This is a genomic window from Murinocardiopsis flavida, assembly GCF_003014485.1.
Classification (GTDB): domain Bacteria; phylum Actinomycetota; class Actinomycetes; order Streptosporangiales; family Streptosporangiaceae; genus Murinocardiopsis; species Murinocardiopsis flavida.
In genome coordinates, this window is the sequence record NZ_PYGA01000014.1 from 1 (window position 1) to 56,641 (window position 56,641).

Annotated in this window: 52 protein-coding genes, 3 tRNA genes and 1 riboswitch (1 of these 56 cut by a window edge); of the genes, 38 read left to right on the top strand and 17 right to left on the bottom strand. The window is 72.5% G+C overall.

Going from position 1 to position 56,641, the window contains the following annotated elements; all coding sequences use genetic code 11:
- Positions 1 to 131: 131 nt before the first annotated feature.
- Positions 132 to 530: a type II toxin-antitoxin system VapC family toxin gene (locus tag CLV63_RS19055; RefSeq protein WP_106584518.1), complete on the bottom strand. Its 399-nt coding sequence runs from the start codon at positions 528 to 530 to the stop codon at positions 132 to 134.
- Entirely contained in the window at positions 531 to 803 is a 273-nt protein-coding gene (locus CLV63_RS19060; RefSeq protein WP_106584666.1) for a type II toxin-antitoxin system Phd/YefM family antitoxin, read from the bottom strand.
- A 242-nt stretch (positions 804 to 1,045) separates the two neighbouring features.
- On the opposite strand from CLV63_RS19060, the gene cimA reads away from it, so the two are divergent.
- On the top strand, positions 1,046 to 2,701 hold the full coding sequence (gene cimA, locus CLV63_RS19065; protein WP_106584519.1) for a citramalate synthase: 1,656 nt from the start codon (positions 1,046 to 1,048) through the stop codon (positions 2,699 to 2,701).
- 222 nt (positions 2,702 to 2,923) lie between these two features.
- Here cimA and CLV63_RS19070 read toward each other — a convergent pair whose 3' ends face one another.
- Entirely contained in the window at positions 2,924 to 3,409 is a 486-nt protein-coding gene (locus CLV63_RS19070) for a Rieske (2Fe-2S) protein (RefSeq protein ID WP_106584520.1), read from the bottom strand.
- A gap of 233 nt (positions 3,410 to 3,642) precedes the next feature.
- Between CLV63_RS19070 and CLV63_RS19075 the strand changes: the two genes are divergently transcribed.
- From CLV63_RS19075 to CLV63_RS19085, 3 genes are read left to right on the top strand one after another with little or no spacing between them, the layout of a single operon-like run.
- Positions 3,643 to 4,590: a carbohydrate ABC transporter permease gene (locus tag CLV63_RS19075; RefSeq protein WP_245928907.1), complete on the top strand. Its 948-nt coding sequence runs from the start codon at positions 3,643 to 3,645 to the stop codon at positions 4,588 to 4,590.
- Positions 4,587 to 5,480, top strand: coding sequence for a carbohydrate ABC transporter permease (locus tag CLV63_RS19080; RefSeq protein WP_245928908.1), 894 nt, complete (start codon positions 4,587 to 4,589; stop codon positions 5,478 to 5,480). Before CLV63_RS19075 ends, CLV63_RS19080 begins: the two co-directional genes overlap by 4 nt.
- Positions 5,481 to 5,521: 41 nt before the next feature.
- Positions 5,522 to 6,943 carry an ABC transporter substrate-binding protein gene (locus tag CLV63_RS19085; RefSeq protein WP_106584521.1) on the top strand — a complete coding sequence of 474 codons (1,422 nt, stop codon included), beginning with the start codon at positions 5,522 to 5,524 and terminating at the stop codon, positions 6,941 to 6,943.
- A gap of 123 nt (positions 6,944 to 7,066) precedes the next feature.
- Here CLV63_RS19085 and CLV63_RS19090 read toward each other — a convergent pair whose 3' ends face one another.
- Positions 7,067 to 7,900 carry a DUF3152 domain-containing protein gene (locus CLV63_RS19090; RefSeq protein ID WP_106584522.1) on the bottom strand — a complete coding sequence of 278 codons (834 nt, stop codon included), beginning with the start codon at positions 7,898 to 7,900 and terminating at the stop codon, positions 7,067 to 7,069.
- Positions 7,901 to 8,052: 152 nt separating this feature from the next.
- On the opposite strand from CLV63_RS19090, the gene CLV63_RS19095 reads away from it, so the two are divergent.
- The 5 genes from CLV63_RS19095 to CLV63_RS19115 all read left to right on the top strand — a co-directional run bounded on the left by CLV63_RS19095 (position 8,053) and on the right by CLV63_RS19115 (position 10,964).
- Complete coding sequence (locus CLV63_RS19095; protein ID WP_106584523.1) at positions 8,053 to 8,853, top strand: fumarylacetoacetate hydrolase family protein; 801 nt, start codon at positions 8,053 to 8,055, stop codon at positions 8,851 to 8,853.
- A gap of 72 nt (positions 8,854 to 8,925) precedes the next feature.
- Positions 8,926 to 10,365: a glutamate--tRNA ligase gene (gene gltX, locus CLV63_RS19100; RefSeq protein ID WP_106584524.1), complete on the top strand. Its 1,440-nt coding sequence runs from the start codon at positions 8,926 to 8,928 to the stop codon at positions 10,363 to 10,365.
- A 199-nt stretch (positions 10,366 to 10,564) separates the two neighbouring features.
- Positions 10,565 to 10,636, top strand: a tRNA-Gln gene (locus tag CLV63_RS19105).
- 64 nt (positions 10,637 to 10,700) lie between these two features.
- A tRNA-Glu gene (locus CLV63_RS19110) sits at positions 10,701 to 10,773 on the top strand.
- Positions 10,774 to 10,888: 115 nt separating this feature from the next.
- Positions 10,889 to 10,964 (top strand) — tRNA-Glu (locus CLV63_RS19115).
- 48 nt (positions 10,965 to 11,012) lie between these two features.
- On the opposite strand, the gene CLV63_RS19120 is transcribed toward CLV63_RS19115, so the two are convergent.
- Positions 11,013 to 11,669, bottom strand: a complete 657-nt coding sequence (locus CLV63_RS19120; RefSeq protein ID WP_106584525.1) for a MerR family transcriptional regulator — start codon at positions 11,667 to 11,669, stop codon at positions 11,013 to 11,015.
- 76 nt (positions 11,670 to 11,745) lie between these two features.
- Here CLV63_RS19120 and CLV63_RS19125 point away from each other — a divergent pair, with 76 nt between their 5' ends.
- The 3 genes from CLV63_RS19125 (at position 11,746) to CLV63_RS19135 (ending at position 15,111) form a co-directional block, all read left to right on the top strand.
- Positions 11,746 to 12,579, top strand: coding sequence for an SGNH/GDSL hydrolase family protein (locus CLV63_RS19125; protein WP_211301378.1), 834 nt, complete (start codon positions 11,746 to 11,748; stop codon positions 12,577 to 12,579).
- Positions 12,580 to 12,698: 119 nt separating this feature from the next.
- Positions 12,699 to 13,826 carry a PQQ-dependent sugar dehydrogenase gene (locus tag CLV63_RS19130; RefSeq protein WP_106584526.1) on the top strand — a complete coding sequence of 376 codons (1,128 nt, stop codon included), beginning with the start codon at positions 12,699 to 12,701 and terminating at the stop codon, positions 13,824 to 13,826.
- A gap of 202 nt (positions 13,827 to 14,028) precedes the next feature.
- Positions 14,029 to 15,111 carry a PQQ-dependent sugar dehydrogenase gene (locus CLV63_RS19135; protein ID WP_170134273.1) on the top strand — a complete coding sequence of 361 codons (1,083 nt, stop codon included), beginning with the start codon at positions 14,029 to 14,031 and terminating at the stop codon, positions 15,109 to 15,111.
- Positions 15,112 to 15,267: 156 nt separating this feature from the next.
- Here CLV63_RS19135 and CLV63_RS19140 read toward each other — a convergent pair whose 3' ends face one another.
- Positions 15,268 to 15,951: an IclR family transcriptional regulator gene (locus CLV63_RS19140; protein WP_106584528.1), complete on the bottom strand. Its 684-nt coding sequence runs from the start codon at positions 15,949 to 15,951 to the stop codon at positions 15,268 to 15,270.
- Positions 15,952 to 16,161: 210 nt separating this feature from the next.
- On the opposite strand from CLV63_RS19140, the gene leuC reads away from it, so the two are divergent.
- The 3 genes from leuC to CLV63_RS19155 all read left to right on the top strand — a co-directional run bounded on the left by leuC (position 16,162) and on the right by CLV63_RS19155 (position 18,812).
- Positions 16,162 to 17,559 carry a 3-isopropylmalate dehydratase large subunit gene (leuC, locus tag CLV63_RS19145; RefSeq protein ID WP_106584529.1) on the top strand — a complete coding sequence of 466 codons (1,398 nt, stop codon included), beginning with the start codon at positions 16,162 to 16,164 and terminating at the stop codon, positions 17,557 to 17,559.
- Between the two features lie 29 nt (positions 17,560 to 17,588).
- Complete coding sequence (leuD, locus tag CLV63_RS19150) at positions 17,589 to 18,179, top strand: 3-isopropylmalate dehydratase small subunit (protein WP_106584530.1); 591 nt, start codon at positions 17,589 to 17,591, stop codon at positions 18,177 to 18,179.
- 336 nt (positions 18,180 to 18,515) lie between these two features.
- A complete protein-coding gene (locus CLV63_RS19155) occupies positions 18,516 to 18,812 on the top strand; it encodes an HU family DNA-binding protein (protein ID WP_106584531.1) in 297 nt (98 codons plus the stop codon).
- Between the two features lie 28 nt (positions 18,813 to 18,840).
- On the opposite strand, the gene cofC is transcribed toward CLV63_RS19155, so the two are convergent.
- Positions 18,841 to 19,539, bottom strand: coding sequence for a 2-phospho-L-lactate guanylyltransferase (gene cofC, locus CLV63_RS19160; RefSeq protein ID WP_245928909.1), 699 nt, complete (start codon positions 19,537 to 19,539; stop codon positions 18,841 to 18,843).
- 354 nt (positions 19,540 to 19,893) lie between these two features.
- Here cofC and CLV63_RS19165 point away from each other — a divergent pair, with 354 nt between their 5' ends.
- The 5 genes from CLV63_RS19165 to CLV63_RS19185 all read left to right on the top strand — a co-directional run bounded on the left by CLV63_RS19165 (position 19,894) and on the right by CLV63_RS19185 (position 25,807).
- A complete protein-coding gene (locus CLV63_RS19165) occupies positions 19,894 to 20,622 on the top strand; it encodes a 1-acyl-sn-glycerol-3-phosphate acyltransferase (RefSeq protein WP_106584670.1) in 729 nt (242 codons plus the stop codon).
- Complete coding sequence (locus tag CLV63_RS19170; protein WP_106584533.1) at positions 20,619 to 21,629, top strand: NAD(P)H-dependent glycerol-3-phosphate dehydrogenase; 1,011 nt, start codon at positions 20,619 to 20,621, stop codon at positions 21,627 to 21,629. The genes CLV63_RS19165 and CLV63_RS19170 overlap by 4 nt, the downstream gene beginning before the upstream one ends.
- 71 nt (positions 21,630 to 21,700) lie before the next feature.
- Positions 21,701 to 22,921, top strand: coding sequence for a trans-sulfuration enzyme family protein (locus tag CLV63_RS19175; RefSeq protein ID WP_106584534.1), 1,221 nt, complete (start codon positions 21,701 to 21,703; stop codon positions 22,919 to 22,921).
- A 73-nt stretch (positions 22,922 to 22,994) separates the two neighbouring features.
- Complete coding sequence (locus CLV63_RS19180; protein WP_106584535.1) at positions 22,995 to 24,110, top strand: D-alanine--D-alanine ligase family protein; 1,116 nt, start codon at positions 22,995 to 22,997, stop codon at positions 24,108 to 24,110.
- A gap of 101 nt (positions 24,111 to 24,211) precedes the next feature.
- The gene (locus tag CLV63_RS19185; protein ID WP_170134274.1) at positions 24,212 to 25,807 is read left to right on the top strand and encodes a serine/threonine-protein kinase; all 1,596 of its coding nucleotides are present in this window, start codon (positions 24,212 to 24,214) and stop codon (positions 25,805 to 25,807) included.
- Between the two features lie 22 nt (positions 25,808 to 25,829).
- On the opposite strand, the gene CLV63_RS19190 is transcribed toward CLV63_RS19185, so the two are convergent.
- From CLV63_RS19190 to CLV63_RS19220, 7 genes are all read right to left on the bottom strand, one after another.
- The gene (locus tag CLV63_RS19190; protein WP_106584537.1) at positions 25,830 to 26,651 is read right to left on the bottom strand and encodes an EI24 domain-containing protein; all 822 of its coding nucleotides are present in this window, start codon (positions 26,649 to 26,651) and stop codon (positions 25,830 to 25,832) included.
- Positions 26,652 to 26,715: 64 nt separating this feature from the next.
- Positions 26,716 to 28,473 carry a thiol reductant ABC exporter subunit CydC gene (cydC, locus tag CLV63_RS19195; protein ID WP_106584538.1) on the bottom strand — a complete coding sequence of 586 codons (1,758 nt, stop codon included), beginning with the start codon at positions 28,471 to 28,473 and terminating at the stop codon, positions 26,716 to 26,718.
- 3 nt (positions 28,474 to 28,476) lie between these two features.
- Entirely contained in the window at positions 28,477 to 30,237 is a 1,761-nt protein-coding gene (cydD, locus tag CLV63_RS19200; RefSeq protein WP_106584539.1) for a thiol reductant ABC exporter subunit CydD, read from the bottom strand.
- Positions 30,238 to 30,307: 70 nt separating this feature from the next.
- A complete protein-coding gene (cydB, locus tag CLV63_RS19205; RefSeq protein ID WP_106584540.1) occupies positions 30,308 to 31,336 on the bottom strand; it encodes a cytochrome d ubiquinol oxidase subunit II in 1,029 nt (342 codons plus the stop codon).
- A 12-nt stretch (positions 31,337 to 31,348) separates the two neighbouring features.
- Complete coding sequence (locus CLV63_RS19210) at positions 31,349 to 32,824, bottom strand: cytochrome ubiquinol oxidase subunit I (RefSeq protein WP_106584541.1); 1,476 nt, start codon at positions 32,822 to 32,824, stop codon at positions 31,349 to 31,351.
- Positions 32,825 to 33,025: 201 nt separating this feature from the next.
- On the bottom strand, positions 33,026 to 33,490 hold the full coding sequence (locus tag CLV63_RS19215; protein ID WP_106584542.1) for a DUF3515 domain-containing protein: 465 nt from the start codon (positions 33,488 to 33,490) through the stop codon (positions 33,026 to 33,028).
- 21 nt (positions 33,491 to 33,511) lie between these two features.
- Positions 33,512 to 33,745: an Lrp/AsnC family transcriptional regulator gene (locus CLV63_RS19220; protein ID WP_106584543.1), complete on the bottom strand. Its 234-nt coding sequence runs from the start codon at positions 33,743 to 33,745 to the stop codon at positions 33,512 to 33,514.
- A gap of 87 nt (positions 33,746 to 33,832) precedes the next feature.
- On the opposite strand from CLV63_RS19220, the gene CLV63_RS19225 reads away from it, so the two are divergent.
- Both CLV63_RS19225 and CLV63_RS19230 read left to right on the top strand, forming a co-directional pair.
- Positions 33,833 to 34,810 carry a thiamine-phosphate kinase gene (locus tag CLV63_RS19225; protein ID WP_106584671.1) on the top strand — a complete coding sequence of 326 codons (978 nt, stop codon included), beginning with the start codon at positions 33,833 to 33,835 and terminating at the stop codon, positions 34,808 to 34,810.
- Positions 34,811 to 34,935: 125 nt separating this feature from the next.
- Positions 34,936 to 35,589, top strand: a complete 654-nt coding sequence (locus tag CLV63_RS19230) for a cellulose binding domain-containing protein (protein ID WP_106584544.1) — start codon at positions 34,936 to 34,938, stop codon at positions 35,587 to 35,589.
- A 129-nt stretch (positions 35,590 to 35,718) separates the two neighbouring features.
- Here the strand turns inward: CLV63_RS19230 and rpmB are convergent, their stop codons facing one another.
- Positions 35,719 to 35,904, bottom strand: a complete 186-nt coding sequence (gene rpmB / locus CLV63_RS19235; protein WP_106584545.1) for a 50S ribosomal protein L28 — start codon at positions 35,902 to 35,904, stop codon at positions 35,719 to 35,721.
- A gap of 388 nt (positions 35,905 to 36,292) precedes the next feature.
- On the opposite strand from rpmB, the gene recG reads away from it, so the two are divergent.
- The 14 genes from recG (at position 36,293) to ftsY (ending at position 52,016) form a co-directional block, all read left to right on the top strand.
- Positions 36,293 to 38,494, top strand: a complete 2,202-nt coding sequence (gene recG / locus CLV63_RS19240; protein WP_106584672.1) for an ATP-dependent DNA helicase RecG — start codon at positions 36,293 to 36,295, stop codon at positions 38,492 to 38,494.
- Positions 38,495 to 38,623: 129 nt separating this feature from the next.
- Positions 38,624 to 39,508, top strand: a complete 885-nt coding sequence (locus CLV63_RS19245; RefSeq protein WP_106584546.1) for a DUF4429 domain-containing protein — start codon at positions 38,624 to 38,626, stop codon at positions 39,506 to 39,508.
- A 171-nt stretch (positions 39,509 to 39,679) separates the two neighbouring features.
- Positions 39,680 to 40,258, top strand: coding sequence for a 16S rRNA (guanine(966)-N(2))-methyltransferase RsmD (gene rsmD, locus CLV63_RS19250; protein ID WP_106584547.1), 579 nt, complete (start codon positions 39,680 to 39,682; stop codon positions 40,256 to 40,258).
- A gap of 52 nt (positions 40,259 to 40,310) precedes the next feature.
- Positions 40,311 to 40,793 (top strand): pantetheine-phosphate adenylyltransferase, encoded by a 483-nt coding sequence (gene coaD, locus CLV63_RS19255; RefSeq protein ID WP_106584548.1) that lies wholly within the window; start codon positions 40,311 to 40,313, stop codon positions 40,791 to 40,793.
- Between the two features lie 190 nt (positions 40,794 to 40,983).
- Entirely contained in the window at positions 40,984 to 41,532 is a 549-nt protein-coding gene (locus CLV63_RS19260) for a YceD family protein (protein ID WP_211301387.1), read from the top strand.
- A 139-nt stretch (positions 41,533 to 41,671) separates the two neighbouring features.
- Entirely contained in the window at positions 41,672 to 41,851 is a 180-nt protein-coding gene (gene rpmF, locus CLV63_RS19265) for a 50S ribosomal protein L32 (RefSeq protein WP_106584549.1), read from the top strand.
- Between the two features lie 287 nt (positions 41,852 to 42,138).
- Positions 42,139 to 42,870 (top strand): ribonuclease III, encoded by a 732-nt coding sequence (gene rnc, locus CLV63_RS19270; RefSeq protein ID WP_106584550.1) that lies wholly within the window; start codon positions 42,139 to 42,141, stop codon positions 42,868 to 42,870.
- A 9-nt stretch (positions 42,871 to 42,879) separates the two neighbouring features.
- Positions 42,880 to 43,749, top strand: a complete 870-nt coding sequence (gene mutM, locus CLV63_RS19275) for a bifunctional DNA-formamidopyrimidine glycosylase/DNA-(apurinic or apyrimidinic site) lyase (RefSeq protein WP_106584551.1) — start codon at positions 42,880 to 42,882, stop codon at positions 43,747 to 43,749.
- A 96-nt stretch (positions 43,750 to 43,845) separates the two neighbouring features.
- Entirely contained in the window at positions 43,846 to 44,130 is a 285-nt protein-coding gene (locus CLV63_RS19280; protein ID WP_106584552.1) for an acylphosphatase, read from the top strand.
- Positions 44,131 to 44,485: 355 nt separating this feature from the next.
- Positions 44,486 to 44,677, top strand: a complete 192-nt coding sequence (locus tag CLV63_RS19285) for a hypothetical protein (RefSeq protein WP_106584553.1) — start codon at positions 44,486 to 44,488, stop codon at positions 44,675 to 44,677.
- A 303-nt stretch (positions 44,678 to 44,980) separates the two neighbouring features.
- Complete coding sequence (gene smc, locus CLV63_RS19290) at positions 44,981 to 48,529, top strand: chromosome segregation protein SMC (protein WP_106584554.1); 3,549 nt, start codon at positions 44,981 to 44,983, stop codon at positions 48,527 to 48,529.
- Between the two features lie 101 nt (positions 48,530 to 48,630).
- Positions 48,631 to 48,693, top strand: a riboswitch (cobalamin riboswitch).
- A 106-nt stretch (positions 48,694 to 48,799) separates the two neighbouring features.
- A complete protein-coding gene (locus CLV63_RS19295) occupies positions 48,800 to 49,750 on the top strand; it encodes an ABC transporter substrate-binding protein (protein WP_106584555.1) in 951 nt (316 codons plus the stop codon).
- Between the two features lie 3 nt (positions 49,751 to 49,753).
- The gene (locus tag CLV63_RS19300) at positions 49,754 to 50,782 is read left to right on the top strand and encodes a FecCD family ABC transporter permease (RefSeq protein WP_106584556.1); all 1,029 of its coding nucleotides are present in this window, start codon (positions 49,754 to 49,756) and stop codon (positions 50,780 to 50,782) included.
- Between the two features lie 64 nt (positions 50,783 to 50,846).
- Entirely contained in the window at positions 50,847 to 52,016 is a 1,170-nt protein-coding gene (gene ftsY / locus CLV63_RS19305; protein WP_106584557.1) for a signal recognition particle-docking protein FtsY, read from the top strand.
- Between the two features lie 36 nt (positions 52,017 to 52,052).
- On the opposite strand, the gene CLV63_RS19310 is transcribed toward ftsY, so the two are convergent.
- Together CLV63_RS19310 and CLV63_RS19315 are read right to left on the bottom strand one after the other, a co-directional pair.
- Complete coding sequence (locus tag CLV63_RS19310) at positions 52,053 to 52,853, bottom strand: ABC transporter permease subunit (protein WP_245928910.1); 801 nt, start codon at positions 52,851 to 52,853, stop codon at positions 52,053 to 52,055.
- On the bottom strand, positions 52,840 to 53,790 hold the full coding sequence (locus CLV63_RS19315) for an ABC transporter ATP-binding protein (protein WP_106584558.1): 951 nt from the start codon (positions 53,788 to 53,790) through the stop codon (positions 52,840 to 52,842). The genes CLV63_RS19310 and CLV63_RS19315 overlap by 14 nt, the downstream gene beginning before the upstream one ends.
- A 548-nt stretch (positions 53,791 to 54,338) precedes the next feature.
- On the opposite strand from CLV63_RS19315, the gene CLV63_RS19320 reads away from it, so the two are divergent.
- Positions 54,339 to 55,670 carry an ammonium transporter gene (locus CLV63_RS19320; protein ID WP_106584559.1) on the top strand — a complete coding sequence of 444 codons (1,332 nt, stop codon included), beginning with the start codon at positions 54,339 to 54,341 and terminating at the stop codon, positions 55,668 to 55,670.
- Positions 55,671 to 56,063: 393 nt separating this feature from the next.
- On the top strand, positions 56,064 to 56,641 hold the 5' end (the start) of the coding sequence (locus CLV63_RS19325) for a hypothetical protein (protein ID WP_245928911.1). Its footprint extends 619 nt past the window's final position; 578 of the gene's 1,197 nt are visible here — the first part of the coding sequence; the start codon lies at positions 56,064 to 56,066; its stop codon lies off the right edge, out of view.

The window sequence follows — 56,641 nt, forward strand, 5'->3', positions numbered from 1 at the left end:
GGTTCGTCGCCCGCGAGATCTACCGCCATCTACCCCATGTGATCCACACCGCCAAACCGCTTCTACAGACCGCTTGACGATCTATAGGAGCTTCCCCGGAAAGGCCGGCCGCCCCACAAGGGCGGCCGGCCTCACCCGGCCGGTGCCGCCGTAGGCAGCCCAAGCCCATCGGCCGCCAAGAGAAGGCGCTTGTCATAAGTGACGAAAGCGGACAACTGAGGGCCGAAGATCGCGTGGGCCGTCGCGAGATGGATCGCGTCCAATGGGCGGAGAAGCGGGTCGTTGTAGCTCGCAGCGGTCGATCTCACGACGTCGTCGATGTCGTACACGCCGATGCGCTGGAGTACAGCCGGAACGGACGCGAGCAGTGAGGGCTCACTCCGCCGTAGCGCACGCGGGACTTCGACTTCGGAGAGCACGGAGGAGACGAGTGGGACTCCCGACCGCTCGTCCAGCCAATCCGCCAGGGCGTCGCTTTCCGCTTCGGGGCGGATCAGTTTGATCAGTGCGGCTGTGTCGAGGTAGATCACTCAGTACCGTTCCTCGTCGCGCATTTCGCGGACGAGTGCCCCGGCCTCATCGTTGTCGCGTACGGCTCCGTGCGGACGAGGCATGGGGCCGCTGGCAGTGGGCGCGCGGAACTTGCCCGATGCGTACAGCGCCGCCGTGGGCGCGGGCGAACTCGGCACGATGCGGGCGATGACGACTCCGCGTTCGGTCAACTCGATCTCCTCGCCGCTCTTCACCTGGGCGAGGACACGAGCCGTCTCCTGGTTGAGGACTCTGACTGACACACTGGACATGAGCCCATTGTAATACATTTATGTAGTACAAGATCTGCTCGTGACTGCTCGGATACCAATTGCGGCCATGGCGCCGAACGTCCGGGGTCTGTGGCACACTGGCAGTGTGCCGTCCCAGATGATCATTATCGTGTGGCGCGCCGGCTGACCATCGGACCTTGCCAGCGCGCTGACCTCTCGTGTCCACGAGGGGTTTTTTTTATGGGCACTGGCAGACCATCCATTCCTCGGGAGTTCCGCTCATGCTGGACGACAGTTTCCACGTCTTCGACACCACCCTCCGCGACGGGGCGCAGCGCGAGGGCGTCAACCTCACCGTCGCCGACAAGCTCGCCATCGCGAAGCTGCTCGACGAGTTCGGCGTGGGCTTCATCGAGGGCGGCTGGCCCGGCGCCAACCCGAAGGACACCGAATTCTTCCAGCGTGCTCGGACCGAGCTTTCGCTGGAGCACGCGCAGCTCACCGCGTTCGGCGCGACCCGCCGACCCGGTGCGAAGGCCGCCGACGACCCTCAGGTGGCCGCCCTGCGCGAATCGGGTGCGCCGGTCGTCACTCTTGTCGCCAAGAGCGACGACCGGCACGTCCGGAAGGCGTTGCGCACGACACTGGACGAGAACCTCGCGATGATCACCGACACGGTGCGCCACCTGCGGGAGAACGGCCAGCGCGTGTTCGTCGACCTGGAACACTTCTTCGACGGGTACCACTACAACCCCGAGTACGCGCTGAGCGCGGTGCGCGCCGCGGCTGAGGGCGGCGCCTCCGTCGTCGTCCTGTGCGACACCAACGGCGGCATGCTGCCCGCCGACATCACCCGGGTGGTCACGGCGGTCCGCGCCGAGACCGGCGCCCGCCTCGGGATCCACGCCCAGGACGACAGCGGGTGCGCGGTCGCGAACACCATCGCCGCCGTGGACGCCGGGGCCAGCCACGTGCAGTGCACCGCGAACGGCTACGGCGAGCGGGTCGGCAACGCGAACCTCTTCTCCGTGGTCCCCGCCCTGATCCTCAAGCACGGCCGCGACGCGCTCCCCGAGGGGTGCCTGCGCGAGATGACCCGGGTCTCCCAGGCGATCGCCGAGGTCGTGAACATCGCCCCGTCCACCCACCAGCCCTACGTCGGGGTCTCGGCGTTCGCGCACAAGGCGGGGCTGCACGCGTCGGCGATCAAGGTCGACCCCGACCTGTACCAGCACACCGACCCGGCGCTGTTCGGCAACGACATGCGGATGCTGGTGTCCGACATGGCCGGGCGCGCCTCCATCGAGCTGAAGGCGCGGGAACTGGGGCTGGACCTCGCCGACGACCGCGAGCTGCTGGGCCGGGTCGTCGACCGGGTCAAGGCCATGGAGCAGTCGGGGTACAGCTTCGAGGCGGCCGACGCATCCTTGGAACTGCTGCTGCGCGAGGAGCAGGGCGAGTCGGTGCGGTACTTCGAGGTGGAGAGCTGGCGCGTGATCTCCGAGCGGCGAGGCACCACGCGAGCGGAGTCGTCGGTGCTATCGCGCGAAGCGCCTGGTGCTGCTGCTGCGGAGTCGTCGGTGCCGGCGGTCGAGGCCGTCAGCGAGGCCACGGTGAAGCTGTACGTGAAGGGCGAGCGGATGATCGCCACCGCCGAGGGCAACGGCCCGGTGAACGCGCTGGACCGCGCCCTGCGCAGCGCGCTGGAGGGCGTGTACTCGGCGCTGGGCAACGTGGAGCTGACCGATTACAAGGTGCGGATCCTGGAGGGCTCCTCCGGTACCGACGCCATCACCCGGGTGCTCATCGGCAGCGGCGACGGCCGCCGCGACTGGACCACGGTGGGTGTCGGGGAGAACGTCATCGACGCCTCGTGGATCGCGCTGGAGCAGGCCGTGAACTACGGCCTGCTGAACCAGGGCTACCCGCGGATCTGAGCGGGGCGGGCGCTCCGGCGGACCGGTTCCGAACCCTGCGGGTGCCGACCGCCGGGGTATGGGGTCAGAGCGCCCTTGGCCACAGGAGACCGGGGCAAGGCTGCCGGGGAGCCTGCGCAGCAGCGACGGCCGAAGCACATCCTGTTCTGGGCTGCAAGGTCGATACCTCAGCAGCCGTTCGAGCCCGGGTACTCCGATGTCCGGGCCCGGCAGCTCCGGCGCTCAGGCCAGGGTGATCTGCCCGCCGTCGACGGCGACCTCCACCTTGGGCAGCGGCTTCTCGGCCGGGCCGCCCGTCACGGCGCCGTCGGCGATGGCGAAGCTGCTCTGGTGGCAGGGGCACTTGATCTGCCCGTCGGCGACCTCGTCGACGAGGCAGCCCTTGTGGGTGCATTCGGCGGAGAACCCGAGGATCGTGCCCTCCTCCGGCTGGGTGACGACGACCTTCTGCGCGGCGAAGACGGCGCCGCCGCCGACGGGGATGTCGGCGACCTGACCGAGCGCTCCGCCGTCGCCTTCGGGTGCCGAGGAGGAGTCCGACTCCTTCTCCTTCGGCGACGCGTCCTCTCCGCCGTACCCGCCGCCGGCTCCGCCGTTCCCGCCGCCGCAGGCCGCGAGTGCGCCCGCGAGGGCCCCTCCTCCCGCGATGCCGAGTGCCGCCCTGCGGCTGGCGCACATGAGGGCTCCGGGGATCGGTTCAACGCTCATCGCATCTCCTCGTAGTCGGGTGTGCGGCATCGTATCCGGGGGCACCCGAAAACACGGCGAAAGCGGGGCCGCGCGGCCCCGCCGACCCCCCGTGCGCAGGAATACTGCGTCCCTGATTCCGTATCCGTAACTTTCCACCCTCAAGTGTTCACCTGCCATTCCCCCGAATGTCGCCATATGGTCAACTGTGCTCTGCCTCATGTTCCGGGGCCTTGCACAAAAGGCGGTGGTGAGTGACGTCCTCGGTCGACGCCGGCAGGAGCGCCCCTGGTGAGGGGCCGCAACGGGCCGCGGGCAACCGGCGCAAATGGACCGGTGAGCACACACTGGCGTGGGCCTTCCTCGCCCCGTCGGTGCTGGTGTTCGCCGTTTTCCTGATCTACCCGCTGCTGTACACCGTGTACTTGAGCATGCACGGCAACGACATCGTCGGGAACCCGTCCACCTTCGTCGGGCTGGACCAGTTCGCCGAGATGATGACCCCCGAGTTCGCCAAGATCTTCGCGAACACGCTCCTCTTCACAGTGGGCACGGTCGCGCCGGGGGTCGCGGGGGCGCTGCTCATCGTCCTGCTCCTGGAGGCCCGCATCCGCGGCCGCAGGGTGTTCCGGACCGGGTTCGCGCTGCCGTTCGCGTTCTCGGTCGCCAGCGCCTCCGTGGTGTTCTCGGTGTTCTACAACCCCGCGAGCGGCGTGCTGAACGGGATCCTCTACCGGTTCGACCTGCCGCCGGTCGAGTGGCTCACCTCGCAGGACCTCGCCATGTGGTCCATCATCCTGACCACGGTGTGGATGAACCTCGGCTACGGGGTGCTCGTGCTCTCGGCGGGGCTCGGCGCGATCCAGCCCGACATCATCGAGGCGGCCCGGATCGACGGCGCCACCGGGCACCGGCTGTCCTGGCACATCCTGGTGCCGCTGCTTGGGCCGCAGCTCTTCTTCCTGATCGTGCTGTCGACGATCAACGCCTTGCAGGGGTTCGGCCAGATCCACATCCTCACCAAGGGCGGACCGGCCGACGAGACCACGACGCTCGTCTACTCGATCTACCAGGAGGCGTTCGCCACCGGGTCGGCGAACTTCGGCGGCGCGAGTGCCCAGGCGCTGGTGCTGTTCCTGATCGTGCTGGTGTGCACCGCCGTGCAGTTCGGTGTCATCGAGCGGAAGGTGCACTACTCGTGAGCACTGTCGAGACCGGCGAGCCGAAGGCGACCGGCGGTGCGGCACGGCCGCGCAGGCGCCGGCGCCGCACACCGGCGGAGACCGCAGGGCTGGTGTGCGTGTACGCGCTGCTGGCGGTGCTCATCGTGCCGGTGCTGTTCCCGCTGTACTACGCCGCCGTGGGCACCTTCATGTCGGTGCGGGAGCTGGCGACGTTCCCGCCGAAGCTCATCCCGGGCGGCTTCACCTTCGACAACCTCGTGAACGTCAACGGCGCCATCAACCTGGACCGGCTGTACCTCAACTCGGTCATCATGGCCGGGGTCATCACCGTCTCGCAGCTCGCGACGTCGGTCCTCGCCGCGTACGCGTTCGTCTTCCTGCCCCTGCGCCGACGCGGCGTGGTCTTCGCGCTGTTCCTGTCGACCCTGATGATCCCGCACGAGGCGACGTTCATCCCGAACTACCTGATGATCTCCGGGTGGGGGCTCGACAACACCTACCCCGGGCTGGTGATGCCGTTCCTCGCCGCCGCCTTCGGGACCTTCCTGCTGCGGCAGTCGTTCAAGCAGTTCCCCCGCGAGCTGCGCGACGCCGCGATGATGGACGGGATGGGCCACCTGCGCTTCATCACCCGGATCCTGGTCCCGCTGAGCAAGCCCACCCTCATGGCCGTCTCCCTGTACGTGTTCCTGACCACGTGGAACATGTACTTCTGGCCCCTGATCATCACCGACCACCCCGATATGCGCACGCTCCAGATCGGGTTGAACAGCCTGAAGAGCGCCGAGTTCGCCAACCCCGGCCTGATCCTGGCCGGCGCCTTCGTCTCGGTGATCCCGACACTTCTGCTGGTGATCTTCGGACAGCGCTTCATCGTCCGCGGACTCACCGCAGGCGCCGTGAAATAGGACTCCCCCCGCTGGCACCCCCATGAAAGGCCGGAGCGCTCATGACCACGAATCCGATCGATCGCGCGAGCAGGAACCGCCGGAGGCGCACCGCGCTCCTGGCGGGCGCGGTCGGGCTCACCCTGACCGCGAGCGCCTGCGGCGGCGGTGGCGCCGGTGACGGCGGCGACCTCACCGCACCGGGGGCCGACGTGCTGAAGGACCACGACGGCGTGGTCGAGGTCGAGTTCTGGCACAGCATGGAGACGACCAACGGCAAGGTGCTCGAAGCGCTCATCGACGAGTTCAACAAGGAGAACGAGGGCAAGATCAAGGTCAACCCCTCGTTCCAGGGCATCTACGACGACACCCTCGCCAAGTACCGGGGCGCCGTCCAGAAGGGCGACACCCCCGAACTGGTGCAGATCTACGACATCGGCACCCGGTTCATGATCGACGCGAAGCAGGCGATCCCCGCGCAGTCGTTCGTCGACAAGGACAAGTACGACGACTCGAAGCTCGAAGAAGGGCTGCGCAACTACTACACGGTCGACGGCGAGCTCCAGGCGTTCCCGTTCAACTCCTCGACCCCGCTGCTCTACATCAACAAGGACGCCTTCAAGAAGGCGGGCCTCGACCCGGAGAAGCCGCCGAAGACCCTCGAAGAGGTGCGGGAGTACTCCGAGAAGCTGACGGAGAAGGACGGGTCGAAGGTCGAGCAGTACGGCCTGGGCGCGGCCATGTACGGCTGGTTCATCGAGCAGTTCAAGGCAAGGGCCGGCGAGTCGTACTGCAACAAGGGCAACGGCCGCGAGGGCCTCGCCACCGAGGTGACCTACGACGAGGGCACCGCAGTCGAGGTCGTCGACTGGTGGAAGGGCATGCTCGATGACGGGTACGCGGTGAACGTCGGCCGCAAGACCGAGGATTCCCAGGCCGCGTTCAACAGCGGGCGGGCCGCCATGACGCTCGACTCCACCAGCGCACTCGGCGCCATCCTCGACCAGGCCGATTTCGAGGTGGGCACCGGCTACTTCCCGCTCGCCAACGACGGCGACCCGGGCGGCTCGATCATCGGCGGCGCCTCGCTGTGGATCAACGGTCCCGGCCACGAGCAGGTCGAGCAGCGCGCCTCGTGGGAGTTCGTGAAGTTCCTGCTCTCCCCGGAGGCCCAGTCGAAGTGGCACGCCGGCACCGGCTACCTCTCGGTGAACACCGACGGCTACGAGCAGCCGGAGGCGAAGGAGCAGACCGAGAAGTTCCCGCAGTCCACCACGGCGCTGGACCAGCTGCGCGAGACCAAGCCCAATGAGGCGACCGCCGGGTGCCTGCTCGGGGTCATGAGCGAGGGCCGCATGGCCAACGAAGAGGGCTGGGAGCGGGCCGTGACCGCCGATGGCGCCGACCCGCAGGAGGAGCTGACCAAGTCGGCGAAGAAGATGCAGGGGTCGATCGCCAAGTACAACGAGTCGATCGACAACTGATCCCCGGACGTCCGCGCACTCACGCCGGGTGCGCGGACGTCCCCATGCCGGCGCCCGCCGGCGGACCCCCGCCCGGCATCCCCCAGCCAGCGCCCTGAGCCGCGGGTTCCGCGCAACAGTCGCTTAGGGGTGCACCCAGCCGTTCTTCTTGCAGCCCTTGAGGCTGAAGGTCTGCTGCTGCATGACGGGCGCGAGCCCGCTGCCGTCGCAGTCGACGTGGCCGTGGCCCAGCGCGTGGCCCACCTCGTGGTTGATCACGTAGACGCGGTAGGTGTCGAGGTCGCCCTTGAAGTGGGGGACGCCCGACACCCAGCGGTTCTGGTTGATGATCACGTGCTTGCCCTGCGTGCACGACACGACGCCGTTGGTGCTCAGCGGGGCGCACATCCGGTCGACGGTCTCGGGCGACGCCAGCGCCACGCGGATCTCGGCGTCGTCTGTGGAGCCGACCCGCTGGAACGCCATGTCGCCGTCGTTGCCCCAGCTTCGGGGGTCGCCGAGGATCTGTTCCACAGCGGCGGCGAAGTCGGCCGGCTTGCCGGGCAGCCCTTCCTCGACCTCGACGGCGTAGCGCTTCAGCGGCCCTTTGCCGGCGACACCGCTCGTTCCCCCGACGGTCTTCAGGTCGCCCTTGCCGGAGCGGACCTCCTTCACCACCGAGCGCTTCAGGACCGGGACCGGCGACGGCGACGGCGCCGGGCGCGCGGCGTCGTCGGGCTCCTTCTCCTCGTGCGAGCGCTGGTAGTCGGCCGCCTGGGGCTCGCCCTCGCGCATGCGCGACTGTGTGTCCTGGACAGGGCCCGACGCCAGCACGGTCACGCTGGCGGCGACGACGGCCAGTGCGAGCAGGACGGCGAACGGGTACCGGCGCCGCCGGTGGTGGCGGCCCCGCGGCGTGCTGCCGGAACGGTACGCCGACCGGGCGCGGTACCTGCTGCTGCTGCCGGTACGGGACATGAGTTGGCGGTGGACCTTCCCGGGATGTGCGTGGATGTTCCCAGCATCGCAGATGGGCGGCTGATCTTCGGCGACCTCGCCGGTCGCGGCATGCCCTCGCCGGGTGGATAGCCTTGGAGTCCACGTTACGACCATGCGGAGGAAGATCGGCTGTGCGCATCGCGAGGTTCTCGTCAGGAGACGACGTCGGGTACGGGTTGGTCGATTTCGATCCCGACACCGGCGAGGAGTTCGTCTCCCGGATCAGCGGGCACCCCTTGATGGGTGACATCAGGCTCGTCGGGGAGCGCGCCCGGCTGGCCGACGTCCGCCTGCTCTCCCCGGTGCTGCCGAGCAAGGTGCTGTGCATCGGCAAGAACTACGCCGACCACGTCGCCGAGATGGCCGACATCACCGGTGCGGCCACCGAGGAGCCCGTGGTGTTCCTCAAGCCGTCCACCGCCGTGACCGGCCCCGACGACCCGGTGTTCTACCCGGGGGCATCCGAGCGGGTCGACTTCGAGGGCGAGCTCGCCATCGTCATCGGCAGGGTCGGCCGCGAGGTCCCGCCCGAGCGCGCGAAGGACGTCATCTTCGGGTACACCTGCGCCAACGACGTCACAGCGCGCGACCTGCAAAAGCGCGACAAGCAGTGGACCCGGGGGAAGGGCTTCGACTCGTTCTGCCCCATCGGGCCGTGGATCGAGACCGGGCTGAGCCTGGAGGAGGCGTCCGACCTCAAGGTCACCACCACCCTCGACGGGGAGGTCGTGCAGGAGGGGCGCACCTCGCAGTTCATCCACGACATCCCGGCGATGATCTCCTACATCTCCTCGTTCACCACGCTGCTGCCCGGCGACGTCATCCTCACCGGCACCCCGGCGGGGGTCGGCCCCATGCGGGTCGGCCAGCAGGTCGCGGTGTCCATCGAGCGGATCGGCGAGCTGCGCAACCGGGTCGCCCGGCGCGACTGACCCGCGCGGAGGGGCGGTCGGCGGCGCCGGCCGCCCCCGGCGTCCACTCCCGTGCGGCCCTATCCTGGACGGGTGACTGAGACTTCGATTCGCACCCGCTTCGCACCCTCCCCGACCGGCATGTTCCACGTCGGCGGTGCCCGGTCGGCCCTGTTCAACTGGGCGATCGCCCGGCAACGGCCCGAGGGTCGCATGGTGCTCCGGATCGAGGACACCGATGCCGCCCGCAACAAGCCCGAATGGACCGACGGCATCATCCGGGCGCTCGCGCTGCTCGGCATCAACGAGGACGACCCGCACTTCGAGGGCCCGTACTTCCAGTCCGACTTCGCCGAGAAGCACCGCGAGACCGCCCTCGCGCTGTACAAGGACGGCAGGGCCTACTACTGCGACTGCACCCGCGAGCAGGTGCAGGAGCGGCGCGACAACCCCAATCTCGGCTACGACGGCTTCTGCCGCGACCGCGGCCTCACGGCGGGGCCGGGCCGGGCCCTGCGGTTCCGCATCCCCGACGGCGGGCCGACCATTGTCGACGACCGCATTCGCGGCCGGGTGGAGTTCGAGCACGGCGCGATGGAGGACTTCGTCGTCGCGCGCGCCGACGGCTCCCCCCTGTTCGTGCTCGCCAACGTCGTCGACGACGTCGAGATGCGCATCACGCACGTCGTCCGCGGCGAGGAGCACCTGTCCAACACCCCCAAGCAGCAGCTGCTGTGGGAGGCGCTCGGGCACACCCCGCCCGTGTGGGCGCACCTGCCGGTCATCGTGAACGAGAAGCGGCAGAAGCTGTCCAAGCGGCGCGACAAGGTCGCCCTGGAGAGCTACCTCGACGAGGGCTACCTCCCCGAGGCCATGGTGAACTACCTGATGCTGCTGGGCTGGGCGCCGGGCGGCGACCGCGAGATCATGCCGTGGTCGGAGATGGCGCCGCTGTTCGCGCTCTCCGATGTGAACAGCTCCAGCGCGTTCTTCGACGAGAAGAAGCTGCGGGCGTTCAACGGCGAGTACATCCGCGCCCTGCCGCTCGCCGAGTTCATGTCCCGCTGCGGGCCGTGGCTCGCCGACGACGTCGCCCCCTGGCCGGCCGCCAACTACGACGACGCCGTGTTCCGCGCGATCGCCCCGCTGGCGCAGAGCCGCATCGCCGTGCTCAGCGAGATCGTGCCCAACGTCGACTTCCTGTTCCTCGACGCGCCGGTCGAGGACGACCAGAGCTGGAACAAGGCCATGAAGCCGGGGGTCGGCGCCGAGATGCTCGCCGCGGCGATCGGGCGCTTCGCCGATCCCGGTCTGGTGTGGGAGGCCGAGGCGCTGAAGGCCGCGCTGGAGGAGGCGGGCGCCGGACTGGGGCTAAAGCTCGGCAAGGCGCAGGCGCCCGTCCGGGTGGCCGTCACCGGGCGCACGGTGGGGCTGCCGCTGTTCGAGTCGCTGGAGCTGCTGGGCCGCGAGCGCGTCCTCGCGCGGCTGCGCGCGGCGGCCGACCGACTCGCCGCACAGCAGTCGGCGGAGTGAGCCGGGGGAGTGCTCCGGTGGCGTGAGCCGACGGGGTGAGCCGGGGGAGCGCTCCGGGGGTGCTCCGGTGCGCCCGTCGGGGCGCGGGGGAGTGCGCTGTGCCATCCGCAATCCGTTCGCGGGCACTCCGCGAGTCCGCTAAGGTTGTTCCTGCGCCGAGGGGAGCGAAACCCGATTTGGGTCGGTCCCCTAAGAGCACTGGGGTATGGTGTAATCGGCAGCACGACTGATTCTGGTTCAGTTAGTCTAGGTTCGAGTCCTGGTACCCCAGCACGTGGCAACCGTTTTCGGTTGTCATCGCAGAGCCGGGAGTCGAGACCCCGGCTCGTCCACCGGCCCCCGTCGTCTAGTGGCCTAGGACGCCGCCCTCTCAAGGCGGTAACGGCGGTTCGAATCCGCTCGGGGGTACGCACGAAGATCCGCTTCCACTCCGGTGGTCGCGGTTGCCGGGGCGCAGGTCGGCTCCGGTGCAGGGCCGCGGTACCCGTCGGCGCGAGCCGAGGAACCGCGTGGAGTCCGGCAGGCCCCCGTCGTCTAGTGGCCTAGGACGCCGCCCTCTCAAGGCGGTAACGGCGGTTCGAATCCGCTCGGGGGTACCAGTCCTCGTCCCAGCGACGAGGACTTTTTGCTGTCCCCCTTTCTTCGCGTCAGGCGCCGGCGCCCGGGCGCGGCCTCCCGAAGCTGCGGGCCGAGGCGTCCTCCTGGGCGAGCCGGTGCAGCGCCGCGAGGGCCTGCTCCAACCGTGCGGTGACGATGACCACGTGCTCCAGGGTCTGGTCGCGCGGGGCGTCGGGGTCGATGACGGTGAGGTCGTCCTCTGCGGCGATCTCGGCCGCCCGCGCATAGCTGCGCAGGATCCGCGTGCTGACCGGGCGCCCGATCCGGTCGGTCGCGGCGAGTGCGGCGGCGAGCCGGCCGCGGGCCGGCGACGACCGGGTGACCCGCCAGCCCAGTTCCGCGATGAGGGCGTCGGCCTCCTCCTGCGCCGCTGTCCATGCGGGGTCGCCCTCGGCCGGGCGGTGCGGCTCGGGTGCCAGGGCGTACATCGTGATGCCGAGCAGCCGGTGCAGGTCGCCGCCGTCCGCTGAGTCGAGTGCGGCCGTGATGGCGTGCACCTTCGCCAGTGGCGCGTCGCCGACCTCGACGAGCGCGCGGATGAGCCGCAGGCGGTGCAGGTGCGCTTCGCCGTACCGGGCCTGGGTGGCGCCGGTCGCCTCGCCTTTCGGCACGAGGCCTTCACGCAGGTAGTACTTGATCGTCGCGACGGATACCCCGCTGCGCCGGCTCAGTTCCGAGATCCGCACCGCCGTCCCCTTTCCCGCTTGATTGGATAGTACTAGTCTCCAATATTGGAGAGTGTCGCTATCCAAGGGAGGGCGCATGGGCGAGGCCGGTGGGACCCGGGACGCGTCGGCCGGTCGTCCGGCACGCACCGAGCAGGTCGGCGCGGGGCGGATGCGGCGGATGCTGCTCGCCGCGGCCCAGGTGCTGGTCTGGGCGGCCGTTCCGGTCCTGGTCGTCCAGGGGCGCGGTGTCCGCAGGACGACGCCGCGCCTGCCCGAGGCGCGCGGCCCGGCCGGGGCCTCTCCCACGGCAGGGGAGCCGGTCGGTCCCCCGCTGCGGCTGCTGGTGGTGGGGGACTCCACCGCGGCGGGGGTCGGTGTCGAATCCCATGGCGACGGGATCGCCGGGCGGCTCGGTGCCGAACTGGCGGCGCGCACCGGGCGCGAGGTGCGGTGGCGGGTCGACGGCCGGTCCGGGCGCACGGCGCGCGACGTGCTCGCCGCACTGGCGCCCGGAGGCGGTGACCGGCCCGATGTCGTCCTGGTCCTGGTCGGTGTCAACGACGTGCTGCGGATGACGTCCGTGCGCGCCTACGCCCGGAGTGTCGGCGCGATCATCGCCGCGCTGCGCGAACGCCACGGAGCCGGCCCGGCCCTGGTCCTCGGCGCCGTCCCCGAGATGGGCGGCTTCCCCGCTCTGCCGTGGCCGCTGCGGCCCCTGCTGGGGCTGCGGGCCCGCGCCCTCGACGCGGCGGCAATGCGGGTATCGGCGGCCGAGCCGGGGGTCGCGCACGTCCCGATGCCGCGCGCCGACGGGGCCGCGGCGGAGTTCTACGCGGCCGACCGCTTCCATCCCGGCGCGGCGGGATACGCACTGTGGGCGGCCGGCCTGGCCCCCGTGTGCCTTGCAGGGCGCGCCGAGGCGCGGTGAGGCGGTGACCGCCCGGGTTCCGTAGGATCACGGCCACGGCGGAACGGCCGCATACCCCGGGCCGTTGCCGTAGTGAGCACGTCGAGCCATCGGGTCGCCGGCACCGGGAGACGAACATCATGAGGCACCGCGCTGGAACCGCCGCGTTCGGGGCGGCGGTCCTGCTGGCCGCCGGGTGCACCGGCGGCGGCGAGGTCGGGTCCCCCGCCGATCCCGAGTCCGGGGGCGGCTCCGCCGCGCCCAGCACCTCGGCCGAGCGGCTGGTGCCGCCCGGCGACCCCTCCGACATCGCCACCGGCCTCGAAGTGCCCTGGTCCACCGCCTTCCTGCCCGACGGCGGCGCCCTGGTGAGCGAGCGCGACTCCGCGCGCATCGTCCGGGTCGGCGCCGACGGCGGCGTCGACGAGGTCGGCCGGGTCGAGGGCGTCGAACCGCAGGGCGAGGGCGGGCTGCTCGGGCTCGCCGTGTCGCCCGGCTTCCGCCAGGACTCCTACATCTACGCCTATTTCACCGGTGCCGAGGACAACCGGATCGTGCGCATGACCTACGACCCCGACGACGGCCTCGGCGCGCCGAAGGTGATCCTCGACGGCATCCCCAGTGCCGGCCACCACAACGGCGGCCGGATCGCGTTCGGCCCCGACGGCATGCTGTACGCGGCCACCGGCGACGCGGGCGACGACGGCACCGCCCAGGACACCGGTTCGCTTGGCGGCAAGATCCTGCGCATGACCCCCGCGGGCGAGCCGGCGGCCGACAACCCGTTCGACAACCTCGTCTACAGCTACGGGCACCGCAACGTCCAGGGCCTCGCCTGGGACGAGAAGGACCGGCTGTTCGGCATCGAGTTCGGCCAGAACACCTTCGACGAGGTGAACCTGATCGAGGCGGGCGGCAACTACGGCTGGCCCGAGGTCGAGGGTGTGGGCGAGGACGCCGAGTACGTCGACCCCGTCGTCACCTGGGACACCGGCGAGGCGTCGCCGAGCGGGGCGGCGATCGCCGGGGGGTCGCTGTGGGTGGCCGCGCTGCGCGGTGAGCGGCTGTGGCGGGTGCCGCTCACCGGCGACGCCGACGACCCCGTTGCGGCGCCCGAGGCGCTGTTCGTGGGCGAGTACGGCCGGCTGCGCTCCGTCGACGCCGCACCGGGCGGCGCGGAGATCTGGGTGACCACCAGCAACCGCGACGGACGCGGGTCCCCGTCCGACGGCGACGACCGTATCCTGCGCGTCCCGCTCGACAAGTGACGATTCCCGCCGCGAACGGCGCCTCGTATTGCCGTTCGGTTACTTTCCGCTGCGCATGTGCGGATTCCGCTGAGAAGCCCCGCGTTCAATGCGTAACGTAGTGAGTGCGGAGCGTGACATTGGGTGCTGGGGCCGTTAGCCGGTCCCGGGCGCGATGACCGCCGTTCCGCGAGGACGGCGAAGCGGGTGTCGGAGGCGGGAAATGAAGCGGACTGCCGGTGCCGCCGCCATGGTGTTCACGCTGCTGCTCGCGGGGTGCGCCGACGGCGTATCCGAGGACCGTCCGCGCCGCAGGGTCGACCCGGTGCGCGACGTGGCCGCCGGGCCCGCGAACGCCGGCGTCCCGGTGGAGGTCGCCGACGGCGTTGACGCGCCGGGGCCGATCGCCTTCCTGCCCGGCGGCGACGCCCTGGTGGGCGAGCGGGGGTCGGCGCGCGTCCTGCGGGTCCCCCGCAAGGGCGGCCCCAGTGTGGTGGGGACGGTCGCGGGGGCCCGCCCGCGCGGCGGGGGCGGCGTCCTCGGCCTCGCCGTCTCGCCGGACTTCGCCGAGGACGCCGCCGTCTTCGCCTACTACAGCGGAGCGGCGGACGACCGGATCGTGCGCATGACCTACCGGCAGGGGGAGGGGTTCGGGCCGCAGCAGGTCCTGGTCGACGGCATCCCCCGATCGTCGCGCCGGCCCGGGGGCCGCATCGCGTTCGGCCCCGACGGCATGCTGTACGCGGGCACCGGCGACGCCGGGGCCCGCGCCCAGGACCCCGAGTCCCTCGGCGGCAAGATCCTGCGGATGACGGCCAAGGGCCGTCCCGCCGACCGCAACCCGTTCGGCAACCTCGTCTACAGCTACGGCCACCGCGACGTCGAGGGGCTGGCGTGGGACGCGCAGGGCCGCATGTTCGGCGTGGAGTCGGGCCGGGGCACCCCCGGTGAGCTGAACCTGATCCAGCCGGGCGGGAACTACGGCTGGCCCGACGCCGAAGAGGAAGGGGCGGCCGAGGGCGGCGCCTCGCGTTTCCTCGCGCCTCTGCACACCTGGCGGCCGGGGGACGCGATGTCCGCCGGCGCCGCGGCGGCGGGTGGGTCGCTATGGGTCGCCGCGCCGCGCGGCGGGGACCTGTGGCAGGTACCGCTGACCGGCGGGGAGCGGCGCCCGATCGGCCCGCCCGAAACGCTGTTCGCGGGAGCGTACGGGCGCATCGAGTCGGTCGCCGCGGCGCCGAACGGCGCCGAGGTCTGGGTCGGCGCCGGCCGCGACCGGATCCTGCGGATCCCCCTGCGCCGCTGAGCCCCGCCGCACCACGCCTCACCCCGCCGCGCTCCGGGCGGCGCGGCCCGGAGCGCGCCCGCTGCCATCCGCTGCCGCCCGGAGCGGCGCGGGACGGCGCGGGACGGCGCGGGACGGCCCGGAATGGCGGGGCCCTACAGGGCCCCGCGAGTCACGTCAGCTCTTTGCGACCGAGTGCAGGGCCTCGCTGATCTTCTCCGCTGCGGCCATGACCGCCGGGGCGTGCAGCCGCCCGGGTGAGCGGGTCAGGCGGTCGATGGGGCCCGACACCGAGACCGCGGCGATGACCCGGCCCCCCGGCCCCGCTATCGGCGCCGACACCGAGGCGACGCCCTGCTCGCGCTCGCCGACGCTCTGCGCCCACCGGCGGCGCCGCACCTGCGCGAGGGAGGCGGCGCTGAACTGGGCGCCGCGCAGCGCGCGCCGGATCCGGTCGGGGTCCTCCCACGCCACCAGGACCTGCGCCGCCGAGCCGGCGTTCATGGGCAGCTCGCTGCCGACGGGGACGGTGTCGCGCAGGCCGCTGGTGCGCTCGGCCGCAGCGACGCACACCCGTGCGTCGCCCTGGCGGCGGTACAGCTGGGCGCTCTCCCCGGTGAGGTCCTTGAGCTGGACGAGGACGGGGTGCGCGACGGCGAGCAGCCGGTCTTCACCGGTGGCGATGGAGAGTTCGCCCAGGCGGGGCCCGAGGACGAAGCGGCCCTGGCTGTCGCGGTCGACCATCCGGTGCCGCTCCAGGGCGACCGCGAGCCGGTGCGCGGTGGGCCGGGCGAGGCCGGTGATCTGGACGAGCTGTGCGAGCGAGGCCGGGCCGGATTCCAGGGCGTCAAGGACCGTCATTGTCTTGTCCAACACACCGACGCCGCTGGATGGGCTAGAGTTGTCCATGGCTTGATATTGCAGTCTCGTTATTTGGAATGCAAGTCCGCGCCCCGTACATGCGGACACAGCACGCGCGGATCCTTCCCGCGCACCGCCGCGGCCCGCGGCACGCACACGCAGGGCCGCCGCTTTCGAGGACAGGATCCCAAGACGCGAGGAGGCGTCGCAATGGCTCGCACCATGGCAGAGAAGGTCTGGGCGGAGCACGTCGTACGACGTGCCGAGGGCGAACCCGACCTGCTCTACATCGACCTGCACCTGGTCCACGAGGTCACCAGCCCTCAGGCGTTCGAGGGCCTGCGGCTCGCGAACCGGCCGGTGCGGCGCCCCGATCTCACGATCGCCACCGAGGACCACAACGTCCCGACCGAGAACATCCTGGCGCCGATCGCCGACCCGGTGTCGCGCACCCAGATCGACACCCTCCGCAAGAACTGCTCGGACTTCGGCGTCCGCCTGCACCCCATGGGCGACATCGACCAGGGCATCGTGCACGTCGTCGGCCCGCAGCTCGGCCTCACCCAGCCGGGCATGACCGTCGTCTGCGGCGACAGCCACACCAGCACCCACGGCGCGTTCGGCGCACTGGCGTTCGGCATCGGTACCAGCCAGGTCGAGCACGTCCTGGCGACCCAGACCCTGCCGATGACCCCGTTCAAGACCATGGCCGTCACCGTCAACGGCTCCCTCAATGAGGGGGTGACCGCCAAGGACATCATCCTCGCCGTCATCGCCCGGATCGGGACCGGCGGCGGCCAGGGCTACGTCATCGAGTACCGGGGCGAGGCCATCCGGGAGCTGTCGATGGAGGCCCGGATGACGGTCTGCAACATGTCGATCGAGGCCGGCGCGCGCGCCGGGATGATCGCCCCCGACGACACCACGTTCGCCTACATCAAGGGCCGCCCGCACGCCCCGCAGGGCGCTGACTGGGACGCCGCCGTCGCGCACTGGCAGAGCCTCGGCACCGACGACGGCGCGGCGTACGACCACGAGGTCGTCATCGACGCCGCCGACCTGAGCCCGTTCGTCACCTGGGGCACCAACCCCGGCCAGGGCGTGGCCCTCGACGGCGCGGTGCCGGCGCCCGAGGACTTCGCGTCGCCGGCGCAGCGCGCGTCGACGGAGAAGGCGCTCGCCTACATGGGTCTGCAAGCCGGGACCCCCATGCGCGACATCCGGGTCGACACCGTGTTCCTCGGGTCGTGCACCAACGGGCGGATCGAGGACCTGCGCGCGGCCGCCGAGGTCATCAAGGGGCGCAAGGTCGCCGACGACGTCCGCATGCTGGTCGTCCCCGGCTCCATGCGGGTCAAGGAGCAGGCGGCGGACGAGGGCCTGGACGCGGTGTTCCGCGCGGCCGGCGCCGAGTGGCGCGAGGCCGGGTGCTCGATGTGCCTGGGCATGAACCCCGACCAGCTCAAGCCGGGGGAGCGCAGCGCGTCGACCTCCAACCGCAACTTCGAGGGGCGCCAGGGCAAGGGCGGCCGGACCCACCTGGTCTCGCCGCTGGTCGCCGCGGCCACCGCTGTGCGCGGCACCCTGTCCTCGCCCGCCGACCTGTAGCCCGCCGACGAAGAGAGCGAATAGCCGACATGGAGAAGTTCACCGTCCACACCGGCCGCGCCGTGCCGCTGCGCTACAGCAACGTGGACACCGACCAGATCATCCCCGCCGTCTACCTCAAGCGGGTGAGCCGCACCGGGTTCGAGGACGGCCTGTTCGCCGCCTGGCGCGCGAACGACCCCGAGTTCGTGCTGAACAAGCCGGAGTTCGAGGGCGGCACCGTCCTCATCGCCGGATCCGACTTCGGCACCGGGTCCTCCCGCGAGCACGCCGTGTGGGCCTTGCAGGACTACGGGTTCAAGGCGGTGCTCGCGCCGCGCTACGCCGACATCTTCCGCGGCAACTCGCTCAAGGGCGGGCTGCTGACGGTGGTGCTGGACGAGCAGGTCATCGAGCGGCTGTGGGACATGGTCGAGGCCGACCCCGCAACGGAGGTGACCGTCGACCTGGAGCGGCGGGAGGTCCGCGCGCCGGGGATCGCGGAGTCGTTCGAGCTCGACGACTACACGCGGTGGCGGCTGCGCGAGGGGCTCGACGACATCGCGCTGACCCTGCGGCACACCGAGGAGATCGACGCGTTCGAGGCGCGCCGCGCGTCGTGGTCGCCGGTGACCCAGTAGCCGCTGAGGGCCGTCCGGGGCCGGAAACCCCGGCGGGACAGGCGCTCCGCGAAATATTTTACCTTTGGATTTACGAGGCGCCCCGGGGGCGTTCGCCGGCGTACCGGTGAACGCCCCCGGGGTGTCCGGATTCCCGCTATTCGTAGGCATTTGACGTCCTTGGATCGGGTCAAAAGGGATCCGCCGCGGCCGCCGCCGCGGCGCCGCGTACCGCGCCGGACGCTCCCCGCAATGCTCGTCAGCCCGCCGACACGCTGATTCTCCAGGCGTTTGTGTTTGTGTCGAGGGCCCGGTGTCCCCTAATTTCGTGCGAGCAAGGGGGAACCGGAGGAAGCAATGAACAAGCGAGACCTGATTGACGCGATCTCCGACCGGCTGGGGGATAAGAAATCCGCCACCGAGGCTGTGAACGCCGTGTTGGAGACCATTCAGCAGACCGTCGCCAAGGGTGACAAGGTCGCCATTACGGGATTCGGCGTCTTCGAGAAGTCCGAGCGGGCCGCCCGTACGGCCCGCAACCCCGCTACCGGGGCCGCTATCGACGTGCCGGCGAGCTTCGTGCCGAAGTTCCGCGCGGGCGCCGACTTCAAGGCCCTGGTGAACGAGAGCGGCGGCAAGAAGAAGAAAAAGTAGCGCCAGGCACAGCGCCGCCGCCCGGGCCTCATCCGAGAGGGACCCGGGCGGCGTCGTGTCCGCACCCCCCGCACTCGCCGAGGGCGGAGAGGACGTCGGCCGTACGGGCGCCGACCCCCAGGGCCGACGCGTCGAGCAGGTCGCCGGGGGTGTCGACGTCGCGCCGCACCGAGTCGACGCCCGCGATCCGCAGCTCCACCGCCCCGCCGTCGCTGTGCCGCCGCCGCGACGCACCCTCGAACGCCGGCGTGAACGCCGCGCCGGGCGCCGCCGTGTACAGGGTGGTGCCGACACCGGGGGCGTCGGCGAGGAACGCGTTGGGATGCCGCCCGGCCGCCGTCAGCGCCCGGTCGAGTTCCGCGGGGCGCAGCGCGGGCAGATCGGCCGAGAGCGCGGCGCGGCCGGCCGCCGGATACAGTTCCGCCGCTGCCAGCGCGCCGTGGCGCAGCGCGGGGTTCAGCCCCGTGCCGGGCTCGTCGCCGACGATCAGCGCACCGGCGCCGCGCAGCGCGGCCGCCGCCACGGGGTCGGCGGTGACCACCACGACCGAGCGCACGCCCGGTGTCCGCAGGACGGCCGACACCGTGTCGAGGGCGACGGCCAGGGCGAGATCGCCCCGGTGCGGACCGGTGTAGGCGGCGAGCCGCGACTTCGCGGCGCCGAGCCGCTTGACCGGGACCACGACGACCCACGAGGACACGCGACGGGCCTGACTCGACTGCTTCACCGGGGACCTCTCGACGTCTCGGCCGACGCTGGGCCGCTCCGGACCGCGCCCTGGAGCGGCCGCGCGGCCGGCGCGGCCACGACAGGGCGCGCCTCTCGGATGCCTCCGGCCCGGAGCGATCCGCGGAACACGCCCTAGACTGGAGCGGCCGCACTTCGTTGGGTATTCCCCGGTCATCCATGCGTCCCGGAGTCGCGGTTCGGTCCATGCTGACATGCCACCATCCGGTACCCCGCGCGGTTCGGTGCGCTGCCCGCTCCCGATCCAGCGCCGGAGAGCCGAGAGGAGACCCCCGTGAAACGCCGAGAGTCACCATGGGTGAAGGCGGTGGTCGCCAGCATCGTCCGCCCCATCATGACGGCCGTCACCAAGGCCACGTGGGAGGGCCAGCACCACATCCCGCGCGAGGGCGGCGTGATCCTCGCCGCGAACCACCTGTCCCTCGCCGACCCGCTGACAATCGCGCACTACCTGTACGTCGCGGGCCACCGCTGGCCGACCTTCACCGGGAAGGACAGCGTGTTCCGCATCCCCGTCGTGGGCGCCGTCGCGCGCTCCACCGGGCAGATCCCGGTGTACCGCGGCAGCACCGACGCCATCAAGGCGCTGCGCGAGGCCGAGAAGGCGCTCACCGTCGACCACGCGTCGGTCATCTTCTACCCGGAGGGCACCTGCACCCGCGACCCCGAGATGTGGCCGATGGTCGCCAAGACCGGTCTGGCGCGGCTGGCGCTGAAGACCGGTGTCCCCGTCATCCCCCTCGCGCACTGGGGCGAGCAGGACCTGCTGCCCTACGGCACCGCGAAGCTCCGCCCGTTCCCCCGCAAGCCCGTCCACCTCCTCGCCGGGCCGCCGGTCGACCTCACCCGCTTCGCCGGGCAGCCCGCCACGTCGGCCGTGCTCAAGGAGGCGACCGCCGCCATCATGCGCGACATCACCGACCTCCAGGCGCGCATCCGCGGCGAGGAACCGCCCGCGGAGCTCTACGACATGCGCAAGGCCCGCGAGGGGCAGCTCACCGACGGCGCGGCCGACCAGCCCGGAACCGCGACGCGGGCCGACTCCGACGAGGCCGCCGAATGAGCACGGTCGCGGTACTGGGCGGCGGCTCCTGGGGCACGGCGTTCGCCAATGTGGTGGCCGACGCCGGGGTCGCCGAGGTGCGGCTGTGGGCGCGCCGCCCGGACGTCGTCGACGCCATCGAGTCGCGGCACGAGAACCCCGACTACTTCCCCGGTGTGCTGCTCAACCCGGCCCTGCGCGCCACCGCCGACGCCGCAGAGGCGCTCGACGGCGCCGACTTCGTTGTGCTCGCCGTGCCCTCGCAGACGCTGCGCGCGAACCTGGGCGCGTGGCGGGCGCACATCCCGCGCGGCGCCGTCGTCGTCAGCCTCATGAAGGGCATCGAACTCGGCACGTCGCTGCGCATGAGCCAGGTCGTCTCCGAGGTGCTGGCGCTGCCCGCCGAGCAGGTCGCGGTGCTGTCGGGGCCGAACCTGGCGCAGGAGATCGCCGAGCGGCAGCCGGCGACCGCCGTGGTCGCCTGCCCGCACGAGGAGTCGGCGGTGCGGCTCCAGCACATCTGCAAGTCCGCCTACTTCCGGCCCTACACCAGTACCGACCTCGTCGGGGCCGAACTCGGCGGCGCGGTGAAGAACGTCATCGCCCTCGGCGTGGGCGTCGCCGTCGGCATGGGGTTCGGCGACAACGCCAAGGCGTCGCTGATCACCCGCGGGCTCGCCGAGACGGTCCGGCTGGCCGTGGCGCTCGGCGCCGACGAGCACACCCTCGCCGGCCTGGCCGGCATGGGCGACCTCGTGGCGACGTGCAGTTCGCCACTCTCGCGCAACCGCACCTTCGGCGAGCGGCTGGGGTCGGGGCTCACCCTGGACGAGGTCATCGCCGAGACCCGGCAGACCGCCGAGGGGGTCAAGTCCTCGGAGTCGATCCTCGCCCTCGCCGACAGTGTGGGCGTCGACATGCCCATCACCGAGGCGGTGGTCGGCATGATGCACCACGACCTGACCCCCGCCGAGGCCCTGATGGCGTTCATGTCGCGCAGCGCCAAACCCGAGCGCTACGGAGTCTGACCGGCGCGTACGCGGGCCGGGGGCGGCCGGTGGCGCCGGCGGGTGCCGTTACCCTGGCGCGGGAGGTGCACATGTCCGACAGCATCGATGAAGGCGCCGGCGAGAACACGTATGCGGCCCGGCTGCCGCTGCCGTCAGCCCCCGTGGGGCGCCCGGTGCGCATTCCGGTGCACCGGAGCACCACCTACGCGTTCGCCACGTCGCAGGAGTACGCCGACACCCTCGGCGGGGCGACCGAGGGGTACTCCTACGCCCGGGTCGACAACCCCACCGCCGACGCGTTCGCGCACGCCGTCGCCGCGCTCGAAGGGGCACGTGTCCCGGGCGGCACCCGCGCCCAGGCGTTCGGCTCGGGCATGGCCGCCATCAGCACCACCCTGATGGCGCTCGTCGAGGCGGGGGCGCACGTCGTCGCCTCGCACTCCATCTACGGCAACACCTACTCGCTGCTCGACGGCCTGCTGCGGCGCTTCGGGGTGCGCACCGACTTCGTCGACATCACCGACCTCGACGCGGTGCGCGGCGCGGTCCGCCCGGACACCGCCGTGGTGTTCACCGAGACCCTGGCCAACCCCACCATGGTCGTCTCCGACCTGCCCGCCCTCGCCGGTATCGCGCACGAGGCCGGCGCGCTGCTCGTCGTCGACTCCACGTTCGCGTCGCCCGCCGTGTGCCGCCCGCTGGAGCACGGCACCGACCTCGTCCTGCACTCGGCGACCAAGTACCTCGGCGGGCACAGCGACGCCACCGGCGGGGTGGTCGCCGGGCGGCCCGAGCTGGTCGAGCGGATCCGCGCCGCCCGCATCGACCTCGGCACCGGGCTGGCGCCCGACGAGGCGTACCTGCTGCACCGCGGCCTGGAGACGCTGCCGCTGCGGGTGGCGCGCCAGTGCGCCACGGCGGCCGAGTTCGCGTCGGCGCTCGCCGGGCACCCGGCGGTGGCGCGCGTCGACCACCCGAGCCTGCCGTCCCACCAGGGGCACCGGCTCGCAGCCGAGCTCTTCGACGCCGGGCGCCGCGGCGCCGTCGTCACCGTCACCCCGCACGGCGGCCGCGCGGCCGGGATGGCGTTCGCCGACGGCCTCCGCACCGCCGAGATCGCCGCCTCGCTCGGCGGCACCCACACCCTGGCCGGGCACGTCGCCTCGACCACCCATCGGCAGATGAGCGATGATGCACTGCGGGCGGCCGGAATCGGGCCCGCAGCGGTGCGCTTCTCCATCGGTGTCGAGGACCCCGCCGACCTCGTCGCCGACGCGCGCGCGGCGCTCGACCGGCTCGCGGCACCGTGACCGCCGCCGCCCCGATCCCCGGGGCACTCTCCGTATTCCGGTTCGTCCGTCCGGCGAGATAGGGTCAACCACCATGGCTGAGCAGCAGAAGATACGGGTCGCCGTCGTGTTCGGCGGGCGCAGTTCCGAGCACGAGATCTCCTGTGTCACGGCGGGGAGCGTCCTGTCGGTCATCGACACCGACCGCTACGAGGTCGTCCCCGTGGGGATCACCCGTTCGGGCAACTGGGTCCTGACCTCCGGCGACCCCGAACAGCTCGCCATCACCGACGGCGCGCTGCCCTCGGTCACGGGTTCGGGGGCCGAGCTCGCGCTGCCGTTCAGCGGCGGGTCCGACTTCCTGGTGGTGCGCCCCGAGACCGCGCCGCAGGCCCTCGGCGGGGTCGACGTCGTGCTGCCGCTGCTGCACGGCCCGTTCGGCGAGGACGGCACGATCCAGGGCCTCTTCGAGATGATCGAGGCCCGCTACGCCGGGGCCGGCGTGTTCGCCAGCGCGGCGTCCATGGACAAGGTCTTCATGAAGGCGCTGCTGGCGGGGCACGGCATCCGCATCGGCGGCTACGTCGCCGTGCCCGACCGCGCGTGGCAGCGTGAGCGCAAGCGGGTCCTCGACGACATCGCCGACCTCGGCGGCGCGGTGTTCGTCAAGCCGGCCCGCGCCGGCAGCAGCGTCGGCATCACCAAGGTGGCCGACTGCACCGACACCGACGCCGTCACGGCGGCCGTCGAGAGCGCGCGCGACCACGACCCCAAGGTCATCGTCGAGGCCGCGATCGAGGGGCGCGAGGTCGAGTGCGGCGTGCTGGAGTCCGAGGACGGCGGCGCGCCCGACGTCTCGCTGCCCGCCGAGGTGCACGTCGCCGCGGGCTTCGACTTCTACGACTTCGAGGCGAAGTACCTCTCGACCAGCGGGCTGACCATCCCCGCCGACCTGCCGGCCGAGGTGATCGAGCGCATCCGCGCCCTCGCGGGGCAGACCTTCGAGGCCATGGGCTGCGAGGGGCTGGCCCGGGTCGACTTCTTCTACGGCGACGACGGCGAGGTCTACGTCAACGAGATCAACACGATGCCCGGCTTCACGCCCACGTCCGCGTTTCCGCAGATGTGGGCCGCCACCGGGCTCGACTACGCGGCGCTGGTCGACCGCCTGATCCGTACGGCGCTGCACCGCGGGCCCGGTCTGCGCTGACCCCTCCGATTGACGGGGCGCCGCCGATGCAATTGGGTGTTATCCGCTGAAGTCGGGATGACACGCAACGGGCGGGGAAAATGGCGTCGGAGCAATCCAGGGTGATCGCCGGCAGGTATGAGCTGAGGACGATCCTCGGGCGCGGCGGTATGGGCGCCGTATGGCGCGCCTGGGACCCCCAGCTGGGGCGCGAGGTCGCCATCAAGGAGGTGCTCATCCCGCCCGGGTTGAGCGCCGAAGGGCTGGCGCAGGCGCACGCCCGGACCCGCCGCGAGGCCCGCTCCGCGGCGATGCTGACCAACCCGGCCGTGGTGGCGGTGCACGACGTCCTGGAGGCCGAGGGCCACCCGTGGATCGTCATGCAGCTCGTCCAGGGCCGGACGGTCGCCGAGATCCTGCGCGCCGAAGGGCCGCTGCGCTGGGAGCGGGTCGCCGCCATGGCGGCCGACCTGCTCGGCGCGCTGCGCGAGGCGCACGCCAAGGGCGTGGTGCACCGCGACATCAAGCCGGGCAACGTCATGCTCGGCGACGACGGCGGGGTCAAGCTCACCGACTTCGGCATCGCGACCATCGACGACGACGTCTCCATCACCCGTACCGGCTCCCTCGTCGGCTCGCCGCAGTACATGGCGCCGGAACGGCTGGAGTACGAGAGCAACGCCCCGGCGATCGACGTGTGGGGGCTCGGCGCCACGATGTACGCGGCGGTCGAGGGCGCGTCGCCGTTCCAGCGCGATACCGTCACCGGCACCATCTCGGCGGTGCTCACGGCGCCCATCCCGCCGCCGGCGCACGCCGGACCCCTGGCGGGCGTGCTGCGCGCCATGCTCGACCGCGACCCCGTCCGCCGCATCGGCGTCGACGACGCGGCGGCGATGCTCGCCGGGCTCCTCGGAACGGGGCCGCGCCAGGCGGCCGGGCCGTTCCCGCCCCAGTCGGCGCCCCCGTTCCACTCGCAGGGACCGCCCGCCCCGCAGCCCCCGCAATCCCCGCAATCCCCGCAATCCCCGCCGCAGCCCCCGCCGCCGCGGTCCGGGTCCGGCGCGAAGCGGGGACTGCTCCTCGCCGCGGCCCTCGTCGTCATGCTCGTCCTCGCCTCGGCGGCGGTCTACGTCGCGACCCGGCCGCAGGAGGGCCAGGGCGGGGCGGCGGAGCAGAGCGGCGCGCCGGACGACTCTCCCGGCCCCTCTCAGGGCGCCTCGGCGCCGGTCGAGTACGAGTCCTACGCCGGCGACGACGGCGACTCCGTCGACTACCCGGCGGGGTGGGAGGTCGTGCCCGAGGAGAAGGGCGACTTCCGCATCGACTCGCCCGACCGGAAGGACCTCGCCTACATCAGCCACGAGTGGTACTCGCCGCCCTCCGCCAAAGGCGACAAGAGCGTCAAGGAGCACGCTCTCGACGAGAGCCGGCGGGTGGAGAAGCAGTTGCGGCGGGACCTGCCCGACTACAAGCGGCTGCGCATGGAGAAGGTCGAGGCGACCGATCGGCCCGAGGGCTGGGAGGTCGTCGAGTGGAACTACACCTACACCAACGGCGACACACCCAAGACGCCGCAGCGCTACGTCCAGCGGCTGCACATCAGGATCCCCGACAGCAGCCACAACATCCTGGAGGTCGATTCGCCGGCGGGGAAGCGGGGCCGGTACGCCCCCATCGGCGAGCACGTCCTCGACTCCTACAAGCCCGCCGACTGACGACCCGGTGGGCGCCGCCCCGCTACGCGGGACCGGGCCACTGCGGCGGGCCGCCCTCGATGTGCGGTGCGGGCGCCGGGGGCGCCGGGGGAGCGGCGGGCAGCAGGTTGCGGGCGAGGATGGTGCCGCCCGCCGTGGCGGCGGGGAACACCACGACCGCGACGAACGGGATGGACAGCAGCAGGTAGGTGGGCACCGCGAAGCCCAGGACGTGCAGGCGGCGGGTGCCCATGTGCCGCCGCCGGTCGCGGAGCCGGATCAGGCCGCGCCGGTCGAACGCGGTGCCGACCAGCTCGATCGTGAGCATCCAGCCGCCGAACAGTGCGGCGATCACCGGGATGACCGACTGGCCGATGAGCGGGATGAACCCGGCGAAGAACAGCGGCACCGTCACCAGCAGCGTGAGCGCGATGATGGAGAACGCCTGGCGGAGCGCCCGTGCGACGGAGCGGACCAGCGGCTCGTCGGGCGCCGGCGGGGCGTCGCCGAGCTCGTCCTCGACGGCCTCGGCGATCTTGTCGTACAGGGGGAAGCCCAGCGCCAGGGTGAGCCCCGTGAAGCCCACCACCATGACCAGGAGCAGCACCGCGGTCAGCGCCAGGCTGACCGCCACCCGCGTGGCGGTGCGCCAGGTGTCGTCCCACCCCTGGGCGAACGGGGTCAGCCACGCCGCCAGCGTGTCGACGTTGAGCAGGAACACGGTCAGGATGATCACGAACAGGATGGACGTGATCAGCGGCGGGATGGCGCCGAGCAGGAACAGCCGGGGCCGCCGCAGCACCATGCCGAAGCCGCGCAGCAGCACACCGGTACCGGAGAACGTTTCGCGAAGGGGGTTGCTCACGCCTCCCGACGATAGCGCCGCCGGGACGCGCGCGCACCGCCCGGAAGCGGTCGGGCGCCGCCGCTCAGCCCGCCCCCGCACCGTTGGTGAGTGCGACGGCGTCGCGGTACCAGCCGTCGCTCGCGAGGAGGTCGGCGTGGCTGCCGTGTTGCAGCACGGCGCCCTCGGCGAGGACGTAGATCTCGTCCACGCGGTCGAGTCCCGCGAGGTCGTGCGTGATGAGCAGGGTGGAGTAGCCCTCGGCCGCGGCGAGGAGGTCGGCCGTCACCGCGTCGCGGGTGTCGGGGTCGAGGTGGGCGGTCGGCTCGTCGAGGACCAGGACGCGGGGCGCAGCGAGCAGCGCGCGGGCCAGCGCGAGGCGCTGGCGCATGCCGCCGCTGAGCCGGGTGCCGTGCGAGCCGACCTCGGTTTCGAGCCCGTCGGGCATGGCCTCGACCTCGTGGGCGAGCCGGGCGCGCCGCAGCGCGTCCCAGAGCGCGTCGTCGCCGCAGCCGGGCCGGGCCAGCCGCAGGTTCTCCCGCAGGCTGCTGGCGAAGATGTGCGGGTCCTGCGGGACCCCGGCGACCGCCGCGCGGGCGGCGTCGACCGGGTGGGCGGTGATGTCGGCGCCGCCCAGTTCGACCGTCCCGGAATCGGGGTCGCGGAACCGGAACAGCACGGACGCCAGCGTGGACTTCCCGGCCCCGCTGGGGCCCAGCACGGCGACGGTGCGGCCCGGTGCGATGTCGAGGTCGACCCCGTCGAGCGCCCACGGCTCGCCGGGCCCGTAGCGGACCCGCAGGTCGCGTATGCGCAGTGCGGCGGGGCCGTCGGGGAGGGCGGGGCCGGTCTCGGGGGCGTCCACCGACGGAGGGGTGTCGAGGACGCCGAACAGGCGCGCACCGCTCGCCCTGATGGCGCCGAGGCGGGCGGCGACCGCGGGGAGCGGGGCGACGATCTCGAAGGCGGCGAGCGCGGTCAGCACCACGACGGCGAGGGAGATCGAGGTGAGCGTGTCGTCGGCGACCGCGGCGACCCCCAGCAGCAGGGTGGCCCACACGGTCAGGCCGGTGATGAGCGCCGCGGCACCGGCGCCGAACCCGAGGAGCGCGGCGTCGCGGCGCGCCACCCGGGTGAGCTCGGTGTCGGCCTGCTGGACGCGGGCGACGGCGCGGTCCATGGCGCCGTAGGCGATCAGGTCGGGCGCGCCGTACAGGGTGTCGACCAGGGCGGTGGACAGCTCCCCCCGGGCGGCCGCCTGCCGTTCGCCGGGGCGCCGCCCCAGCGCGGCCGCCGCGAAGGGCACCACCAGCCCGGCGAGGACCAGGCCGGCGGCGAGCAGCAGCCCGCCGGGCACGTACAGCGCGGTGCACACCGCGATGGTCGCGCCCCCGGTGACCACGGCGATCAGGGGCGGGGTGAGCCCGCGCACGAGCAGGTCCTGGGTGGCGTCGGTGTCGCTGACCAGGCGCGAGACGAGGTCGCCCGACCGGAACCGGCGCACGGGCTCGGTGCGGGCCAGCCGCTCGTAGACGCGCACCCGCACGTCGGCCAGGGTGCGGAACGCCGCGTCGTGGGTGACGAGCCGCTCCATGTAGCGGGCCACGCCGCGGCTCACCCCGAGCGCGCGGGTGGCGACGACGGCGATGCTCAGCGCGGTGATGGGCGGGTGCTCGGCCGCCTTGGCGATGAGCCAGGCCGACACACCGAGCAGGGCGACACCCGAGCCGGTCGCCGCGGCGCCCCAGAGCACGCCGAGGACGAACCGGACGCCGCGCGGGCGGGCGAGGGCGATCATCCGCCACAGGGGGTCCCGGGCGGGCCCGGTGATCGGGGAGGACATGGCCTAGGCCCCTTCGGCTGCGTCGGTGAGGGCGATGGCGCCCGCGTGGATGGGGACGACGTCGTCGGCGACGTCGGCCCAGCCGAGGTCGTGGGCGACGATGATGCCCGTGCGGCCGTCGAGGAGCCGCCCGGCGGCGCGGCGGACGGCGGCGGCGTTGTCGGGGTCGAGGTGCGCGGTGGGCTCGTCGAGCAGCACGATGGGCGCGTCGCGCAGGAACGCCCGCGCCAGGGCGATGCGCTGCCGCTGGCCGGCCGACAGCCGCGCGCCGCGCTCGCCGAGGCGGGTCTCGTAGCCGTCGGGCAGCCGCGCGACGAACGCGTGGGCCTCGGCGCGCTCGGCGGCGCGCCGGACCGCGGCGTCGTCGGCGTCGGGCGCGCCGAGCCGGATGTTGCCCGCCACGGTGTCGTCGAACAGGTAGGGCTGCTGCGGTACCCACGCGATGAGCGCCCGCCATTGGTCGGCGGGCACATCGGCAAGCGGGATCTCGGGCCCGTCGGCCGGGGTGATGCGCACGGCCCCGCCGGTGGGCTCGCGCATGCGCAGCAGCAGCGCGAGGAGCGTGCTCTTCCCCGACCCGCTGGGGCCGGTGAGGAGGGTGCGGCGGCCGGGCGCGAAGACGAGGGAGGCGTCGCGCAGCGCGGGGGTCTCCCTGCCGGGGTAGACGAGGGTGACGCCGTCGAGGCGGATGCGCGGGGCGGCGGCGCCGGGGCCGCGCAGCAGGGCGGGGGGAGGGGCGGGCCGGGCGGCGGCGCCGTCGTCCTTGACGGCGGCCTTCTCGTCGAGGGTCGCGAAGACCTGCTGCGCCGCGGCGACCCCCTCCATGCTCGCGTGGAAGCGGGCGCCGACCTCGCGCAGCGGCAGGTACGCCTCGGGGGCGAGGATCAGGACCAGCAGCGCCGTCTCGAAGTCGAGCAGGCCGTACATCAGCCGGATGCCGATCTGCACCGCGACCAGCGCGACGGCGAGGGTCGCCAGCAGCTCCAGCACGAACGCCGAGAGGAACGCCACGCGCAGCGTCGCCATGGTGGTCGTGCGGTGCTCTTCGGTGATGCGCCGGATGATGGCGGCCTGCGCCTTGGCGCGGCGGAACACCGCGAGGGTCGGCAGGCCCTCGACGACGTCGAGGAAGTGCCCGCCGAGCCGGTTCAGCAGCGCCCACTGCCGCTCGGTGCGCTGCCGGGTGTGCATCCCGACCAGCGCCATGAACAGCGGGATCAGGGGGATGGTGACGGCGACGATCACGCCCGAGATCCAGTCGGCCCCGAACACCACCACCAGGACCGCGACGGGCACCAGCATGGCGAGGACGAGCTGCGGCAGGTACCGGGCGAAGTAGTCGTCGAGCGCGTCGAGCCCGCGGGTGGCCAGGGTGACCAGTTCCCCGGCGCGGGGGGTGCCGGTGCCCGATGCGCCGGCCAGCCACGCGGTCTGCGGTTCGCCCCCGGCCCGGTCGGCGCCGGTGACGTGCGCGACGAGGCGTGTGCGCAGCTGGGACTTTGCCCGCGCGGCCGAGCGCAGCGCCGCGGTCTCGGCGCCGTAGGACAGGACCGCGCGGGCGAGCGCGACCCCGGCCAGCGCGGCGACGGCCCAGGAGAGCTGCCGCGGCCCGGCGCCCTCGGCCGCGCCGGCGATGGTGTGCGCCAGCAGCCACGCCTGGAGCAGGATGAGGGCGGTGACCGCCGCGCCGCACACCACCGTCACGGCCAGGTGGACGCGCACCGCGCGTGCGGTCCGGACCAGGCGGGGGTCAAGGGGTCTCATGCGGCGCTCTGCTCTCTCGGTCCTGCGGCGGGGCGGGTGGGGCGCCGGGCCCGCGGCCCGGCGCCCGGCGTCATCCGGACGTCCCAACGCCACCATAGGCTGGCGCGGGCTCGATCTGCTGCGGGGTGACCCGCTTGCGGAACACCCAGTACGACCACGCCTGGTAGCCGATCACGACGGGCAGGAACACCAGCCCCACCCACGAGACCACGGTGAGCGTGTACTCCGCCGAGGAGGCGTTGGCGATCGTGAGGCTGTTGGCCGGGTCGGTCGTACTGGGCAGGACATTGGGGAACAGCGCGCCGAACAGCAGGATCGACACCGCCCCGATGGTGACCGCCGTCGCGGTGAACGACCAGCCCTCGCGGCCGCGCCCGGCGAGCGCGACCCCCGCCACCAGCGCGGCCGCAGCGGTGGCCGCCACCGGCCAGGTCCACGCCGTGCCGTAGGCCAGCTGGGTCCAGAGCAGGAAGCCGGTCGCGGTGGGAACGGTCGCGACGGCGAGGGTGCGCACCGCGGCGCGCGCCCGGTGCCGTACCGCCCCGTCGGTCTTGAGGCTGAGGAACACCGCGCCGTGCAGGGTGAACAGCAGCAACGTGGTCGCCCCTCCGAGCAGGGCGTAGGGGTTGAGCAGGTCGAACAGGCCGGCCGTCACGATGTGGTCGGCGTCCATGGGCACGCCGCGGATGATGTTGGCGAACGCCACCCCCCACAGTACGGCGGGGACCGTGCTGCCGAAGAAGATCGCCTTGTCCCAGGCGGCCCGCCAGTGGTCGGTGTCGACCTTGCCCCGGTACTCGAACGCGACGCCGCGCACGATGAGCGCCACCAGGATGAAGAACAGCGGCAGGTAGAACCCGCTGAACACGGACGCGTACCAGGCGGGGAACGCGGCGAACATCGCGCCGCCCGCTGTGATCAGCCAGACCTCGTTGCCGTCCCACACGGGGCCGATCGAGTTGATCATGACGCGGCGGTCGGTGTTGCTCCGCCCGATGAACGGCAGCAGCGTGCCGACGCCGAAGTCGAACCCTTCGAGGACGAAGTAGCCGATCCACAGGACGGCGATGGCGATGAACCAGACGAGTGCGAGATCCATGGTGACCGGCTCCTAGTAGACGAAGGCGGGGACGGCCGTGTCCGCGCCGTCGGAATCGTCGGAGTCGTCGGCGCCGTCCTCCTTGTTCGGGACGACGTGGGACGGCCCGGCCTTGACGTAGCGCCACAGCAGCCCGGCCTCGACGACGGCGAGGACCCCGTAGAGCAGCGTGAATCCGGTGAGGGTGAACGCGACCGACCCGAGGCCGACCCCCGGCGAGACCCCGGCGGCGGTGAGCAGCTCGCCGACGACGACCCAGGGCTGGCGGCCCATTTCGGTGAGGATCCAGCCGCAGATGTTGGCGGTGAGGGCGGCGGGGAGCCCCAGGATCGCGAGCCGGTACATCCACGGGCGGTCGGGCATCCGCGACCCGCGCGTCAGCCACAGACCGGCGACCGAGAGCGCGACCCCGGCCAGGCCGAACCCGATCATCACCCGGAACGCCCAGTACAGGACGGCGATGTTGGGCCGGTAGTCGACCTCGCCGTTGCCGGGGTGCTCGGCCGCGAGGTCGCGCTGGACGTCGTTGATCCCGGCGACCTCGCCGTTGACGTCGTTGGTGGCGAGGAAGGAGAGGAGCTTGGGGATCTGGATGTTGACGTGGTTGCGGCCGTCCTCGATGTCGCCGACGGCGAAGAGCGAGAACCCGGCCCCCTCCTCGCCGTCCCACAGCGCCTCGGCCGAGGCCGTCTTCATCGGCTCGTACTCGGCCATGAGCTGGGCCTGGTGGTGGCCCGAGAACGCCGCCAGCGCGCCGGCCAGCGCGGTGACGACCATGCCGGTCCGCAGGGTCGCGCGGAACAGGTCGTGCTCGCTGCGGTGCGGGACGTCGCCCGGCGTGCCGGAGTCCCCGTAGTAGCGGGAGCGCAGCAGCTTGAACGCGCTGACCGCCACCACGAACAGCCCGGCGGTGATGAAGGCGCCGGCGACGACGTGCAGGTAGGTCGACCACGCCTGGTCGTTGGAGAGGACCGCCCAGATGTCGGTGAGCTGGGCGCGGCCGGTCTCCTCGTTGACCTCGAAGCCCACGGGGTGCCGCATCCAGGCGTTGGCGGCGAGGATGAAGTACGCCGAGAGGTTGGTGCCGATCGCCACGATCCAGATGCAGGCGAGGTGGACGCGGCGCGGCAGCTTGTCCCAGCCGAAGATCCACAGCCCGATGAAGGTCGACTCCAGGAAGAACGCGAGCAGCGCCTCCATCGCCAGCGGCGCGCCGAACACGTCGCCGACGAACCGCGAGTACTCACTCCAGTTCATCCCGAACTGGAACTCCTGCACGATCCCGGTGACGACCCCCATGGCGAAGTTGATCAGGAACAGCTTGCCGAAGAACTTCGTCGCCTGGAGGTACTGGTGCTTGCCGGTGCGGTGCCAGGCCGTTTGCAGTGCGGCGACGATGACCGAAAGGCCGATCGTCAGCGGAACGAACAGAAAGTGGTAGACGGTGGTGATTCCGAACTGCCACCGCGCGAGATCCAGTGCTTCCATGTCGGCCTCTCCAACGCCCCCGACCTTTGACGGCGTGTAGTACTACGAAGTGTAGTTCTACAACGCGTAGTCGATCAATGAGGGTCCATTGGGATACGGATCACGGTCGCGCCCGCCGGAAACCGGCACGCCGCGCGGCGCCGCGGCCCCGCGGTCAGAGGGCGGGCCGCCGCCGGCGCCGGGGCCGGCTCGGCCCTGCCGTCAGAGTTCGCCCGCGGGCAGCGCCGGCAGGTGCTCCTCGACGAGGTCGCTGACGTCGAGCAGGCTCTCGGCCGGGTCGAGGTCGTAGGACTCCGGGACGGTGAGCTCGACGTAGGCGTGGCGCCCGACGGCGGTGAAGGTGACGGGACGCTCGGTCGGGACGCCCAGCCACGCGATGTCGTTGATCACGACCAGTTCGGATTCGGGCCGCAGCTCCTTGGGGCGGTCGACCCCGCAGCGCAGCATGATCGCCGGGCTGCCCCAGCCGACCACGTACTCGGAGTCGGGGCTGACGTCCTTGCGCTGCTCGCCCAGCAGGGAGTCGGGCAGCGCGCCCATGAGCCCCGGGCACAGTTCGGCGGCGCGGCCCGTGGGCTCGGGCGCGGGGAGGTCGGGATCGCCGCCCGTGCAGCCGGCCAGCAGCGCCAGCCCTGCGACGGCGGCGCCGAGTGCCGCGTGTCTCATATCGGTGCCGCCACTCCCGGCTCAGAGGTTCACGATGGGGCACGTGAGCGTGCGCGAGATCCCGTCGAGCCCCTGGATGCGGGCGACCACCAACTGCCCGAGGGCGTCGATGTCGGTGGCCTCAGCGCGCACCACGACATCGTATGGGCCCGTGACATCCTCCGCCCGGACCACCCCGTCGATGGCGGCGATCTCGGGCACCACATCGGCGGCCCGCCCCACCTCGGTCAGGATCAGGATGTACGCCTGGACCATCGAGCACCCCTCTTCGCGCTCGCCCGGCCGGGCGCAAGCGTCGGGTCTAGACCACTGGATCGGAAGCGTCACCGTACCCTGATGGCTGTGTCGAGCACCATTGGCAGGCTGGGTGAATTCCAATTGATCGCGCGCATGACCTCGGGTCTCGCGCCGAGCGGCGACGTCCTGCTCGGGCCGGGCGACGACGCCGCCGTCGTCCGCGCCCCCGACCAGCGGGTCGTCGCGTCGATGGACCTCCTGGTCGAAGGCCGCCACTTCCGCCGCGACTGGTCCAGCGCGCACGACGTCGGGCGCAAGGCCGCCGCGCAGAACTTCGCCGACATCGCCGCCATGGGCGCCCGCCCCACCGTGCTGCTCGTCGGCTTCGCCGCACCCGCCGACCTGCCCGCGTCCTGGGCCGACGGCTTCACCGCCGGGCTGCGGGCCGAGTGCGCCGCGGCCGGCGGCACGGTCGCGGGCGGCGACGTGGTGGGCGCCGACACGGTGACCATCGCGGTCACGGCGCTGGGCGACCTGGAGGGCCGCCGACCCGTGCGCCGCGACGGCGCGCGTGTCGGCGACCTCGTCGCCGTCACGGGGCACCTGGGGCTCTCGGCCGCCGGCCAGGCGCTGCTGGCCGCGGGCATCGACGGCCCCCCGGCCTGCACGGACGAGCACCGGCACCCCGCCCCGCCCTACGCCCGCGGCCCGCAGGCGGCCGACCACGGCGCCACCGCCATGCTCGACGTCAGCGACGGCCTGGTGCAGGACCTCGGGCACATCGCCGCCGCCTCGGCGGTCGCCATCGCGCTGACCACGGAGTCGCTGCGGCCCGAAGCGGCGCTCGACGACGCCGTCGCGCTGCTGCGCGGGTCCGGCGAACGGCGCGGCGCCGCCGACTTCATGCTCGCGGGCGGCGAGGACCACGCCCTCGCGGCGACCTTCCCGCCCGATGCGGGGCTGCCGCCCCACTGGCACCCGATCGGCGTCGTCGAGCGCGGTTCCGGGGTGCTGGTCGACGGCGAACCCGCCGCCGTGCGGGGATGGGACCATTTCGGCCAAGGTCCCGAAACAACGACGTAGTGCCTGATTCCGCCGGCGGACGTAGTGCCTGATTCCGCCGGCGGAAAGCGCCCGGGGTCGGTTTCGCCGGGTAAGTCACGCTAAGCTCGGCCAGCATCGCCGTCGAGCAGACCGGAAGGCGACTCATGGGCCGACAAAGCGGCGGCCGGCGCGGCGCACACCGCTCCGGGCCCACGGGCGACGGCAGGCTCGCCGCCGCGACGCACCTGCTGGGCACGACCGTGCCCCGCCGGGTCCGACCGCCGCGGCTGCTGAACGTGATGCTGGTCTCCGGCGTGACCGTCGGCCTGGTGCTGTTCGGCTACAGCACGACCCAGATCTACCTGCGGTTCAACGACCCCCATGGGGGAGCGGGCGAACCGGCGCCCGGCGCCACCATGTCGCCCCTGCCCTCGGCCGAACCCGGGCACCCCTCGCACGGCGCCCCCGACCCCAGCCGCGGCGACACCAGGAACACCGCCGACCGGCGCGATGGCGACACCGCCGTCTCCTACCGGGCCGTCGAGGCGACCGGCGGCGACTTCACCGGCAAGATCACCATCACCAACAGCGGCGGCGGCACGCTCGACAACTGGGTGCTCACCCTCGGCTTCTCCGAGGCCACGGTCACCTCGGCGTGGGACGCCGAGTGGCAGGCCACCGAGTCCGGGGTGGTCGTCCGCAAGCCCGAAGGCGAGAACGGCCTGGCGCCCGGCGAGTCCAAGACCGTCAACGTCACCGTCGAAGGCGACCGGCAGACCCCCGAGTGCACGCTGAACGGGCGCTCCTGCGGGCTGTGAGCCCGCGGCCCCGCGGCGGGGCACCGGCGCGGTGGGCCCGGGACATGGGCACAAGAGCGGTGGGCACAACAGCAGAGCGCCGCGATCCCGGGGATCACGGCGCTCGAGGGCCCTGCGGCGGGCGACCGCTCAGCGGCCGACCTTTCCGGCCTTGATGCACGAGGTGCACACGTTCAGCTTCTTGGGCGTACCGCCCACGCTGGTGCGCACGGTCTGGATGTTGGGGTTCCAGCGCCGGCGGGTGCGACGGTGCGAGTGGGAAACACTGTTACCGAACCCTGGTCCCTTGGCGCAGACGTCGCAAACGGCAGCCACGGTAACTCCATTCAAGCGCTCGGGCCGACGCGCGGGCGCGCATGTCCGGATGACCCGAGAAGAGGTCTGATGAGCAGGCAGGTCGGCGCGGGGCGCCAACCTAGGAAGCGTACCCGACGAGAGGACCAACCGGGGAATCGCCGATGAGTGCGGTACGCGGTCGCACGGGTCCGCGACGGGCCCGTGCGGGGAGCCGCGGGCATCGCCGCCCGCCGTTCCCGCGAGGAACGCACGCCCCAGTATAGCCGGACACATCGACCGCGCGGTCCGACCGCCGCGGCGCATGAGACACAGGAGAACAAACGTTCTACCGTTGCGTGTGCGCACCGGCGGCCGCGCGGCCGACCACGCGGGAGCGCTGCGCACCGAGTGCGACGGGAGGAGGCCGATGACCGCGCTGGACGAGCCCCTGCACCGGACCCTCGGCGACAAGGCGGCGAAGCGGCTCGCCAAGGAACTCGACCTGCACACGGCGGGCGACCTGCTGCGGCACTACCCGCGGCGCTACGCCACCAGGGGCGAGCTCACCGACCTCGCGTCGCTGGCTGAGGGCGAGCTGGTGACCGTCGTCGCCGAGGTCGTGCACGCCACCCGGGTGCCCATGCGCAACCGGGGCGGCTCGATGCTCAAGGTCGTGGTGACCGACGGCAGCGCGCGCGTGTCGATGCTGTTCTTCCCCGGCAAGGGCAACAACGTCGGGCACCACCAGTCGCGGCTGCCGCCGGGGCGGCGCGCCATGTTCGCGGGGAAGGTGTCGACGTTCCGCGGCGAGCGCCAGCTCTCGCACCCCGAGTACGAGACCTTCCCCGACGACGAGGACACCGGCGCCGACCTCGCCCGCGCCTTCGCCGAGACCCTCGTCCCCGTCTACCCGGCGAGCAAGAACCTCGCCTCGTGGAAGATCGCCCAGTGCGTGGGGATCGTCCTCGACCAGCTCGGCGACCTCCCCGACCCGCTGCCCGCCGGGCTGCGGCGCCGGCACCGGCTCACCGGCCTGTCATCGGCGTTCCAGCGCATCCACCGGCCCGACACCCCCGCCGACATCGGCGCGTCCCGGCACCGGCTGAAGTGGGACGAGGCGTTCGTCCTGCAACTCGCCCTCGCCCGCCGCCGGCGCGAGGCTGCTGTCGTCGCCGCGCGCCCGCGCCCCGGCGGTCCCGGCGGGCTCCTCGACGCGTTCGACGCCGCCCTGCCCTTCACGCTCACCGAGGGCCAGCGCGAGGTCGGCGAGGTCATCGCCGCGGGGCTCGCCTCGTCGCACCCCATGCACCGGCTGCTCCAGGGCGACGTTGGGGCCGGCAAGACGCTGGTCGCGCTGCGCGCCATGCTCCAGGTGGTCGACTCCGGCGGGCAGGCCGTCCTCCTCGCCCCCACGGAGGTCCTCGCACAGCAGCACCACCGCTCCATCACGGCGTCCCTCGGCCCCCTCGCCCAGGCCGGCCGGCTCGGCGGCGCCGAGAACGCCACCCGGGTGGCGCTGCTCACCGGGTCGCAGGGCGCCGCGGCCCGCCGCGAGGCCCTCCTCGACGCCGCATCGGGCGCCGCGGGCATCGTGATCGGCACGCACGCCCTGCTCCAGGAGCACGTCGGCTTCGCCGACCTCGGCCTGGTCGTCGTGGACGAGCAGCACCGCTTCGGCGTGGAGCAGCGCGACGCCATGCGCGAGAAGTCCGCCGACGGCCGCCCCCACGTCCTCGTCATGACCGCGACCCCGATCCCCCGCACCGTCGCGATGACCGTGTACGGCGACCTCGACGTCGTCGCCCTCACCCAGGCGCCGGCCGGCCGCTCGCCCATCGCGACCCACGTCGTCCCCGCCCAGGAGCGGCCCCGCTTCCTCGACCGCGCATGGGAGCGAATCAGCGAGGAGGCCGGCCAAGGGCGCCAGACCTACGTCGTGTGCCCGCGCATCGGCGACGGCCTCGACCGCGGCGCCGAGCCCTCCGGTGCCCCGCCGGAGGAGGGCGACGCCCCGCGCCCGCCGCTCGCCGTCCTGGACGTCGCCGCGCAGTTGTCCGGCGGCCCGCTGGCGGGGCTGCGGGTCGAGTGCCTGCACGGCCGCCTCGGCCCCGACGACAAGGAGGCCGTCATGCGCCGGTTCACCGCCGGCGAGGTCGACGTGCTGGTGGCGACCACCGTCATCGAGGTGGGCGTCGACGTGCCCAACGCGACGGTCATGGCCATCATGGACGCCGACCGCTTCGGTGTCTCCCAGCTCCACCAGCTGCGCGGGCGCGTGGGGCGCGGCTCGCTGCCCGGCCTGTGCCTGCTGGTGACCGACGCCCCCGACGGCGCTCCGGCGCGCGAGCGGCTCGACGCCGTTGCCGCCACCTCCGACGGGTTCGAGCTGGCGCGGGTCGACCTCGAACAGCGCCGCGAGGGCGACGTCCTCGGCGACGCCCAGTCGGGCCGCAAGTCGTCCCTGCGGCTGCTCACCCTGCTGCACGACGAGGACCTGATCCGCGAGGCCCGCGAGGAGGCCGAGGCCCTCGTCGCCGACGACCCCGACCTCGAGGCGCACGCGCCGCTGGTGGCGGCGCTCGCGGAGCTGCTCTCCGACGACCGCGCCGACTACCTGGAGAAGACCTGAGGGACGCGGGCGGCGCAGCGGCCGCGGCCCCGCGGCCGATCCGCGGGGCGCGACCGGGCGCGTGTCCCGCCGCCGCGAGCCCGCCGCGAGCCCGGAATGATCCGCGCGGCACGCCCTAGGATGCGTGCCATGAGCGAGGTCCTGGTGCGCGACGGTTCATGGACGTTCGACGGCGACATCGTGCGCATCGTCCCCGGGCGCGAGCGGGGTGTGCACAAGATCCGGCACCTGCTCGGCGAGGTCGAGGTGCCGCTGGACGCCATCGCGGGCGTCGCCTACGAGCCCGCGCGCAAGGGCGGGCGGCTGCGGTTGCGGCTGCGCGAGGGCGCCGACCCGTTCACCAAGGCCGTCAGCGGGCAGATCCCGGAGTCCGCGAACCCCTATCAGCTCGTGATCGACGCCGACCGCACCGGTGTGGCCGAGTACTTCGTCGACGAACTGCGCAACGCCATGCTGCTCGCCGAGGTCCCGAGCGGACCGTGTGACCGCTACCTGCTGCCCGGCCCCGCCGTCCCGCTGGTCGGCTCGGGCGGCGACGGCACGGCGTCCTTCGACGGCGAGACCGTCCGGCTGGAGTGGACGTGGGGCGCCGAGGAGAGCAAGGCGTCGGCGGGGCCGCAGCAGATCGCGATAGGGGACCTCGCCGCCGTGGAGTTCCAGCCGGCGACGGGCCTCTCCAACGGTCACCTGCGGCTGGTGCCGAAGAGCACGCAGGTGCGGGCCGCGCCAAAGCACGACCTGTACAGCATCGTGCTGTGGGGCTTCGGCAAGGAGATCCGCACCATGCCGCTGCTGGTCGCGGCGGTCATCGCGCGCATGCCGCACCCGGTGGGCGGCGCGCCGGCCCCGGAGCTGCCCGCCGCGGAGCCGCCCGCCGAACCCGCGGCGGCCGGGGACGCCGGCCCCGACGCCCTGGTGCGGCGGCTGCGCGAGCTCGGCGAGCTGCACCGCGACGGCATCCTCAGCGACGAGGAGTTCACCGCCGCGAAGCAGGCCGTCCTCAAGCGCATGTGACCTGGGCCGGGTGCCGCCGGGGCCGCCGCGCCGGGGGCGGCCGTCCGGGCCGGGCGCCGAGCCGAGGAGCGGTCCTGCTGCGCGATAATCGCGAAGCGGCGCAGACGGGGGGCGTCGGCGCGGGCCCGGAACGGCCCGCCACCGGACACGAGCGAGGGGGACGGGACGGCGATGCCGCGCATCATCGCAGGATCGGCGGGCGGGCGGCGGATCGCCGTCCCCGAGGGCAGGGGCACCCGGCCCACCAGCGACCGCGCCAGGGAGGCGCTGTTCGCCTCGGTGCTGTCCGATCTCGGCACGCTCGACGGCGCACGGGTGCTCGACCTGTACGCGGGCTCCGGCGCCATCGGGTTGGAGGCGCTGTCCCGCGGCGCGGCGCACGCGCTGCTCGTGGAGTCGGACCGGCGGGCGGCGGCCGTCGTGCGGCGCAACATCGGCGGGCTCGCCATAGCGGGCGCCGAACTCGCCGCCGACCGCGTCGAGCGCGTCCTCGGGCGCGGGCCCGCCGGCGGCCCCTACGACCTGATCGTCGCCGACCCCCCGTACACCGTCACCGACGAGGCGGTCACCGCGGTGCTGGAGTCGCTGCGCGACCGCGGCTGGGCGGCCGACGGGGCGCTGGTCGTGGTCGAGCGCGCCGGGCGCGGACCGGACCTGCGCTGGCCGCCGGGGTACCGGCCGGACCGGGTCCGCAGGTACGGCGAGGCGGCTCTTTGGTACGGTCACGCAGCGAGCCTGTTCGAGCAGTGACGGCGCCTCGGGGACAATCGGGGCGTCCGGCTCCCAACGAAAGCGGTGCACCGTGCGACGCGTCGTCTGTCCCGGGTCGTTCGACCCGGTCACCAAGGGCCACATCGACATCATCGGCCGCGCCGCGCGGCAGAACGACGAGGTCGTCGTGGCGGTGCTGAACAACGTCAACAAGCGCGGGCTGTTCAGCGTCGACGAGAAGATCGAGATGCTGAGCGAGAGCACCAAGGAGTTCGCCAACGTCCGGGTGGCCCGGTTCGGCGGCCTGCTGGTGGACTTCTGCCGCGAGAACGACATCCCCGCCATCGTGCGCAGCCTGCGGTCGGTCAGCGACTTCGACTACGAGCTCCAGATCGCCCAGATGAACTACCAGCTGTCCGGCGTCGAGACCATGTTCATGACGGCGAACCCGCAGTACTCCTTCCTCAGCTCCAGCCTGGTGAAGGAGGTCGCGCAGCACGGCGGCGACGTCAGCAGCCTGGTCACGCCGCACGTCGAGGAGCGGCTGCGCGCCAAGTACGCGGCGAAGGGCTGACCCCCGGGCGCTGATTTGGGTCGGAGCGGGGGCCTTGGGTATCCTCTCCGGGCAGGACTGTGCTGTCGCCGTTTCCGGCGCACCGGTCCGCGCGGACGCCGTGGCGGCGCCCGTCCTCGCCTGGCCCTCTCGGGGCCGAACGCCTGAAAGCCTGATCACCCTGTCTCGTCTGGATCCCCGTGCCCCGTTCGTGGTCGACACCCGGCCGCTGGGGCGTCAGCCCGGTTCGATGCGCACCATGAGCCGCACCGAGCCCTGCTCCAGTGTGCTCGCCGTCGCCATGACCGGTGTGCCGGAGGGCTCGCCGATCCGGCTCGACTTCCGGCTCGAAGCGGTCATGGAGGGCGTGCTGGTCACCGGCACCGCCGAGGCCGACATCGAGGCGGAGTGCTCGCGCTGCCTCGACCCCATCGCCGACAGCGTCGAGGCGGAGTTCCAGGAGCTGTTCCGCTACGGCGACGACGACGATCTCATCGGCGGCGAGCCGCGGGCGGACGCGGAGGGCGAGCAGGAGGACTATCATCTTGAGGACGATCTGATCGATCTCGAACCGGTGGTCCGCGACGCGGTCGTGCTGGCGCTGCCGCTGTCGCCACTGTGCCGGGAGGACTGCCCGGGGCTGTGCGCCGAATGCGGTGCGAAACTCAGCGAGGCCGGTTCCGATCACGGTCATGGCGAGCGCATCGATCCGCGGTGGCAGGCGCTGCGGCAACTGGGCGACCAGCCCGGCGATCGGTGAGTTCGCGCTCCCGCGGCTGAGAACGGCCCCGCTCCGGCGGCCGCTTCCGCCGCGGGTCGTGGTGCTTCCCCACGTCCGTGGGGGTGACGTAAGGCAAGAGAAGGCTCCCGCGCCGCGGGGGTGACCCAGGAGGATTCACGTGGCCGTCCCGAAGCGGAAGATGTCGCGGAGCAACACCCGCATGCGCCGTTCGCAGTGGAAGGCGTCGGTGCCGACGCTGGTCGACTGCCCGCGCTGCCGCGAGCCCAAGCTCCAGCACACCGCATGCAGCGCCTGCGGTACCTACAACAACCGCCAGGTCATCGAGCCGGCGAACTGATCCCGCCGGGTGGCGGGGCACCGCGCACGCGGGGCCCCGCCACCCGGATTCCGCACCACCGACCACCGCAGTCGCACACGACCGCGCCGGTCCGGGTGTATCCCGAGGTCGTGGTGGTCGCCGGGGAGGACACTCGTCCTCCGCGACGTCCACCTCGCCTTCGAGCATTCCCGGCCGGCCCGCCATTGCGAAGCCGTGTCAGTACCCCGAGTGCCGCCCGCCAGGGCCGCTCGCCCGTTCTCGGCATCCGCTGCGGGGCGGGCCCATACGAGGGATGTGAAGGCCGAGTGGCAACTCAGCTCAATGCTTCGGAGACCCGGGCGTTCCGCGAGGCGATCGGGGTCGAGCTCGACCCGAAGGTCCTGGCGCGGGCGCTCACGCACCGCTCCTACGCCTACGAGAAGGGCGGCCTGCCCACCAACGAGCGCCTGGAGTTCCTCGGCGACTCCGTGCTCGGCCTGGTGGTCACCGACACCCTGTTCCGCGGCCACCCCGACCTCCCCGAAGGGCAGCTGGCGAAGCTCCGCGCCGCGGTGGTCAACATGCGCGCCCTCGCGGGGGTCGCCCGCGGGCTGGGCATCGGCCGCTACATCCGGCTGGGCCGCGGCGAGGAGGGCACCGGCGGGCGCGACAAGGCGTCCATCCTCGCCGACACCCTTGAGGCCATCATCGGCGCGGTCTACCTCGACCGCGGGCTCGACCACGCCTCCGATCTGGTGCACCGCCTCTTCGACCCGCTGATCGCCACCGCCTCGGGGCTCGGCGCCGGGCTCGACTGGAAGACGTCCCTCCAGGAGCTCACGGCGTCGGAGCTGCTCGGCGTGCCCGAGTACCACGTCGACGAGAGCGGCCCCGACCACCAGAAGACCTTCCGCGCCACGGTGCTCGTCGCGGGGCAGAGCCACGGCTCCGGCGAGGGCCGCAGCAAGAAGGAGGCGGAGCAGCAGGCCGCCGAATCGGCGTGGAAGGCCATCCGGGCCCAGTCCGAGGCGCGCGCCGCCGACGGCGACGCCGGGTAGCGGCCCCCGATGCCAGAACTCCCCGAGGTCGAAGTGGTCCGGCGCGGGCTCGACCCATGGGTCGCCGGCCGCGGTGTCGGTGCCGTGCGGGTGCTGCATCCGCGCGCTGTCCGCAGGCACGCCGCCGGCGGCGGCGACTTCACCGCCCGGTTGGCCGGCCGGACCATCGACGGTGTGGCGCGGCGCGGCAAGTACCTGTGGCTGCCGCTCGACTCCGGCGAGGCGCTGCTGGCGCACCTGGGCATGAGCGGCCAGTTGCTGGTGAAGACCCCCGACGCCGACGCTGAACGGCACCTGCGGGTGCGCCTCGACCTCGAAACCGGCGGCAACGGCGTCCGGTTCGTCGACCAGCGCACCTTCGGCCACCTCATGGTCGCCCCGCTCGCGGCCGACGACGCGGGGGCGGCGCTGCCGACCCCCATCGCGCACATCGCGCGCGATCCGGTCGACCCGCTGTTCGACGACGACGCTTTCAGCACGGCGCTGCGGCGCCGCCGCACCGGGTTGAAGCGCGCGCTGCTCGACCAGTCGCTGATCAGCGGTATCGGCAACATCTACGCCGACGAAGCCCTGTGGCGCGCCGAACTGCACTGGGCCCGGCCGACGGAGACCCTGCGCACGGCGCAGGTCGCCGCCGTCCTCGCCGCGGTCCGCGCGGTGCTGGCCGAAGCGCTCGACGCGGGCGGCACCTCCTTCGACAGCCTGTACGTGAACGTCAACGGCGAGAGCGGCTACTTCGAGCGCGGCTTGCAGGCGTACGGCCGCCGCGACCGGCCGTGCGCCCGCTGCGGTGCGCCGATCCGCCGCGAGGTGTTCATGAACCGCTCCTCCTACAGCTGCCCCCGCTGCCAGCCGGCTCCGCGCCGGGCGCGGTACTGAGCGGCGCGGCTGCGGTGTGCGGGGCTGCCGGTGCCCGTGTGCGCCGGGGGCCCGGTGCCGGGGCGGCCGAAACCCATCTGCGCGCAAGGAAGACAAATGAGTCCGTCTGGTGACATCCGGTTGACAGCGTGGGTGCGCGGCACCGTCCAGGGGGTGGGTTTCCGCTGGTGGGTGCGGTCGCGGGCGTTGGAGCTGGGGCTCACCGGCGCCGCGACCAACCTCGCCGACGGCCGCGTCGAGGTGGTCGCCGAAGGGCCGCGCGAATCCTGCGAGCACCTTCTCCACCTGCTGAAGGAGGGGGCGACCCCGGGTTCGGTCGCGTCCGTGGGACAACGTTGGACGAACGCAGAGGGGGCCTTTTCCGGTTTTGCGGAACGTTGAGTACCATGGGAGGGCGACGCGGTTCGTCTTACTCAGGATGCGCGCTCATCCGTGCCGCGGCGGCGATCAGTAGCAGCGCCGTCGTGCGTACAGCGTCCTCCCACACAGGGGAGGCCCCACCGGGGGATGCCATCCACGTTCCGTGCGCTGCACGCTGCCTTGTTACTGTCTGTAATTAGGTGTGTGCACAAATATCTGACAACCTTGACCAGCGGCTCGCATGGTGAGATTCTGGAAAGCCAACCGCGCGACTTATTTGTCCTGCGTGCGCGGTCGTTCGCTTTTCGACCGCGCAACACGCGTCTCTTCGTGCGGCCACACCAAATCTGGTCACTCAGTGTGGAGGACCCGCATCATGGCGAAGGCTCTGTTCGGCCACGTCGGAGGCCCTGACCCCCGTATGGTTCAGGAAATGCGTCGACTGCAAAAACGAGTCCAGGACCTTGAAGCCGAAGTCGGCCGACTTCAGGCCAACAACGACCAGCTTTCCGCGGCCGTCGTCGACGTCGCCGTCAGCGCGGCCGACCGCGAGCCCGCGCTCGCCTAGCAGTACCGCAGCAGCCGATCAAGGGGCGCCTGATCCACGGGTGGCGTCCCTGAGGCGGCCCCCCGGTGGAGTCCCTCCCCGCCCGCCACGGCTGCGCCCCGTACGACCACCACCACCGCCGGATCGCGGCCCGCGCTTCCCCCGCGCACCCGCCATCACGGCGCCGTTCGGGCGTCCGCCGCCCGGCCGGCGCGGATTCCCGCAGCACAACGGCTGCGCCGCGCCCCTCATCTGAGCACACGCCCGCGCTGTTCGTGGCACCCTTGTTCCGGTGCGGACCGGAACAGAGGGGAGAGCCAGGGCGTGTACCTGAAGAATCTGACGCTGCGCGGATTCAAGTCCTTCGCGTCGGCCACCACCCTCCGGTTCGAACCGGGTATCACCTGCGTGGTGGGGCCCAACGGCTCCGGCAAGTCCAACGTCGTCGACGCGCTCGCCTGGGTCATGGGGGAGCAGGGCGCCAAGTCGCTGCGCGGCGGCAAGATGGAGGACGTCATCTTCGCGGGGACCTCCTCGCGTGCCGCGCTGGGGCGCGCCGAGGTCAGCCTGACCATCGACAACTCCGACGGCGCCCTGCCCATCGACTACTCCGAGGTCACGATCCGGCGGACCATGTTCCGCAACGGCGGCTCCGAGTACGCCATCAACGGCGACACCTGCCGCCTCCTCGACATCACCGACCTCCTCAGCGACTCCGGTATCGGCCGCGAGATGCACGTCATCGTCGGCCAGGGCCAGCTCGACACCGTCCTGCACGCCGGCCCCGAGGAGCGCCGCGCCCTCATCGAGGAGGCGGCCGGGATCCTCAAGCACCGCAAGCGCAAAGAGAAGGCGCTGCGCAAGCTCGACGCCATGCAGGGCAACCTCGACCGGGTCACCGACCTCACCAACGAGCTGCGCCGCCAGCTCAAGCCGCTGGGCCGCCAGGCGGAGCTCGCCCGGCGCGCCGCGGTCATCCAGGCCGAGCTGCGCGACGCCCGGCTGCGGCTGCTCGCCGACGACATCCTCACCCTGCGCGAGCAGCTGGAGAAGGAGGAGGCCGACGAGTCCGCGGTGCGCGAGCGCCGCGGGGCCGCCGAGCGGTCCCTCGCGGACGCCCAGGCCAGGGAGACCCACCTCGACACCGCCGCCGCCGAGGCCGCCCCGATGCTGGCCCGCGCCCAGGACGCCTACCACGGGCTGTCGCGGATCAAGGAGCGGCTGAACTCCGTCGCCGGTATCGCCGCCGAACGGCACGGCCACCTCGCCGCCGACACCGGCGAGGAGCAGCGCGGCCGCGACCCCGAGGAACTCGAACTGGAGGCCGAAGAGGTCCGCGCCCAGGAGGAGGAGCTCCTGGAGCGGCTCGAGGAGGCGCGCGAAGGGCTGGGCAGGTCCGTCGCCGCGCGGACCGGCGCCGAGGACGCCCTTAAGGCCGAGGAGAAGCGCATCGCGGCCGCCGCCCGGGCGGCGGCCGACCGCCGCGAGGGCCTGGCCAAGCTCCGCGGCCGGGTCGACTCGCTGCGCAGCAAGGTCGCCGCGAGTGAGGCCGAGGCCGAGCGGCTGGACCAGGCGTCCGTCGAGGCGCGCGAGCGCGCCGAGATCGCCCAGGCCGAGTACGAGACCGCCGCCGAGGAGTCCGCGGGGCTCGACGAGGGCGACGCCGAGCTCGACTCGGCGGCGGAGGCCGCCAAGGCTGCGCTCGCCGCGGCCGACTCCGCGCTCGGCGAGCTGCGCGACGCGTACTCGACCGCCGAGCGCGAGCGCGCCGCGCTGGCGGCCCGCAAGGAAGCCCTGGAAATGGGGCTGAACCGCAAGGACGGCGCGGGCGCTTTGCTCGCCGCCGCCGACCGTCTTCCCGGGCTGCTGGGCTCGCTGGCGGCGCTGGCGCAGGTCGAGCCGGGCTACGAGACCGCGGTCGCGGCGGCGCTGGGCGCCACCTCCGACGCGGTGGCCGTCGACGGCGCCGACGCCGCCGCCGCGGCCCTCGCGCTGCTCAAGAGCGACGACGCCGGCCGCGCCGGGATCGTCCTCGCCGGCACCGACCCCGCCACCGACCGCTCGCACTGGCCGGATCCCCCCGAGGGCCTGCGCTACGCGGTCGACACGGTGGCGCCACCCGCCGCGCTCGCCCCCGCGCTGTCGCTGCTGCTCGACCGGGTCGTGGTCGCCGACGATCCCGCCCAGGCGCGCGCGGTGGTCGCCGCCGACCCCGGGCTCCGCGCGGTCACCCGCGACGGCGACCTCTTCGCGGCGGCGTTCGTGCACGGCGGCTCCGCGACGGCGCCGAGCCTGCTCGAAGTCCAGGCGGCGGTGGACGAGGCCGCCGAGAGCCTCGAGGCGGCGGTCGCCGCGTGCAAGCGCACAGAGGCCGACCTCGACGACGCCAAGCGCGAGCGGGGCGCCGCGGCGGCGGAGGCCGAGGAGCTGACCGCGCGCCGGCGCACCGCCGACAAGCGCCGCAACGAGGTCGCCGGGCAGGTGGGCAAGCTCGGCGGGCAGGCCAGGTCGGCGGCGTCGGAGGTCGAGCGCTACACCGCCGCCGCAGCCCGCGCCGGCCAGGGGCGCGAGACCGACCTCGCCCAGTTGGAGGAGTTGCAGGAGCGGCTCGCCGAGGCGGAGGCCGAGCCGGCCGAGGACGGCGAGCCGGGCACCGACCGGCGCGACGCCCTCGCCGAGAGCGCCTCCGAGGCGCGCGCCCAGGAGATGGAGGCCCGCCTGGCGGTGCGCACAGCGGAGGAGCGGGCGCGCTCCATCGCCGGGCGCGCCGACAGCCTCATCCGGGCGGCGGTCACCGAGCGCCAGGCGCGCGAGCGCGCCGCCGAGCGCAGGGAGCGCCGCCGGCTCCAGTCGCGCATCGCCGCTGCGGTGCGGCAAGGGGCGGGCGAGGCGCTGGAGCGCATCGACGCCTCACTCGCCGCCGCCGACTCCGAGCGCAAGGACGCCGAGGCGGCCCGCGACGCACGCGACGCCGAGCTGAAGACCGTCCGGGCGCGGGTCCGCGAACTGTCGGTGGAACTGGAGAAGCTGCTCAACGTCGTGCACGGCAGCGAGGTGGCGCGCGCCGAGCGCAGGCTGCGGCTGGAGCAGCTGGAGCAGAAGTCCGTCGACGAACTCGGGGTCGACGTCGACTCGCTGCTCGCCGAGTACGGGCCGCGCGTCCCCGTCCCGCCGGTCGACGGCGAGGGCGACGACGCGGGGGTGCCCGTCCCCTACGTCCGCGAGGTGCAGGTCAAACGCGCGAAGGCGGCCGAGCGCCAGCTCAACCAGCTCGGCAGGATCAACCCGCTGGCGCTGGAGGAGTTCGCGGCGCTGGAGGAGCGGCACGCCTTCCTCACGACCCAGCTCGAAGACCTCAAGAAGACCCGCCGCGACCTGCTGACCGTCGTCAAGGAGGTCGACGACCGGGTGCAGGAGGTGTTCTCCGCGGCGTTCGCCGACGTCGAGCGCGAGTTCGCGGGGATCTTCGGGCGGCTGTTCCCCGGCGGCGAGGGGAAGCTGATCCTCACCGCGCCCGACGACATGCTCGCCACCGGCATCGAGGTCGAGGCCCGCCCCCCGGGCAAGAAGGTGAAGCGGCTCTCGCTGCTCTCCGGCGGCGAGCGCTCGCTGACGGCCGTGGCGTTCCTCGCGGCGATCTTCAAGGCGCGCCCGTCGCCGTTCTACGTCATGGACGAGGTGGAGGCGGCGCTCGACGACACCAACCTGCAACGGCTCCTGGTGATCTTCGAGGAGCTGCGCTCGGCGTCGCAGCTCATCGTCATCACCCACCAGAAGCGCACCATGGAGGCCGGGGACGCGCTCTACGGCGTGACCATGCAGGGCGATGGGATTTCGCAGGTCATCAGCCAGAAACTGGTCCGCCCGCGGTGAACCGCGCCGCGCCCGGCACCCACTGACACCGGACAAAACGGTTAGAGTGGCGAGGTCGGGTGCCGCGCAACGGCGGCGCCGACCGCCCTGTGTGAGCGAAGTCCGGTGCGAATCCGGCGCTGTCCCGCAACTGTGGATCCCGCTGAACAGCGGGACGAGCCAGGCCGCCTCCCACAGGGCGCCGACGCCAGCTGTCCTCGTGGGAAGGGCAGTCCGTCGCCTGGTGCGAACGGGCTCCTCTGCACACGCCGCCGTCCATGAAGGAGTCCCGTGCGTACCCGCACCGCCCTCAGCGTTCCGATCGCCGCCCTCGCGGCCGCCCTCACCCTCTCCGCCTGCGGCGGCGGAGGCCAGGATGCCGAGCCCGAGCAAAAGGCCACCGAGGGCTTCCCCGTCACCGTGGAGCACGCCGGCGGAGAGCAGCAGCTGAAGATCGACGCCAAGCCCGAGCGGATCGTCTCGCTGTCGGCGACGGCGACCGAGATGCTGTTCGACATCGGCGCCGGCGAGCAGGTCGAGGCCGCCGACCAGACCTCGAACTTCCCGGAGGAGGCGCCCACCGAGAAGGACCTGTCGGCGTTCACCCCGAGCGTGGAGGCCATCACCGAGTTCGAGCCCGACCTCGTGGTGCTCTCCGACGACATGGACGGCATCGCGGCGAAGCTGAAGAAGGTCAAGACCCCCGTCCTGCACCTGCCGGCCGCGACCACCCTGGACGACACCTACGAGCAGATGCGCACCCTCGGCGCCGCCACCGGGCACGCGGACGAGGCCGAGAAGCGCACCGGGGAGATCGAGGAGCGGCTCACCGAGATCGCCGACGACGCCAAGAAGGAGATCGGCGGCGAGAAGCTGAGCTACTACCACGAGCTCGACGACCAGATGTTCTCCATCACGTCCAAGACCTACGCCGGGGAGGTCTACGGCCTCTTCGGCCTGACCAACATCGCCGACGAGGCCAAGGAGCAGGCCGGGGGCTACCCGCAGCTGTCGGCGGAGTTCATCGTGGAGCAGGACCCCGACCTCATCGTCCTCAGCGAGGGCGGCGACAAGGCGGTCGAGGAGCTCGAAGGGCGGCCGGCGTTCGACACCATCGGCGCCGTCGAGAACGACGAGATCGCGCAGATCGACGGCGACCTGTCGTCGCGCTGGGGGCCGCGCGTCGTGGACTTCGCCGAGCAGGTGTCCGAGGCCGCTGTCGCGGCAGCGGAGAAGAACTAGCCGTTGCCGCGGCGCGGATACACCTGGGCGTGGCTCGTCGCGGCGGCGGGCCTGCTGGCGGCGGTGTGCGTCGTCAGCACCGCCGCCGGCGCGGCGTCGCTCACGCCGGTCGAGATCGTCCGCGACCTGCTGGCGGGGATCGGCATCGGGGAGTCGCCGCTCGATGAGCGCCAGCACGCCGTGCTGGTGGAGCTGCGGCTGCCGCGCGTCGTCATGGGCGCCGTCGTCGGCGGGCTGCTCGCCGTCGCCGGCGCCGGCTACCAGGGTGTGTTCCGCAACCCGCTGGCAGACCCCTACCTGCTGGGCGCGGCCGGCGGCGCCGGACTGGGCGCGACCCTGGTCATCGTCTACGGGCAGGCGCTGGAGGCGGCGGCGGGGTCGCTGATCCCGGTCGCGGCGTTCGCCGGCGCGCTGAGCGGGGTGATGCTCGCCTACGCGCTGGGCAGCCTCGCCGGGGGCGGCGGCACCGCCACCCTCCTCCTCGCGGGGGTCGCGGTGTCGTCGTTCCTGTCGGCGGTGCAGACCCTGATCCAGCAGTTCAGGATCGAGGACCTGCGCCGCATCTACTCCTGGGTCCTGGGCGGGCTGGGCCGCGGCGGCTGGGACGACCTCGCGTCCATCGCGCCCTACGCGCTGGTCAGCGCCGCGGTGCTGATCGCGAGCGGCTACTTCCTGGACATGCTCGCGCTGGGCGACGAGAAGGCGGCGAGCCTGGGGCTGAACCCGACGGCCGTGCGGCTGGTGGTGATCACCGCGGCGTCGCTCGCGACCGCGTGCGCCGTGTCGGTGAGCGGGCTCGTCGGCTTCGTCGGCATCGTGGTCCCGCACATCGTGCGCCGCCTCGTCGGCAGCGACTACCGGCGGGTCGTGCCGATGTCGCTGCTCCTCGGCGGGGTGTTCCTGGTCCTCATCGACATCGTGGCGCGCACCGTGATCAGCCCGGGGGAGCTGCCGCTGGGCGCGGTGACCGCCTTCCTCGGCGCACCGTTCTTCCTGGTGATCCTGCGCGCGACCCGCAACCAGCGGATCTGAGCGGCCCGCGCCGCACGCGCGCGGTGGCCGCCGCGGGCCGCTCTTCTGGGAGACTGGACGCGCTATGGACTACACGATCGTTGCCGTTGTCATCTTCGCCGTCGCCCTGCTGGTCTTCGGCGGTGCGTTCCTGATCAGGCCGCGCAGGCCGCAGGCGCCGGCCGAGCCCGGCGAGCGCCCCGAGGGCGCGGCGCCGTCGGCGACGGCCGAACCGGCCGAAGACGAGGAGGCCGCCGCGGCGGCCGACGCCACCGCGGGCGCCTCGCCCGCCGAGGCGCCCCCCGCGGCGCCGGAGGTCGAGACCCCGCCGCCCTCGGCGGGGCGGCTGGTCCGGCTGCGCGCGCGCCTGGCGCGCTCCCAGAACGTCTTCGGGCAGGGGCTGCTGAGCCTGCTGTCGGCCGACAAGCTCGACGACGACAGCTGGGAGGAGATCGAGGACACCCTCATCACCGCCGACGTCGGCACCACCTCGGCGGCGCAGATCGTGGAGAGCCTGCGGACCAAGGTGAAGGTCCTGGGGACCCGCTCGCCCGAGGAGGTGCGCGGGCTGCTGCGCACCGAGCTCCTCGCCCAGCTCAACCCCGACCTCGACCGCACCGTGCGCACCGAGGGCCACAGCGGCACCCCCTCGGTGCTGATGGTCGTCGGCGTCAACGGCACCGGCAAGACCACCACCTCCGGCAAGCTCGCCCGGGTCCTCGTCGGCGACGGCCGCAGCGTCGTGCTCGGCGCCGCCGACACCTTCCGCGCGGCAGCCGCCGACCAGCTCGAAACGTGGGGCGCGCGGGTGGGCGCCCCCGTCGTCCGCAAGGACGAGGGCGCCGACCCCGCGAGCGTCGCCTACGACGCGGTCTCACGGGGCGTCGCCGACGGCGCCGACGCGGTCATCATCGACACCGCGGGGCGCCTGCACACCAAGGTCGGCCTCATGGACGAGCTCGGCAAGGTCAAGCGCGTCATCGAGAAGAAGTCGCAGGTCGACGAGGTCCTGCTGGTCCTCGACGCCACCACCGGGCAGAACGGGCTACGCCAGGCCCGCGTGTTCTCCGAGGTCGTCAACGTCACCGGCATCGTGCTCACCAAGCTCGACGGCACCGCCAAGGGCGGCATCATCATCCAGGTCCAGCGGGAGCTCGGCGTCCCCGTCAAGCTCGTGGGGCTCGGCGAGGGCCCCGACGACCTCGCGCCGTTCGACCCCGAGGCGTTCGTCGACGCGATCCTCGACGCGGCCTGAGAGGGCCGCGGCACCGGGGGCCCGGTGCCGCGGCGCTCACACGGCGACGTCGCGCCGGGCGAACACCCCCGCACCGAGCGCGAGCAGCACGGCCGGGACCGCCACCAGCACAGCGGTGAACCCGGCGTCGAATCCGTTGACCAGCGGTTCGGGGTCCTGCGCGTAGTAGAACGCCGACGCGAACCGCAGCCACTCCAACTCCGCCACCTGCAACGCGAAGGTATTGCCGAGGTAGCCGACCACGGCGAGCACCGCCCCGGCCATGACGGCGTAGGACCGCCTGCCGGTGATCGCGCCCGCGGCGAAGGCGGCCGAGCCGTAGCTGAGGGCGATCAGCGTGAGCATGGCGCACGCGGCGAACAATCGGCCCGCCGGCAGGTCGAGCGTCAACGGGGTGTTGAGCGCCGCCAGCACGGCGAACATGGCGAGGCCGAGCAGGGCCATGATGAGCGCGACGGCGGCGAAGCGCTGCATCAGCACCGAGGTGCGGCGGACCGGGTGGGCGAGGAGCAGTTCGAGGCCGCCCTCCTCCTCGTCGCCGGCGATCGCGCGGGACCCGAACATGATGGCGGCGATGATCATGAGGACCGGGCCGAGGATCCCGAACACGGTGGCGCCCAGGTACCCCTCGGCGCTGCTGAAGTCGCTCCACCCCATCGCCTCGGTGAGACCCGCGGGCATGCTGTCCATCATCTCTTCGTAGGCGCCGCCCGCGTCCTTCATCGTCGGGAAGAACGAGCTGTACATCACGGTCACGGCGCTGATGCCGATGAGCCAGCCGAGGACCGCGCGCCGGTGGTCCCGCAGGAACTTGCCGAAGACGCTACGCAGCAGCATGGCGGTCGGCCCCCTCGATCCCGACGGTGCCGTCGGCACCGTTGCGGTTGTAGTGGTGGAAGAACAGCTCCTCCAGGTCGGGCTCCGTGCTGTCCAGGGACAGCACCGTGTAGCGCGCGGCGGCCTTGACCAGCGCGTCGGGGCTGCCGTCGACGGTGCAGCGGACGGAGTCGCCCTCGATGTGCAGTTCGCGGAGGTTGTCGATCGCGGTGAAGTCCTCGGCGCGGACACGCCCCGCGACGCGGACGCGGAACTCGCGCACCATCCGGTCGCGCAGCGCGTCGATGTCCTCCACCGCGACGATGCGGCCGCCGCGGATCACCGCGGCCCTGTCGGCGACGTCCTGGACCTCGCTGAGCACATGGGAGGACATGAACACGGTGCGGCCGTCCGCCCGGGCGCGGCGCACCATGGCGAGGAACTCCTGTTGCAGCAGGGGGTCGAGCCCGCTCGTGGGTTCGTCCAGGATGAGCAGGTCGGGGTCGTGCATGAACGCCTGGATCAGCCCGACCTTCTGCTTGTTGCCCTTCGACAGCCCGCGGACGGGCCTGGAGAGGTCCAGGTCGAGGCGCTCGGCCAGTGCCGAGATTCGGTGCTGCGGGACTCCGCCGCGCAGGTTGGCGAGGTGGGTGAGGAGTTCGCGGGCCGGCCGGCGGCTCACCATCGCCAGTTCACCGGGCAGGTAGCCGACCCTGCGGCGGATCGCCATGCCGTCGGCGCGGGTGTCGAGCCCGAAGACCCGCGACTCGCCGCCGGAGCGGCGGATGAGGTCGAGGAGGATCCGGATCGTGGTGGTCTTCCCCGATCCGTTGGGGCCGAGGAAGCCGAAGACCTCGCCTTCGTCGACCTCCATGTCCAGGCCGAACAGGGCCTGGTGGCGCCCGTAGCGCTTGGTCAGGTTCGCCGTCGTGATGACCGGCCGGGTGGATGCGGACATGGTGGCAGTCCTTGTCGAGTCGCCGTACAGGCCGGTCCTCGTTCGACCGGGGGGCGGCCGCCGGCCGTGTCGCGGGTCGGCGGCGGACTCAGGGGCCGGCCGCGCGCGCGGACCGGTCCTGGGGACTCCCGGAGTACGGCGGTGTGCGCGGCGTACCCGGGCCCGGTGGTGCGGGCGGGTCCCGCTGGCTCTGTGGCCGTTCCGATTCGGTACGCATCGCTCGCAACGCTCGTTGTCCTCCGCGGGATCTTCCCGCACTGCGATTCTGCGCCTCTCCGGCCGATTAGTAGAGGCCCCGGCGCCGTTTCTTAACGGCTTCCTGACAGCACGCGCCCGCCGCGGCGCGTCTCCGGGGCCGGTGCCGCAGTTCACCCGGACGTAACGCGCCGCCCGGTGTCTTTACGTGCGCGAAACAGCCCCGGCGGCGCTGGGAAACACGGCCGGACCACGATTCCGCCAGTGGTGGTCCCTGGCGAGCCCGACGACGTGCCCCGAGGAATGGCCCGCATCCGACGAACGACGATCCCCCGCACGACCCTGGAGGCGACGTGGAGAACCTCGACACGGGCACGACCGCGTGGCTGCTCATCAGCGCCGCGCTGGTCATGCTCATGACACCGGGACTGGCCTTCTTCTACGGCGGCATGTCCCGTGCCAAGAGCGTCCTGAACATGATGCTGATGAGCTTCGCGAGCATCGCCATCGTCAGCGTGCTCTGGGTGGCCGTCGGCTACTCCCTGACCTACGGCGAGGGCTACGGCGCGCTCTCCGGCTTCATCGGCGGGCTCGGCGACGCCGGGGTGTCGAACATGATCGGCGCCGTCGACGAAGAGGGCGGCTACCCGCTCATGGTCGACGTCGGCTTCCAGATGATGTTCGCCGTCATCACCGTCGCGCTGATCAGCGGCGCCATCGCCGACCGCGCCAAGTTCGGCGCGTGGCTGCTGTTCGCCCCGCTGTGGGCGCTGCTCGTCTACTTCCCCGTCGCGCACTGGGTGTGGGGCGGCGGCTGGTTCGACGCGCTCTCCGGCCTCGGCGCCGACGTGGTCGACTTCGCCGGCGGCACGGCGGTGCACATCAACGCCGGGGCGGCCGCCCTCGCGCTGACCTTCGTCCTCGGCCGCCGCAAGGGCTTCGGCGCCGAGTCGATGCGCCCGCACAACCTCCCGTTCGTGCTGCTCGGCGCGGCGCTGCTGTGGTTCGGCTGGTTCGGCTTCAACGCGGGCTCCGCCTATGCCGCCGACGCCACCGCGGGCCTCGCCCTGGTGAACACGCAGGTCGCCACCGCGGCGGCGACCGGGGCGTGGATGCTGGTCGAGCGCCTCCGCTACGGCAAGGTCACCGCGCTCGGCTTCGCCTCGGGCGCGATCGCCGGCCTGGTCGCCATCACCCCGGCCGCCGCGAACCTGACCCCCATGGGGGCGATCGCGCTGGGCCTGGTCGCCGGCGGAGTCTGCGCCTACGCGATCAGCTGGAAGTACAAGTTCAAGTACGACGACGCGCTCGACGTCGTCGGCATCCACATGGTCGGCGGCATCATCGGCTCGCTGGCGCTGGGCGTCATCGCGTCGTCGGTCACCGGCGAGGGCGCCCCCGACGGCCTGCTCTACGGCGGGACCCCGATGTTCCTGGTGGTGCAGTTGATCGCGGTCCTCGCGACCATCGCCTACTCCTTCACGGTGACATGGGTCATCGCCAAGCTGATCGACCTCGCGATGGGCTTCCGGATCCCCGAGCACGTGGAGACCAACGGCCTCGACAGCGAACTGCACGCGGAGGACGCCTACGCCTTCGACGAGCTCGACGCCGAGGAGCTCACCGGCCTCTCCTCGCCGACGCCTCCGGGCGAGGAGGCGGCCTCACAGCAGGTGCGCAGCTAGGTCTCTTCGACGGCGAGGAGGCCGGCCGCACCACGACGGCTGTGAGGTGTGTTACCGGCCCGGCGGGTTCCCCCGCCGGGCCGGACGTATGCCCGGGCCCGTTGACGGTGCGGGTGGCCGGAATGGGCCTGCGGCCGGTATGGGACGGCGGGCGGGGCGCGCTCGCCCGGTGCGCCTTTCGTGATGAGGCATTTACCGGGCATTACTCTCAGGTTCGCTAGGCTTGCGCAGCAGGCGGGCGGATCCGCCTTCCGCGTTGTGCGCGTTGGGGCGCCGTACTATGGCCCGCATCGGGCAACGTCCGTCCTGCTGTCGCCCGGAGCCGGCTGCGGCTCCGGTGCGTCCAAGGTTTCTCGACACACATTCAGTACCCCTTGGCAGGGGCCAGGAGGCATGATGGCGCCGGCACGACCCTCACAGCGGCGATCGCACGGGCCGCTCACTCTCGCGGCGGCATCGACCGTTCTCGCACTCGGCCTGACCGGGTGTTCCCTCGACCTCAGCCACCTCGCTCCCGGTGGCCTGGGATCCTCGCCCTCGCCGACCCCGGTCGCCGCCGGCCCGGTGGCGAAGGACGCCATGGCGACCCTCGCCGAGGCCCCCGCCGTCGCGGTGCAGGGCCAGACCGCCGACTCCGGCGGCCAGCCGCGCGAGACCACCCTGACCGTCGCCGACTCCGGTGCCGCCTCCGGCACCGTCGACGTCGAGGGCTCCGAGGTCAAGGTCATCGAGATCGACCAGCAGCTCTACGTGTCGGGCGACGACGCGTTCTGGCTCGGGCAGTCGGCGTTCAACCCCGACTCCGACAGCTACGCCGACAACTGGGTGCGGGTCAAGCCCGATGTGCTCGGCATCGACCCCCAGGCGGTCCTGGCCCCCGCGCAGCTCGCCGAGATCATCACCGGGATGATCCCGGAGAAGGGCAAGGCCGTCGAGGAGAAGCTCGACGGCAAGGCCGTCTACCGCATCGA

Bases quoted from the DNA above. Each gene is read 5' to 3' on its own strand.
- CLV63_RS19060 (WP_106584666.1), bottom strand. From the start codon at position 803: ATGTCCAGTGTGTCAGTCAGAGTCCTCAACCAGGAGACGGCTCGTGTC.
- cimA (WP_106584519.1), top strand. From the start codon at position 1,046: ATGCTGGACGACAGTTTCCACGTCTTCGACACCACCCTCCGCGACGGG.
- CLV63_RS19070 (WP_106584520.1), bottom strand. From the start codon at position 3,409: ATGAGCGTTGAACCGATCCCCGGAGCCCTCATGTGCGCCAGCCGCAGG.
- CLV63_RS19085 (WP_106584521.1), top strand. From the start codon at position 5,522: ATGACCACGAATCCGATCGATCGCGCGAGCAGGAACCGCCGGAGGCGC.
- CLV63_RS19090 (WP_106584522.1), bottom strand. From the start codon at position 7,900: ATGTCCCGTACCGGCAGCAGCAGCAGGTACCGCGCCCGGTCGGCGTAC.
- CLV63_RS19125 (WP_211301378.1), top strand. From the start codon at position 11,746: ATGGGCGAGGCCGGTGGGACCCGGGACGCGTCGGCCGGTCGTCCGGCA.
- CLV63_RS19130 (WP_106584526.1), top strand. From the start codon at position 12,699: ATGAGGCACCGCGCTGGAACCGCCGCGTTCGGGGCGGCGGTCCTGCTG.
- CLV63_RS19135 (WP_170134273.1), top strand. From the start codon at position 14,029: ATGAAGCGGACTGCCGGTGCCGCCGCCATGGTGTTCACGCTGCTGCTC.
- CLV63_RS19140 (WP_106584528.1), bottom strand. From the start codon at position 15,951: ATGACGGTCCTTGACGCCCTGGAATCCGGCCCGGCCTCGCTCGCACAG.
- leuC (WP_106584529.1), top strand. From the start codon at position 16,162: ATGGCTCGCACCATGGCAGAGAAGGTCTGGGCGGAGCACGTCGTACGA.
- leuD (WP_106584530.1), top strand. From the start codon at position 17,589: ATGGAGAAGTTCACCGTCCACACCGGCCGCGCCGTGCCGCTGCGCTAC.
- CLV63_RS19155 (WP_106584531.1), top strand. From the start codon at position 18,516: ATGAACAAGCGAGACCTGATTGACGCGATCTCCGACCGGCTGGGGGAT.
- CLV63_RS19165 (WP_106584670.1), top strand. From the start codon at position 19,894: ATGACGGCCGTCACCAAGGCCACGTGGGAGGGCCAGCACCACATCCCG.
- CLV63_RS19170 (WP_106584533.1), top strand. From the start codon at position 20,619: ATGAGCACGGTCGCGGTACTGGGCGGCGGCTCCTGGGGCACGGCGTTC.
- CLV63_RS19175 (WP_106584534.1), top strand. From the start codon at position 21,701: ATGTCCGACAGCATCGATGAAGGCGCCGGCGAGAACACGTATGCGGCC.
- CLV63_RS19180 (WP_106584535.1), top strand. From the start codon at position 22,995: ATGGCTGAGCAGCAGAAGATACGGGTCGCCGTCGTGTTCGGCGGGCGC.
- cydC (WP_106584538.1), bottom strand. From the start codon at position 28,473: ATGTCCTCCCCGATCACCGGGCCCGCCCGGGACCCCCTGTGGCGGATG.
- cydD (WP_106584539.1), bottom strand. From the start codon at position 30,237: ATGAGACCCCTTGACCCCCGCCTGGTCCGGACCGCACGCGCGGTGCGC.
- cydB (WP_106584540.1), bottom strand. From the start codon at position 31,336: ATGGATCTCGCACTCGTCTGGTTCATCGCCATCGCCGTCCTGTGGATC.
- CLV63_RS19210 (WP_106584541.1), bottom strand. From the start codon at position 32,824: ATGGAAGCACTGGATCTCGCGCGGTGGCAGTTCGGAATCACCACCGTC.
- CLV63_RS19215 (WP_106584542.1), bottom strand. From the start codon at position 33,490: ATGAGACACGCGGCACTCGGCGCCGCCGTCGCAGGGCTGGCGCTGCTG.
- CLV63_RS19220 (WP_106584543.1), bottom strand. From the start codon at position 33,745: ATGGTCCAGGCGTACATCCTGATCCTGACCGAGGTGGGGCGGGCCGCC.
- CLV63_RS19230 (WP_106584544.1), top strand. From the start codon at position 34,936: ATGGGCCGACAAAGCGGCGGCCGGCGCGGCGCACACCGCTCCGGGCCC.
- recG (WP_106584672.1), top strand. From the start codon at position 36,293: ATGACCGCGCTGGACGAGCCCCTGCACCGGACCCTCGGCGACAAGGCG.
- CLV63_RS19245 (WP_106584546.1), top strand. From the start codon at position 38,624: ATGAGCGAGGTCCTGGTGCGCGACGGTTCATGGACGTTCGACGGCGAC.
- rsmD (WP_106584547.1), top strand. From the start codon at position 39,680: ATGCCGCGCATCATCGCAGGATCGGCGGGCGGGCGGCGGATCGCCGTC.
- mutM (WP_106584551.1), top strand. From the start codon at position 42,880: ATGCCAGAACTCCCCGAGGTCGAAGTGGTCCGGCGCGGGCTCGACCCA.
- CLV63_RS19280 (WP_106584552.1), top strand. From the start codon at position 43,846: ATGAGTCCGTCTGGTGACATCCGGTTGACAGCGTGGGTGCGCGGCACC.
- CLV63_RS19285 (WP_106584553.1), top strand. From the start codon at position 44,486: ATGGCGAAGGCTCTGTTCGGCCACGTCGGAGGCCCTGACCCCCGTATG.
- ftsY (WP_106584557.1), top strand. From the start codon at position 50,847: ATGGACTACACGATCGTTGCCGTTGTCATCTTCGCCGTCGCCCTGCTG.
- CLV63_RS19310 (WP_245928910.1), bottom strand. From the start codon at position 52,853: ATGCTGCTGCGTAGCGTCTTCGGCAAGTTCCTGCGGGACCACCGGCGC.
- CLV63_RS19315 (WP_106584558.1), bottom strand. From the start codon at position 53,790: ATGTCCGCATCCACCCGGCCGGTCATCACGACGGCGAACCTGACCAAG.